53 protein-coding genes (1 of these 53 cut by a window edge) are annotated in these 56,494 nt (G+C 67.4%); 30 read left to right on the top strand and 23 right to left on the bottom strand.

Annotated elements, in window-relative coordinates; translation table 11 throughout:
• Nucleotides 1–34 precede the first annotated feature (34 nt).
• The 5 genes from VHP37_01230 to VHP37_01250 all read right to left on the bottom strand — a co-directional run bounded on the left by VHP37_01230 (nucleotide 35) and on the right by VHP37_01250 (nucleotide 4,485).
• A complete protein-coding gene (locus VHP37_01230) occupies nucleotides 35–928 on the bottom strand; it encodes a dienelactone hydrolase family protein (GenBank protein ID HEX2824941.1) in 894 nt (297 codons plus the stop codon).
• A gap of 268 nt (nucleotides 929–1,196) precedes the next feature.
• Entirely contained in the window at nucleotides 1,197–2,297 is a 1,101-nt protein-coding gene (locus VHP37_01235; GenBank protein ID HEX2824942.1) for a peptidyl-alpha-hydroxyglycine alpha-amidating lyase family protein, read from the bottom strand.
• A 22-nt stretch (nucleotides 2,298–2,319) separates the two neighbouring features.
• Nucleotides 2,320–3,027: a hypothetical protein gene (locus VHP37_01240; GenBank protein ID HEX2824943.1), complete on the bottom strand. Its 708-nt coding sequence runs from the start codon at nucleotides 3,025–3,027 to the stop codon at nucleotides 2,320–2,322.
• Complete coding sequence (locus VHP37_01245; protein HEX2824944.1) at nucleotides 3,024–4,067, bottom strand: nucleotidyltransferase family protein; 1,044 nt, start codon at nucleotides 4,065–4,067, stop codon at nucleotides 3,024–3,026. Before VHP37_01245 ends, VHP37_01240 begins: the two co-directional genes overlap by 4 nt.
• Nucleotide 4,068: 1 nt before the next feature.
• Entirely contained in the window at nucleotides 4,069–4,485 is a 417-nt protein-coding gene (locus VHP37_01250; GenBank protein ID HEX2824945.1) for a PqqD family protein, read from the bottom strand.
• Between the two features lie 217 nt (nucleotides 4,486–4,702).
• On the opposite strand from VHP37_01250, the gene VHP37_01255 reads away from it, so the two are divergent.
• The 7 genes from VHP37_01255 to VHP37_01285 all read left to right on the top strand — a co-directional run bounded on the left by VHP37_01255 (nucleotide 4,703) and on the right by VHP37_01285 (nucleotide 15,532).
• The gene (locus VHP37_01255) at nucleotides 4,703–5,980 is read left to right on the top strand and encodes an aconitase/3-isopropylmalate dehydratase large subunit family protein (protein HEX2824946.1); all 1,278 of its coding nucleotides are present in this window, start codon (nucleotides 4,703–4,705) and stop codon (nucleotides 5,978–5,980) included.
• The gene (locus tag VHP37_01260; protein HEX2824947.1) at nucleotides 5,977–6,489 is read left to right on the top strand and encodes a 3-isopropylmalate dehydratase; all 513 of its coding nucleotides are present in this window, start codon (nucleotides 5,977–5,979) and stop codon (nucleotides 6,487–6,489) included. Before VHP37_01255 ends, VHP37_01260 begins: the two co-directional genes overlap by 4 nt.
• 194 nt (nucleotides 6,490–6,683) lie before the next feature.
• Nucleotides 6,684–7,631, top strand: coding sequence for a tripartite tricarboxylate transporter substrate binding protein (locus VHP37_01265; protein HEX2824948.1), 948 nt, complete (start codon nucleotides 6,684–6,686; stop codon nucleotides 7,629–7,631).
• A gap of 134 nt (nucleotides 7,632–7,765) precedes the next feature.
• Nucleotides 7,766–11,794, top strand: a complete 4,029-nt coding sequence (locus VHP37_01270) for a response regulator (protein ID HEX2824949.1) — start codon at nucleotides 7,766–7,768, stop codon at nucleotides 11,792–11,794.
• Nucleotides 11,795–11,804: 10 nt separating this feature from the next.
• Complete coding sequence (locus VHP37_01275; protein HEX2824950.1) at nucleotides 11,805–13,010, top strand: adenylate/guanylate cyclase domain-containing protein; 1,206 nt, start codon at nucleotides 11,805–11,807, stop codon at nucleotides 13,008–13,010.
• Nucleotides 13,011–13,029: 19 nt separating this feature from the next.
• Entirely contained in the window at nucleotides 13,030–14,136 is a 1,107-nt protein-coding gene (locus VHP37_01280) for a response regulator (protein HEX2824951.1), read from the top strand.
• Between the two features lie 430 nt (nucleotides 14,137–14,566).
• Nucleotides 14,567–15,532 carry a tripartite tricarboxylate transporter substrate binding protein gene (locus tag VHP37_01285; GenBank protein HEX2824952.1) on the top strand — a complete coding sequence of 322 codons (966 nt, stop codon included), beginning with the start codon at nucleotides 14,567–14,569 and terminating at the stop codon, nucleotides 15,530–15,532.
• Here VHP37_01285 and VHP37_01290 read toward each other — a convergent pair.
• The 3 genes from VHP37_01290 to VHP37_01300 form a co-directional block, all read right to left on the bottom strand.
• Nucleotides 15,504–15,818 carry a hypothetical protein gene (locus tag VHP37_01290; protein ID HEX2824953.1) on the bottom strand — a complete coding sequence of 105 codons (315 nt, stop codon included), beginning with the start codon at nucleotides 15,816–15,818 and terminating at the stop codon, nucleotides 15,504–15,506. The genes VHP37_01285 and VHP37_01290 overlap by 29 nt on opposite strands.
• Nucleotides 15,815–16,015 carry a hypothetical protein gene (locus VHP37_01295; protein HEX2824954.1) on the bottom strand — a complete coding sequence of 67 codons (201 nt, stop codon included), beginning with the start codon at nucleotides 16,013–16,015 and terminating at the stop codon, nucleotides 15,815–15,817. The genes VHP37_01290 and VHP37_01295 overlap by 4 nt, the downstream gene beginning before the upstream one ends.
• Nucleotides 16,016–16,144: 129 nt before the next feature.
• Complete coding sequence (locus VHP37_01300; GenBank protein ID HEX2824955.1) at nucleotides 16,145–17,056, bottom strand: ABC transporter substrate-binding protein; 912 nt, start codon at nucleotides 17,054–17,056, stop codon at nucleotides 16,145–16,147.
• A gap of 102 nt (nucleotides 17,057–17,158) precedes the next feature.
• Here VHP37_01300 and VHP37_01305 point away from each other — a divergent pair, with 102 nt between their 5' ends.
• Both VHP37_01305 and VHP37_01310 read left to right on the top strand, forming a co-directional pair.
• The gene (locus tag VHP37_01305; GenBank protein ID HEX2824956.1) at nucleotides 17,159–18,130 is read left to right on the top strand and encodes a tripartite tricarboxylate transporter substrate binding protein; all 972 of its coding nucleotides are present in this window, start codon (nucleotides 17,159–17,161) and stop codon (nucleotides 18,128–18,130) included.
• An 86-nt stretch (nucleotides 18,131–18,216) separates the two neighbouring features.
• Nucleotides 18,217–18,528 (top strand): EF-hand domain-containing protein, encoded by a 312-nt coding sequence (locus tag VHP37_01310; GenBank protein HEX2824957.1) that lies wholly within the window; start codon nucleotides 18,217–18,219, stop codon nucleotides 18,526–18,528.
• Nucleotides 18,529–18,532: 4 nt separating this feature from the next.
• On the opposite strand, the gene VHP37_01315 is transcribed toward VHP37_01310, so the two are convergent.
• Nucleotides 18,533–18,928, bottom strand: a complete 396-nt coding sequence (locus VHP37_01315; protein ID HEX2824958.1) for a hypothetical protein — start codon at nucleotides 18,926–18,928, stop codon at nucleotides 18,533–18,535.
• A gap of 134 nt (nucleotides 18,929–19,062) precedes the next feature.
• Between VHP37_01315 and VHP37_01320 the strand changes: the two genes are divergently transcribed.
• Genes VHP37_01320 through VHP37_01335 form a run of 4 tightly spaced genes read left to right on the top strand, consistent with a single transcriptional unit; the run spans nucleotide 19,063 to nucleotide 23,237 of the window.
• Entirely contained in the window at nucleotides 19,063–20,232 is a 1,170-nt protein-coding gene (locus VHP37_01320; GenBank protein HEX2824959.1) for an alpha/beta fold hydrolase, read from the top strand.
• A gap of 9 nt (nucleotides 20,233–20,241) precedes the next feature.
• Entirely contained in the window at nucleotides 20,242–21,645 is a 1,404-nt protein-coding gene (gene leuC / locus VHP37_01325) for a 3-isopropylmalate dehydratase large subunit (GenBank protein ID HEX2824960.1), read from the top strand.
• An 8-nt stretch (nucleotides 21,646–21,653) separates the two neighbouring features.
• Nucleotides 21,654–22,271 (top strand): 3-isopropylmalate dehydratase small subunit, encoded by a 618-nt coding sequence (gene leuD / locus VHP37_01330; protein HEX2824961.1) that lies wholly within the window; start codon nucleotides 21,654–21,656, stop codon nucleotides 22,269–22,271.
• 6 nt (nucleotides 22,272–22,277) lie between these two features.
• Nucleotides 22,278–23,237, top strand: a complete 960-nt coding sequence (locus tag VHP37_01335) for a tripartite tricarboxylate transporter substrate binding protein (protein HEX2824962.1) — start codon at nucleotides 22,278–22,280, stop codon at nucleotides 23,235–23,237.
• Nucleotides 23,238–23,275: 38 nt separating this feature from the next.
• Here the strand turns inward: VHP37_01335 and VHP37_01340 are convergent, their stop codons facing one another.
• A complete protein-coding gene (locus VHP37_01340) occupies nucleotides 23,276–24,190 on the bottom strand; it encodes a hypothetical protein (GenBank protein HEX2824963.1) in 915 nt (304 codons plus the stop codon).
• Nucleotides 24,191–24,281: 91 nt separating this feature from the next.
• Between VHP37_01340 and VHP37_01345 the strand changes: the two genes are divergently transcribed.
• The 3 genes from VHP37_01345 to VHP37_01355 are packed head-to-tail and all read left to right on the top strand — an operon-like array spanning nucleotide 24,282 to nucleotide 28,144.
• Nucleotides 24,282–25,775, top strand: coding sequence for a lyase family protein (locus VHP37_01345; protein HEX2824964.1), 1,494 nt, complete (start codon nucleotides 24,282–24,284; stop codon nucleotides 25,773–25,775).
• Nucleotides 25,775–27,175 (top strand): 2-methylcitrate dehydratase, encoded by a 1,401-nt coding sequence (prpD, locus tag VHP37_01350; GenBank protein HEX2824965.1) that lies wholly within the window; start codon nucleotides 25,775–25,777, stop codon nucleotides 27,173–27,175. The genes VHP37_01345 and prpD overlap by 1 nt, the downstream gene beginning before the upstream one ends.
• Nucleotides 27,176–27,178: 3 nt before the next feature.
• Nucleotides 27,179–28,144 (top strand): tripartite tricarboxylate transporter substrate binding protein, encoded by a 966-nt coding sequence (locus VHP37_01355; protein ID HEX2824966.1) that lies wholly within the window; start codon nucleotides 27,179–27,181, stop codon nucleotides 28,142–28,144.
• Nucleotides 28,145–28,199: 55 nt separating this feature from the next.
• On the opposite strand, the gene VHP37_01360 is transcribed toward VHP37_01355, so the two are convergent.
• The 3 genes from VHP37_01360 to VHP37_01370 all read right to left on the bottom strand — a co-directional run bounded on the left by VHP37_01360 (nucleotide 28,200) and on the right by VHP37_01370 (nucleotide 32,188).
• Nucleotides 28,200–28,958, bottom strand: coding sequence for a hypothetical protein (locus tag VHP37_01360; GenBank protein HEX2824967.1), 759 nt, complete (start codon nucleotides 28,956–28,958; stop codon nucleotides 28,200–28,202).
• A gap of 25 nt (nucleotides 28,959–28,983) precedes the next feature.
• The gene (locus VHP37_01365) at nucleotides 28,984–29,673 is read right to left on the bottom strand and encodes a DUF6766 family protein (protein HEX2824968.1); all 690 of its coding nucleotides are present in this window, start codon (nucleotides 29,671–29,673) and stop codon (nucleotides 28,984–28,986) included.
• Nucleotides 29,674–29,764: 91 nt separating this feature from the next.
• Nucleotides 29,765–32,188, bottom strand: a complete 2,424-nt coding sequence (locus tag VHP37_01370) for a response regulator (protein ID HEX2824969.1) — start codon at nucleotides 32,186–32,188, stop codon at nucleotides 29,765–29,767.
• Between the two features lie 254 nt (nucleotides 32,189–32,442).
• Here VHP37_01370 and VHP37_01375 point away from each other — a divergent pair, with 254 nt between their 5' ends.
• On the top strand, nucleotides 32,443–33,651 hold the full coding sequence (locus tag VHP37_01375; protein ID HEX2824970.1) for an acyl-CoA dehydrogenase family protein: 1,209 nt from the start codon (nucleotides 32,443–32,445) through the stop codon (nucleotides 33,649–33,651).
• 179 nt (nucleotides 33,652–33,830) lie between these two features.
• Here VHP37_01375 and VHP37_01380 read toward each other — a convergent pair whose 3' ends face one another.
• Nucleotides 33,831–34,847 carry a zinc-dependent alcohol dehydrogenase family protein gene (locus VHP37_01380; GenBank protein ID HEX2824971.1) on the bottom strand — a complete coding sequence of 339 codons (1,017 nt, stop codon included), beginning with the start codon at nucleotides 34,845–34,847 and terminating at the stop codon, nucleotides 33,831–33,833.
• A 34-nt stretch (nucleotides 34,848–34,881) separates the two neighbouring features.
• On the opposite strand from VHP37_01380, the gene VHP37_01385 reads away from it, so the two are divergent.
• On the top strand, nucleotides 34,882–35,313 hold the full coding sequence (locus VHP37_01385) for a tripartite tricarboxylate transporter substrate-binding protein (protein ID HEX2824972.1): 432 nt from the start codon (nucleotides 34,882–34,884) through the stop codon (nucleotides 35,311–35,313).
• A gap of 127 nt (nucleotides 35,314–35,440) precedes the next feature.
• Nucleotides 35,441–36,853, top strand: a complete 1,413-nt coding sequence (locus tag VHP37_01390; protein HEX2824973.1) for a S41 family peptidase — start codon at nucleotides 35,441–35,443, stop codon at nucleotides 36,851–36,853.
• A gap of 11 nt (nucleotides 36,854–36,864) precedes the next feature.
• Here the strand turns inward: VHP37_01390 and VHP37_01395 are convergent, their stop codons facing one another.
• From VHP37_01395 to VHP37_01415, 5 genes are all read right to left on the bottom strand, one after another.
• The gene (locus VHP37_01395; GenBank protein ID HEX2824974.1) at nucleotides 36,865–37,083 is read right to left on the bottom strand and encodes a hypothetical protein; all 219 of its coding nucleotides are present in this window, start codon (nucleotides 37,081–37,083) and stop codon (nucleotides 36,865–36,867) included.
• A 2-nt stretch (nucleotides 37,084–37,085) separates the two neighbouring features.
• Entirely contained in the window at nucleotides 37,086–38,048 is a 963-nt protein-coding gene (locus VHP37_01400) for a CvpA family protein (protein ID HEX2824975.1), read from the bottom strand.
• A 201-nt stretch (nucleotides 38,049–38,249) separates the two neighbouring features.
• Complete coding sequence (locus tag VHP37_01405) at nucleotides 38,250–39,215, bottom strand: tripartite tricarboxylate transporter substrate binding protein (protein ID HEX2824976.1); 966 nt, start codon at nucleotides 39,213–39,215, stop codon at nucleotides 38,250–38,252.
• A gap of 1 nt (nucleotide 39,216) precedes the next feature.
• Nucleotides 39,217–39,834: a carboxymuconolactone decarboxylase family protein gene (locus VHP37_01410; protein HEX2824977.1), complete on the bottom strand. Its 618-nt coding sequence runs from the start codon at nucleotides 39,832–39,834 to the stop codon at nucleotides 39,217–39,219.
• A 101-nt stretch (nucleotides 39,835–39,935) separates the two neighbouring features.
• Entirely contained in the window at nucleotides 39,936–40,118 is a 183-nt protein-coding gene (locus VHP37_01415) for a hypothetical protein (GenBank protein HEX2824978.1), read from the bottom strand.
• 50 nt (nucleotides 40,119–40,168) lie between these two features.
• Here VHP37_01415 and VHP37_01420 point away from each other — a divergent pair, with 50 nt between their 5' ends.
• From VHP37_01420 to VHP37_01445, 6 genes are all read left to right on the top strand, one after another.
• The gene (locus VHP37_01420) at nucleotides 40,169–41,167 is read left to right on the top strand and encodes an amidohydrolase family protein (protein ID HEX2824979.1); all 999 of its coding nucleotides are present in this window, start codon (nucleotides 40,169–40,171) and stop codon (nucleotides 41,165–41,167) included.
• Nucleotides 41,168–41,256: 89 nt separating this feature from the next.
• Complete coding sequence (locus VHP37_01425) at nucleotides 41,257–42,129, top strand: tripartite tricarboxylate transporter substrate binding protein (protein HEX2824980.1); 873 nt, start codon at nucleotides 41,257–41,259, stop codon at nucleotides 42,127–42,129.
• Nucleotides 42,130–42,197: 68 nt separating this feature from the next.
• Nucleotides 42,198–42,671, top strand: a complete 474-nt coding sequence (locus VHP37_01430; GenBank protein HEX2824981.1) for a (2Fe-2S)-binding protein — start codon at nucleotides 42,198–42,200, stop codon at nucleotides 42,669–42,671.
• Between the two features lies 1 nt (nucleotide 42,672).
• Nucleotides 42,673–43,509 carry a xanthine dehydrogenase family protein subunit M gene (locus VHP37_01435; GenBank protein ID HEX2824982.1) on the top strand — a complete coding sequence of 279 codons (837 nt, stop codon included), beginning with the start codon at nucleotides 42,673–42,675 and terminating at the stop codon, nucleotides 43,507–43,509.
• A complete protein-coding gene (locus VHP37_01440; GenBank protein HEX2824983.1) occupies nucleotides 43,506–45,857 on the top strand; it encodes a xanthine dehydrogenase family protein molybdopterin-binding subunit in 2,352 nt (783 codons plus the stop codon). The genes VHP37_01435 and VHP37_01440 overlap by 4 nt, the downstream gene beginning before the upstream one ends.
• A 46-nt stretch (nucleotides 45,858–45,903) precedes the next feature.
• On the top strand, nucleotides 45,904–46,866 hold the full coding sequence (locus VHP37_01445; GenBank protein ID HEX2824984.1) for a tripartite tricarboxylate transporter substrate binding protein: 963 nt from the start codon (nucleotides 45,904–45,906) through the stop codon (nucleotides 46,864–46,866).
• 13 nt (nucleotides 46,867–46,879) lie between these two features.
• On the opposite strand, the gene VHP37_01450 is transcribed toward VHP37_01445, so the two are convergent.
• Complete coding sequence (locus VHP37_01450; protein ID HEX2824985.1) at nucleotides 46,880–48,157, bottom strand: amidase; 1,278 nt, start codon at nucleotides 48,155–48,157, stop codon at nucleotides 46,880–46,882.
• 50 nt (nucleotides 48,158–48,207) lie between these two features.
• On the opposite strand from VHP37_01450, the gene VHP37_01455 reads away from it, so the two are divergent.
• Nucleotides 48,208–49,167 carry a tripartite tricarboxylate transporter substrate binding protein gene (locus VHP37_01455; protein ID HEX2824986.1) on the top strand — a complete coding sequence of 320 codons (960 nt, stop codon included), beginning with the start codon at nucleotides 48,208–48,210 and terminating at the stop codon, nucleotides 49,165–49,167.
• Nucleotide 49,168: 1 nt separating this feature from the next.
• A complete protein-coding gene (locus VHP37_01460; GenBank protein HEX2824987.1) occupies nucleotides 49,169–50,152 on the top strand; it encodes a tripartite tricarboxylate transporter substrate binding protein in 984 nt (327 codons plus the stop codon).
• 146 nt (nucleotides 50,153–50,298) lie between these two features.
• Here VHP37_01460 and VHP37_01465 read toward each other — a convergent pair whose 3' ends face one another.
• Nucleotides 50,299–51,255, bottom strand: a complete 957-nt coding sequence (locus tag VHP37_01465) for a tripartite tricarboxylate transporter substrate binding protein (protein HEX2824988.1) — start codon at nucleotides 51,253–51,255, stop codon at nucleotides 50,299–50,301.
• 86 nt (nucleotides 51,256–51,341) lie between these two features.
• Here VHP37_01465 and VHP37_01470 point away from each other — a divergent pair, with 86 nt between their 5' ends.
• Both VHP37_01470 and VHP37_01475 read left to right on the top strand, forming a co-directional pair.
• Complete coding sequence (locus VHP37_01470) at nucleotides 51,342–52,100, top strand: aspartate/glutamate racemase family protein (protein HEX2824989.1); 759 nt, start codon at nucleotides 51,342–51,344, stop codon at nucleotides 52,098–52,100.
• Entirely contained in the window at nucleotides 52,100–52,873 is a 774-nt protein-coding gene (locus VHP37_01475; protein HEX2824990.1) for an SDR family oxidoreductase, read from the top strand. The genes VHP37_01470 and VHP37_01475 overlap by 1 nt, the downstream gene beginning before the upstream one ends.
• Nucleotides 52,874–53,258: 385 nt before the next feature.
• Here VHP37_01475 and VHP37_01480 read toward each other — a convergent pair whose 3' ends face one another.
• Nucleotides 53,259–53,963, bottom strand: a complete 705-nt coding sequence (locus VHP37_01480) for a hypothetical protein (protein HEX2824991.1) — start codon at nucleotides 53,961–53,963, stop codon at nucleotides 53,259–53,261.
• A gap of 8 nt (nucleotides 53,964–53,971) precedes the next feature.
• Entirely contained in the window at nucleotides 53,972–55,654 is a 1,683-nt protein-coding gene (locus VHP37_01485) for a protein kinase (protein ID HEX2824992.1), read from the bottom strand.
• Nucleotides 55,655–55,763: 109 nt separating this feature from the next.
• Here VHP37_01485 and VHP37_01490 point away from each other — a divergent pair, with 109 nt between their 5' ends.
• On the top strand, nucleotides 55,764–56,494 hold the 5' portion of the coding sequence (locus tag VHP37_01490) for an isocitrate lyase/PEP mutase family protein (protein HEX2824993.1). Its footprint extends 163 nt past the window's final position; only the first 731 of its 894 coding nucleotides appear in the window; the start codon lies at nucleotides 55,764–55,766; the stop codon falls past the right edge of the window.

Raw genomic sequence — 56,494 nt, forward strand, 5'->3', positions numbered from 1 at the left:
CGCGCGGACTCGTCCGGGACGACGTGACCCGCCGTCACGTCGCTTTGACGTTCTTGTTGAAGAAATCCACCGTCCGCTGCCACGACAGCTTCGCAGCCGCTTCGTCGTAGCGCGGCGTGGTGTCGTTGTGGAAGCCGTGCTGGGTGTTGGGATAGGTGTGCAGCTCGTGGCGCACCTTGTTCGCCTTCAACGCTTCGTCGAACGCCGGGATGCCCTTGTTGATGCCGGGATCCTCGCTCGCGTAATGCGCCATGATCGGCGCCTTGATCTTCGCGACGTCGTCGGGTTTCGGCTGCGCGCCGTAATAGGGCGCGCTTGCCGCGAGGTCGGGAAAGCGCACCGCCATCTGGTTCACCACGCCGCCGCCGAAGCAGAAGCCCACCGCGCCGATCTTGCCGGTCGTGTCGTTGCGCGCCTTCACGTACGGCACCGCGTTGAGCAGGTCCTCGATCATCTTCGCGCGGTCCTGCTTGGCGAACATCTCGCGCGCCTTGTCTTCGTCGCCGGGATAGCCGCCGAACGGTGACAGCGAATCGGGCGCGAAAGCGAGATACCCGAGCACGCCGAGGCGGCGCGCGACGTCCTCGATGTAGGGATTGAGACCGCGGTTCTCGTGGATGACGACGATGGCCGGCAGCTTTGCCGCGCCTTTGGCGGGTTTCACGAGGTAGCCGCTGATCTTGCCCGACCCCTGCGAGCTCGTGTAGCTCACCGTCTCGGTGCGTATGCGCGCGTCGTCCTTCGGCACCTGGTTCGCCCACGCGAAGTTGGGCTTGAGCGCTTCGAACATCGCCGCGGCGGTGAAGCCGCCGACCGCGAACTTCGATGCGCCGTCCAGGAACTGGCGGCGGGACACGCTGCCGTGCACGTAGCCCTGGAAGAGCTTCATCACTTCCGGGTGAAAATCGCTGGCCTTTTTGCGTTCCATCGAGCCCCCTTGGGTCGTTTGATTGGCGGACACGAACGATAACAGGAATGCCGGACGGATATTCCTGCGGAAACGTCAAAAGCGATTTTTAGCCGCAAAGGACGCCAAGGACGCAAAGGAAAATCGAATACGTCATCGCGAGGCGCCGCCGGGCGCCGTGGCGATCTCGTGGCGCACGGCGCTCCGTCCGTCACGGGATTGCTTCGTCGCTACCGCTCCTCGCAATGACTCTTTTGCTTTCCTTTGCGTCCTTTGCGTCCTTGGCGGTTCAATTGTTTTTTACGTGCTTCACCAGCTGCCGCGGCCCGACTTCGCCGCCGTAGACGTTGCCTTTGGCGTCGACCGCGACGCCTTCGGCCGCGCTGGTGCCTTTGAGCTCCAGCGGATCGGGGATGCGGTAGAGCACGTTTCCATTCTTGACGCTGCCGATGCGGATGCCGCGCTTCCAGTCGCCGTGCGGGACGGTGCCGTTCGATTCGGAGTCGGCGACGTAGATCGTATCGCCGCGGATGGCGATACCGCTCGGCCGGCCGAACTGCTTCCACTCGGCGATGAAGCGGCCGTCCCGGTCGAGGATCTGGATGCGGTTGTTGCCGCGGTCGGCGACGAAGAGCCGGCCTTGCGCGTCGATCGCAATGTCGTGCGGCGTCCTGAACTCGCCCGGCCCGGCGCCGAGCTTGCCGAACGAGCGCACGAACTGGCCGTCCTTCGTGAACTTCGAGATGCGCGACACCGCCGGCGGGTTGGCCGCGCCGCCATGGCCCTCCGTGACGTAGATGTCGCCGTTGGGCGCGACGACGACGCTGTTGGGCTCGGTGAGCGCGTCCGGCGGATCGCCCGCGACGCCCGGCATGCCGATGGTCATCAGCAGCTTCCCCTCGGGGCTGAACTTCATCACCGCGTGCCCTTTGCCGCCGTCCTGCGGGTGCTCCTTGCGCTCGCGCGCGTTGATGCCGCGCCCGTCGACGACCCACACGTTGCCTTCTCCATCGACATGGATCTTGTGCGGGAAGACGAACATCTCGCTGCCGAAGCTTGTCCGGAGATTGCCCGCCGCGTCGAACCTGAGCACCGGCGGCAGCTTCGAGCCCGCGCAACTGTCGTACTGGAACGGCGACTCGCCGGGCGGCGCGTTGGGATTCGCGCCGCAGCGGTCGGCGACCCACAGCGATTCGCCGTCGCGGTCGATCGCCACCGCGTTGAGCGCGCCCCACGTGCGGCCGTCGGGCAGCTTGCCCCACGGCGCGGTGGTCTTGTATGGATTCGGCAGATCGTTCGTCGCCGGCGCGGCCGACTGCGAGCCGGCATCCGCGCCGCACAGCAGTATGGCGGCAGTGAGCGCGCTGACGACTCTGAATCCGCTTGTCATGACGTGTCCCCTCAGATCATGGCTAGTATGCACCGGCGCGCGCCAGCATCGCCGCCGCCGTCTCGTCCGCGTCGCCGCGATCGCCTTCGAGCACGATCGCGGAGCTCACCACGGCGCCCAGCGCGCGCAGCGCGCGCTCGGACGCGCTGCGCGCGGCGACCGCGTTCTCGAGCAGCCTCAGCACGCCGGCGCCGCGCGAGATGGCGCGCGGCTGCCATGCCGCGCCCGCGACGTAACGCGTGACGATGACGAGCCCCGCGGTCATTGCACCGTGAGCCGGCATCGGCACGTCGACCGCATACTGCGCGTGCTCGCCTTCGCGGCGCAGCTCGAGCGGTTTCACGAAAGGCTCGATCGCGCCGCTGTCGAGGCACACCGCGTATTCGTCCGAGTAGTACGTCGCGCCCGCGCGCACCAGCGCCGCCACCAGCGTCGACTTGCCGGAGAAGCTCGGGCCGGGGACGACGATCGCGCGCTCGTTCCATGCGACCACGCCGGCGTGCACGAACACCCGCTCCGGCGCGTGCTCGGCGATCGTGAGCCGCACCGCGGCCTCGAGGCGGTCGATCTCTTCTTCGCCGCCCAACGCAAAAGTCGCCGTAACCGGACCTTCGGCGCGCGCAGTAACCGCGTACGGAAACCTGCGGCGCACGCGCTCGAGCGCATCGGCGCTGTCCGCGCGGATGGCGACGCGAACGCCGAAGGCTTCGAGCGTTATCCCGCCGCTCACGCGCGCAGGCGGGCGCGCGCGTAGCGGCCGCAGAACCGCACGGCGCGCGTGAGCATCAGCGCGCACTGGTAGGGCGCGTGGAAGGCGTCCGGCGGATTGCCGTAAACGCTCGCCGCGTCGTACGCGAGCGGCCAGCGGCGGCGCACGCCATGCACGAATTGCCGCGGCAGGAGGAGCACGTCCGAGAACGGCTTCAACGGCTCGGTGAGATCGACGCCCCATTCGGAGAGCGTCCGGCGCACCAGCCACGGCGGCGCGGGACGCCGCAGCGCTTCCGGCAGGCAGGGCGAGTGCGCGCCGAGCAGCGCGCGCGCGAGCGCGCAGGCGACCGCGATCCATTGCGCGTGCAGCGTGTCGGTCCCGGCGCACACGGTCCAGTCGAAACGCTCGTCGATCGCTTCCAGCGCGGCCGCGACGTCGCACAACCAGACGGGACGCAAGGTGGGATGCCGCAGGAAGTGCGTCGCGACCAGCGCGAGATGGTCTTCGGGGCCGAGCACGGCGACGTCGACGCCTTCGAGCGTGAGCACGCGCGAGCGGCGATGCAGGTCGTCGAACGAGCGCCCCGGCAGGTCCAGCGTGCGGTCGTGCAGGTCGACGTCGATGGTGCCCGCGGCGGCGGCACGCAGGCACATCCTGGCGCGGGCGTAGTCCTCGGGCCGCACCAGCAGGTCGATGTCGCCGTACGGCCGCAAACCTGAATGCGCATAGTAAGCCGCCGAGGCGCGGCCTTTGAGGAGGAGCGCGTCGATCGACGCCTCCCTCAACAGCGTGAAGAGCTGCGCGATGCGCTGCTCATACGCAGCACCGCGCAGCGTCTGGTAGACGAGCTCCGAATGTGCGACGCGCGCCGCCGGGCACCCCTCGAGCGCACTGCCGCGCAGGCTCGGCCACGCGAGCGCGGCCGAGCCCGAACGCCGCAGATGCGCGACGAGCGCGTCGAGACGCGTAGCGGTGAAGTGCGGTGCGGGAGGCGGCTTGTGGCGCCACGCGCCGGCGAGCAGGGACGCGATCCCCGCGCCGGCGACGCCTTCCGGCATGTTAGGGCGGAGGCGGCGAGGCGGCCTGGGCCGGCGTCGGTGCGACGATCGACGCGACCAGCGGCACCGCGACGACCGAGGCGAACGCCAGCGTGCGCACCGCTTCGCGGCGCGCGAGCTGCTGCACCAGCTCCGGCGGAACGACGGGCTCCTCGAGCAGCTCGGCTTTTTCGAGCTGCATCAGGGCCTGCCATACGGTGTGCTCGCGCACGTCGGTCTTCAGGTCCGTCGCGAGCGCGGCGGCGATCTCGGTCACGGTATTGCGGCCGTCGCACACGCGCCACACGCGCGCGGCGGTGTCGTTCAGGCAGTGCGCCTTGTCCGCGGTGGAATCGTAGACGATGAGCTCGCTGTCGACCTCGCGGCGAATGATGCGGTCGTCGTTGCGTGCACGCGGTTTGTTGTTTCGTGCATCCATTTTTATTTCTCGCAGTCGGAGTCTATGGGTGCGTTACGGAAACACGCCTGAGCGGAGCGGCGTTGTCAGGCATGCTGTAAGTAGCATGCCATGCGCAGCCGTGTCCAGCGCACGGCCTTCGATTTACGGCACTTGTCCCGCGGCGCATCCGGCGCGCCGGCGCCCGGTTAATATCGGGACAAATACAAGTACGAGCCGAGGAGGATTCGTGGGTCCCATGCACGCCCTGCACAAAATCCTGGCGAACCGATCGCGCCCGAAGCGCGATCATGTCGCGCCGGGCGACTTCGTCGAGGTCGAGCCCGACGCCTTCGGCGTCATCCTCGCGATCAACGGCACCGAAGCCAAACGCCTCCAGGCCGATCTCGACGAGCTGGGGATCACCGAGCTTCCTCTGAGGGAGCGCATCTATGCCGTCTCCGACCACGCGTCTCCCGCGCCGACCGTTGCCATCGCGCAGGGGCAGAAGCTCTGGCGCGAGTTCTTCCAGAAGCACGGCGTGCGCATCTTCGACGGCGGCGCGGGCGTGTCTCACCTTCTGCTGCCGGAAGAGGGACTGATCCGGCCCGGCATGCTCGCGGTCGTCATCGACTCGCACGCGCCGACGATGGGCGCGATCGGCATGTACGCGAGCTCGCTCGGCGGCGGGCGGCTCACGCTCTACGCGATCGGGCGCTACGTGATGCAGGCGCCGAAAGTGACTCTGGTGCGCGTGAGCGGCCATCTCGAGCCCGGCGTGTCGGGACGCGATGCGTCGCTCTACGTGAACGGCAAGCTCGGCCAGCGCGGCGCGTACGGCAACGCGGTGGAGTTCGCGGGATCGTTCATCGACGCGCTTTCCATGGACATGCGCTTCACCTTCGCCAACATGGGCACCGAGATGGGCGCGGTTACGTCGTACCTCCAGCCCGATGCGAAGACGCTGGATTGGGTGAATGCGCACGGCGCCGCGCCGTATACCGTGTACGAGACCGACCCGGGCTTCGAGTACGACCGCGTGCACGAAGTCGACGTCTCGGGCATAGAGCCGCAGATCGCCGTGCCTCATGCGCCCGACGACGTGCACCCGGTGAGCGAGATCGCCGGCCGGCGCATCGACCAGGCGTACATCGGTTCGTGCGCGAGCGGACGGCTCGAAGACATGGCCGCGGCGGCTGCGGTGCTGAAAGGCCGCAAGGTGCATCCGGACGTGCGGCTGGTGGTGACGCCGGGCTCGCGCGAAGTGCTCAAGGCCGCGACCGCGGCGGGTTACGTCCAGACGCTGCACGAAGCGAACGCGATCGTGACCAGCGCCAACTGCGGCGCGTGCCCCGGACTGCACGGCGGACTGCTCGCGCCGGGCGACGTCGCGATCACCTCGATCACGCGCAACTTCGAAGGGCGCATGGGGCCGGGCGGCGAGATCTATCTCGCGTCGCCGGCGACCGTGGCGGCGTCGGCGATCGAAGGCGTCATCGCAAGCCCGCTCTCGTATCTGAAGGAGGCTTTGCTTTGAAGCTGACCGGCAAAGTCTGGAAGTTCCCGCAGGCCGACATCAACACCGGTCTCATCCGCAAGCAGATGTACAACCACCTGCCGCCGGAGGAGCAGGGCAGGCACTGCCTCGAATCGCTCGACCCCGAGTTCGCGTCCAGAGCGCAGCGCGGTGACTTCATCGTCGCGGGCACCAACTTCGGCTGCGGCTCGTCGACGCCCGCGCATTTCTCGATCATCGCGCTCGGCATCTCCGCCGTGATCGCCGAATCGTTCGGGCCGCTCTTCTTCTCCAACTGCGTCGGCGGCGCGCTGTGGCCGGTGGTGTGTCCGGGCATCCTCGATCTGGTGGAGGCGGGCGACACCATGGAGATCGATACCGATACGCTCGTCGTGCGCAACGTGCGGACCGGCAAGACGCTGCAAGGCCGGCAGCTTCCCGAGATCTATCGCGGCATCATCGAAGCGGGCGGGGAAAAGCAGTACCTGAAGAAGCGACTCGAGCGCGAGCGCGCGTCGGGGGCGGCATGAACGCGCGCCGCGCCTACGATGGGAAACGCCAGTTTCCCATCGGTCGTATGTCGGCCGTGTGGCTGCCGAAGGCAGCCACGGCGTTCCTGTCGGAGCCGCCTCGCGATGACAACCAACACCGTCATTGCGAAGAGCAAAGCGACCCTTCGACTAGGCTCAGGGCAGGCTACGCAATCCCGAGGCGCTCGGCGGCAATGATCGGCGTACTGCTGCTGTCCGCCGGCACAGCGTTTGGACAGGACGCTTATCCGGTCAAGCCGATCCGGCTCATCGTGCCGTCGTCGCCGGGCGGCGGCACCGACACCTCGGCGCGCATCCTCGCTCCGAGGATGAGCGAGCTGCTCGGCCAGCAGATCGTCGTCGAGAACCGTCCCGGCGCGAGCACGCTGATCGGCATGGAAGCGGTCGCGCGCGCGGCGCCCGACGGCTACACGCTGCTCATCGGCAACAGCACGATGACCATCCTGCCGTCGATGCGCAGCAAATTGAGCGTCGATCCGATCAGGGATTTCACCGCGATCAACAAGGTCGTGGAGTCGGCGCAGGTGCTGGTGACGCATCCGTCACTGCCGGTGCGTAACCTGAAAGACCTGCTCGCGCTGGCCAAAGCGCAGCCCGGCAAGCTCAACTACGCCGCCGGCGCGCCGGGCGGCAACGGCCACCTCTCGATGGAGCTGCTGCTGAGCACCGCGGGCGTAAAGATCACCTACGTGCCTTACAAGAGCGGCAACGCGGGACTCGTCGATACCTTGTCGGGCGAGGTGACCGTCATGATGGGCAGCATCCTGTCGGTGCTGCCGCACGTAAAGAACGGAAGATTGCGCGCGCTGGGGATCACGTCGGCGAAGCGGGCGACCGGCGCCCCGGAGATTCCGACGTTGGCCGAGGCGGGACTGAAAGGTTACGAAGCGAGCCAGTGGTTCGGCTTGCTGTCCGCCGCGAATACGCCGAGGCCTGTGGCGGCAAAGCTGCACCAGGTCTCGCAGACCGCGCTCCAGGACGCGCAGGTCAGGAAGCGCATCATCGACGACGGCGCGGAACCGGTGTCGAGCAAGTCGCCCGAAGACTTTGCGGCATTCATGCGTGCCGAAGTCGCGAAGTGGGCGAAGGTGGTCAAGGCGGCAGGAATCAGCGCAAAGTAATCGTAATCGGGGTCAGGTCCACATTTCCGGGAGAAATGTGGACCTGACCCCGTTTTAGATGGGACCTTGGTCGCATAGGTCCGGCTAGGCTCGCGTGCTAGCGTCGGCGGCTGGCAACCCGGGAAGTGCCGCCCGTGCCGCTGCTGCGACGCTTGTCAGAGCACCTGCCGATCGCCGGCGTCCTCGCCGCCGGCGTCTGCTTGAGCGCGTTCGCCTGGACGCTGCTCGATCGCGAGCGCGACGCCCAGATCGCCACCGCCCTGTCCGCGACGGCGGACAAGCTCGAGAAATCGATCGAGAGCCGCATCAGCGTGATCTCGGAGATCGTGCGCGCATCGAGCTGGCTGTTCTATACGAACGTCGGCCGGCCCGACGTCGAGTTCATCAACATCGCCATCGAGGGGCTGCGCGAAGCGCCCGAGATGAAGCAGCTCGAATGGCACCCGCGCGTCACCGACGCCGACCGTGACCGCTTCGAAGCGGAGATGGCGGCGCAGCTTCCGGGGTTTCGCATCGTCGAGCCGGGCGCCGACGGCACGCTGCATCCCGCGGCGCGACGGCCGTACTATTCGCCGATCCAGTATGCCGTCCCCGCCGAGGGCACGCCGTTCGGTCTCGATACCGGCTTCATCCCGGTGCAGCGCGACGTCATCGACCGCTCGGTGACGACGATGCGGCCGCAGGCGTCCGCGCCTTTTGCCAGCATCCGCATGGATCCGGGCGGCGCGGCAGTCCGCAATCCCGATGCGATCGCGCTGGGCTACGCGATCTTCGTGCACCGCGAGCTGAACGAGAACGTGCGGCGCGAGGACCAGGTGAGAGGGCACGTCGTCGCCTTTCTGCCCCTCGACGCGCTGTTCGCGCAGGCGCGCAAGGCCGCGGCTGCCGCGCAGGTGGACATCGCGATCAGCGACGTCACCGACGGTGCGAACGAGCCGCTCATCCGACGCGCTTCGTCGGGGGCAACGCACGTGGCGCGCGGCCTCGATATCGGGGGCCGCGCGTGGACGCTGACCGTGGCGCCGCAGCCCGCGCTGCTCACGACGTTGCGCAGCAGCTATCCGGAATGGGCTTTCGCCGCGGGCCTCGCCACGACGCTCGTGCTGACGCTGCTGACGGCATATTCGCTGCGCTCGCGGCGCATCCTCCGCCAGAGCCGGGAGAAGCTTGCCGAGCGCGAAGCGTATTTCCGCGCGATCTTCGAGAACAGCGGCGTGGGCATCGTCAACCGCGACAAGGAGCGGCGGATCATCGACGTCAACGACGCGTACCTCGATTTCCTCGGCTACACGCGCGACGACATCGGCAGCCTCGGCGCCTACTCGAATTCCGATCCGGCGGGGCACGAGGAAACGCAGCGCCTGCTCGCGAAGCTCACGAGCGGCGAGATCCCGAAGTACACCCTGGAGCGCCGCTACACGACGAAAGACGGCAGCGAGCGCTGGGCCGACGTGACGGTGAGCGCGCTGCGCGACCTCGACGGCGCGTTCAAGGCGACCGTCACGATCGCCAACGACATCACCGAGCGCAAGCGTGCGGAAGCCGGGCTCGCCGACGCGCTCGCGCGCCAGAAGGCGATCTTCGACACCTCGCCCGTCGGCATCTGCGTCGTGGAGGCGCGCCGCTTCGCCACCGCCAGCCCCGCGGCCGAGCGCCTCTTCGGCTACGCGCCGGGCACGCTCACCGGCGAATACGGCGCGGTCGCGTTCGCGAGCGGCGATGCGTACGAAGAGTATCTCGCCGAAATCGAGCCGCGGCTCGCGCAAGGCGAAACGGTCGTGTCGGAGCGCACGATCCTGTGCAGGGACGGCGAGCGGCGGCACATCCGTGCGAGCGCGGTCGCCTTCGACCCCGCCGACCCCGGCAAGGGTTTGCTCGTGATCTACGAGGACGTCACCGCCGAGCACGCGGTGCAGGAGGCGCTGCGCTCCGCGCGCAAGCAGGCCGAAGAAGCGGCCGAGGCCAAGTCGATGTTCCTCGCCAACATGAGCCACGAGATCCGCACGCCGATGAACGCGATCATCGGCATGTCGCACCTCGCGCTCAAGACCGATCTCGACCCGCGCCAGCGCGATTACGTGGGCAAGATCCGGCAGGCGGGCGAGCACCTGCTCGGCATCATCAACGACATCCTCGATTTCTCGAAGGTCGAGGCGGGCAAGCTCGACGTCGAGCGCACCGCCTTCGAGCTCGAGAAGGTGCTGCAGAACGTCGCGAACCTGATCGCCGACAAGGCGCAGGCGAAAGGCCTGGAGCTTTTGTTCGACGTCGAGCCCGCGGTCCCGCACGTGCTCGTCGGCGATCCGCTGCGCATCGGCCAGGTCCTGATCAACTACGCGAACAACGCGGTGAAGTTCACCGAGCACGGCGAGATCGGTATCGTCGTGCGGTGCCGCGAAGAGGCCGCCGACGAGGTGACGCTGTACTTCGCGGTGCGCGACACCGGCGTCGGGCTCACGTCCGAGCAGCGCGCGAAGCTCTTTCGTTCGTTCGAGCAGGCTGACGCGTCCACGACCCGGCGCTACGGCGGCACGGGACTGGGGCTCGCGATCTCGAAGCGTCTCGCGGAGCTGATGGGCGGCGAGGTCGGCGTCGAGAGCGAGCCCGGCAAGGGCAGCACGTTCTGGTTCACCGCGCGGCTCGGCAAGGGCACGGCCGCGCCGAAGCCGCTGCTGCCGAGACCCGACCTGCGCGGCCGGCGCGTGCTCGTCGTCGACGACAACGCGACCGCGCGCCTGGTGCTTGCCGACCTGCTCGAATCGATGACCTTCAGAGTGCAGGCGGCGGCCTCGGGGCGCGAGGCGGTGGATGCGGTGCGCGACGCAGCCGCGGCGCACCGGCCCATCGAGATCGCGTTCGTCGACTGGCAGATGCCGGGAATGAACGGCATCGAGACCGCCCGCGCGCTGGACGCGCTCGGGCTCGAGCGCCCGCCGCAGGTCATGCTGGTCACCGCGCACGGACGCGAGGAGGTCTTCAAGGACGCGCGCGACGCGGGCCTGGAAGTGCTGCTCAAGCCGGTGAGCGCGTCACTGCTGTTCGAAGCCGCGATGCGGGCGCTCGGTGAGGAAGGGCAGTCGCAACGCGTGGAGACCGCCTCGCCGCAGACGACGACGGCGTCGCTCGCTTCGATCGCTGGCGCGCGCATCCTGCTCGTCGAGGACAACGAGCTCAACCAGCAGGTCGCGTGCGGGCTGCTGGAGGAGGGCGGCTTCGTCATCGACGTCGCAGGCGACGGCCAGGCGGCGCTCGACAAGCTGCGCGCGCAGGCGTACGACCTCGTGCTCATGGACGTGCAGATGCCGGTGATGGACGGCCTCGCCGCCACGCGCGAGATCCGCAAGCTGCCGGGCTGCGCCACGCTGCCGATCGTCGCGATGACCGCCAACGTCATGGCCGACGACCTCCAGCAGTGCCGCGACGCCGGCATGAACGATCACGTCGGCAAGCCGATCGACCCGCAGCAGCTTTTCGATGCGCTGTTGAAATGGATACCGGCTCGCGCGCGCGGAGCGGAGCCTGCAGTCGGCCCGCCGGCCGCGCCGGCCGTCGCTGAATTCGAGATCTCGATCGTGGGCCTGGACGCGCGTGCCGGCCTGCGGCGCACGCTCAACAAGCACTCGGCGTACGAACGGCTGCTGCGCGGCTTCGTGGCGAACCATGCGGCCACCGTGGCCGCGATCCGCGCCGCGCTCGAGCGCGGCGAGCGCGAAGTCGCGCAACGCGCGGCGCACACGCTGAAGGGCATCGCCGGAACGATCGGCGCCGGCCCTTTGCAGGCGCATGCGGGGGCCGTCGAGGACGCGCTGCGCGCCGGCGCGCCCGCCGCGGACCTCGCGCCGCCGCTCGCGTCGATGGAGGCCGAGCTCGCGCGGCTCACGGCGGCGCTGAGCGAGAAGCTCGGCGCGGCCCCGGCCGCCGCGCCGGCCGACGTCGACTGGGCCGAGGCGGGGCGCCTGCTGGAGCGCATCGAAACCCTGCTCGCAAGCGACGACGCGCAGGCGGTGGACGTTTTCACCGATCATGCGGCGCTGCTGCGCGCCGCGTGCGGCGACGACGCGGCGGAGATCGAGAAGAGCGTCGCCGCCTATCTCTTCGTGCCCGCGCTCGCCGCCGTCCGGCGCGTGAGATCGCGCATTCAGCAACCGCAGGAACAGCCGTGACGAGCGACCGATGGACACCGTGAACCAGCGCAGCGTGCTCGTCGTCGACGACACGCCCGAGAACATCACACTGCTGTCCGGCCTGCTCAGGCCGGAATACAACGTGAAGGTCGCGCCTTCGGGCGAGCGCGCGCTGCAGATCGCCCTGGGCGAGACGCCGCCGGACCTCATCCTGCTCGACATCATGATGCCGGAGATGGACGGCTACGAGGTGCTGCGGCGGCTGCGCGCGGAGGCGCGCACGAGCGAGATCCCGGTGATCTTCCTCACCGCGATGACGAGCTCCGGCGACGAAGAGCGCGGGCTCGAGATGGGCGCCGTCGACTACATCGCCAAGCCGATCAGCCCGCCGATCGTGCTCGCGCGCGTGCGCAATCACCTCGCGCTCGCCGAGCGCACCAAGACGCTGCGCGGGCTCGCCGACAAGCTCTCGCGCTATCTCGCGCCGCAGGTCTACCGGTCGATCTTCGAGGGCCGGCAGCAGGCCGCGGTGAGCACCCGCCGCAGGAAGCTGACGATCTTCTTCTCGGACATCATGAACTTCACCGACACCACGGAGGACATGGCGCCCGAAGACCTCACGTTCCTGCTCAACCAGTATTTCACCGAGATGTCGAAGATCGCGCTCGAGTACGGCGGCACGATCGACAAGTACATCGGCGACGCGATCATGATCTTCTTCGGCGACCCCGAGTCGCGCGGCGTGGAGGAGGACGCGCTGCAGTGCGTGCGCATGGCGATGGCGATGCAGCGCAGGCTCGCCGACCTCCAGGAGCAGTGGCGCCAGAAAGGCTACGACAAGCCGTTCCACCAGCGCATCGGCATCAACACCGGGTTCTGCAACGTCGGCAACTTCGGCAGCGATTTCCGCCTGAACTACACCATCATCGGTCCCGAGGTGAACCTCGCCGCGCGTCTCGAGCAGGCCGCGGACCCGAGCGGTATCCTCATGTCGTACGAGACCTACGCGCTGGTGCAGGAAGAGATCGAGGCCGAGGAGCGGCCGCCCGTGCGCGCGAAAGGGATCGCCCGCGAGATCCGGGCGTTCGCGGTGGTCGACGCGGCGGGCAAGCTGGTATCCCAGAGCCGTATCCTGCGCCGTCACGGCATGGGCATGAAGCTGTACCTCGACGTCGACCGTCTCAACGGGCAGGATCGGACGACGGCGATGTCGGACCTGCGCGAGGCGCTCGAGCGCCTGCAGCGCCTGCAGTGACGACCGAACGGAGAGCCGCATGAGCGAAGCGCTGGATTTTGCAGGCAAACGCGACATACTCGCGGTCGACGACGTGCCGGAGAATCTCAACGTGATCAGCGGCGTGCTGCGGCCGCACTACAAGGTGCGGGTCGCCCCTTCCGGCGCGCGTGCTCTTCAGATCTGTTTTTCGGACGATCCGCCGGACCTGGTGCTGCTCGACATCGAGATGCCGGAGATGGACGGTTACGAAGTGCTGCGGCGTCTGACCGCCGCGCCCGAGACGGCCGGCATCCCGGTGATCTTCGTCACCGCGCGGGACACCGACGAGGACGAGCAGGTCGGGCTCGACCTCGGCGCGGTCGACTACATCACCAAGCCGATCAGCCCCGGCATCGTGCTCGCGCGGGTGCGCACGCACCTGCTGCTCAAGGAGGCGCGCGACTATCTCCAGGACGAAAAGCGCTTTCTCACCTACCGGCTGAGCGGCGCGCAGAGCACGGCGATCGAGGCGTTCGCGGCGCTGGCCGCGATGCGCGACGACGAGTCGCCGAAGCACATCCTGCGCATGCAGGCCTACGTGCGCGCGCTGGCGGACGCGCTGCACGATCATCCGCGCTACGCTGCGTTCGTCGCCGACCACATCGATCTACTCGTCGAATCGGTGCCGGTGCACGACATCGGCAAGGTCGGCGTCTCCGACCGCTTCCTGTACGGCATCGACGACGCCGACGGCGCCGCGCTCGACGCGATGAAGGCGCATCCGACGATCGGCCGCGACGTCATCGACCGCGTCCAGCGTCGGATGGGCGCCGACGCGGGATTTTTAAGGGTGGCGCGCGACATCGCGTACTCGCACCACGAGAAGTGGGACGGCAGCGGCTATCCGCAGGGCCTGCGCGGCGACGACATCCCCATTCCGGCGCGGCTCGTCGCGCTGGCCGACGTCTACGACGCGCTCACCCGCGGCCGCGCGCACGGCGAGCCCACGTCCCACGAGGACGCGGCGGGCATCATCGCCGCGGCGGGCGGCACCCATTTCGATCCCGACGTCGTCGACGCGTTCAGGCGCGGCGCGAGCGAGTTCCGCGCGATCGCGGCGAGGTATGCCGAGACCGAAGCGGAGCTCGCGGCTCGCGAGGTGTGATGGGGCAGCCCGAAATCAAAGCAGGGAAGGACAAGGGCGCGAAGGGAAAACAAAGGACGCCAAGAAAAGCCGATCGATCAAAAAGCGCAAGGCGAACATCCAGACCAAGGTGAGAGGCACGGTCGCCAGGCGGCTCGAATAGCGGTCGTGGGCGGGACGTTGTTGGTGACCCGCTTCATTCGTAGTCACGGCTTGATCCGACGGTTTCCGTTTCGACGCGGCGGCGATCGTCAGATCAATTCTTCTCGTCCCGGATCCCACCCGGGACCTCAGTCGGGCAGGGCCCGAGTGATATCCTCCCACGGGAGGGGTTCGAGCCGCTTGGCGTCCATCCCCTTCACCGTCGCGCCCCTGGGTTTTTGGCTTTCGAGTCATTCGCTTTCCTTTGCGCCCTTTGGATTTTCCTTTGCGTCCTTGTCCTTCATCTGCTTTGAACCGGGGCCAGATCCTGGTGGCGCTGGCGATCGCGCTCGCCGCAACCGGCGCTGCGTTCGCTCAGAATTACCCGGCCCGGCCGATACGGATGGTGGTGCCTTTCGCGCCCGGCGGCGGCACCGACGTGATCGCGCGCTACGTCGCGGCCGGCATGACCGAATCGATGGGCCGGCAGGTGGTCGTCGACAATCGTGCCGGCGCGAACGGCATCGTCGGCACCGAGATCGTGGCGCGCTCGGCCCCGGACGGCTACACGCTGCTCTTCGTGTCGAGCCCGCACTCGGTGAATCCGAGCCTCTATCCCAGGCTGCCGTACGACACCCTGCGCGATTTCGCGCCGGTGTCGATGGTCGCGCTGTCGCCGTACGTGCTGGTCGTCCATCCTTCGCTGCCGGTGAAGACCGTGAAGGACCTGATCGCGCTCGCGAAAGCCAAGCCCGATCAGATCTCCTACGGCTCCGGCGGCAGCGGCAGCTCGGCGCAGCTCGCCGCCGAGCTCTTCAAGCAGATGGCGGACGTGAAGATCCGCGAGATTCCTTATAAAGGCGCGGGTCCCGCGCTGCTGGCGACGCTGGCGGGCGAGAGCCAGGCGGTGTTCGGCAACGCGCTCACGGTGAAGCCGCACATACAGAGCGGTCGGCTGCGCGCGCTGGGGATCGCGAGCGAGAAGCGGTCGCAGCTCGATCCGGACCTGCCGACGATCGCCGAAGCGGGCGTGCCGGGCTATCACGCCGACGCGGTGCTCGGTGCGTTGGTGCCCGCACGCACGCCGCGCGCGATCGTCGGCCGGCTCAACGCCGAGATCCACAGGACGATGAAGAAGGACGGCGCGCAGGAGGCGATGCGCAACGTCGGTGTCGAGATCGCGCTCGGCACGCCCGAGGAGTTCGGGCGCGTGATCGAGTCCGAGATGCGGCGCTGGGGAAAGCTCGTCAGGGCGCTGAAGCTGAAAGTGGAGTGACCCGGCCCACGACACGCCGCGCCTCGGCGCGCAACTCGGTCGCCGGATACATCGCATGCACCTCGACGCTGAGCGACCTGTCCTCGGTAATCACCCACGCGCCGATCACGTGCATGCGCTGGCCGTTCTGCGGCGGGGTTCCGGCGGCGGCTTGCATGCCGCACGGGATCGAAAGGTTCCCGAACTGGAGCGAGAACGTCGCGTTGCCGTCGGCAGGCGAACGGGGATCGGCGAAATCGCTCAGGATGCCGATGGCGGAGAACGGATGACTGAGCTTCGCCATCACATGTGCGCGACCTGTTCCACGCGCCAATAGCCCATCGGCTGCGACATATCGCGCCGCCAGTGCGCGCCGCACATCCGGCAGGTAAACGCTTTGATGTGCAATCGGGGTGCAGGCAGCATGTCCTCGACGAGATCGTCGTGAGGATCGATGTGGGTCGGCGCCTTGAGCAGGCCGACGCATTCGAAGCATCGAGACATCCCAAATCTCCTGTTCTCAGAGGTTTCCGGGTGTCCCTGAACCGATTTACCTGACATGCTCGCAGCATGCACCGTGCCCGGAGGGTTCCTCCGGCGCATGGACCTGCGACAACCTTTTGTTCTTACAGGCTATGCAGCCGCTTCGCGGACGATGCTGTCGTCGATCAGCGTCGCCAGCTCGTCGCGGCTGCGCGCCGTGCGATGCTGCACCCGCGCGAGCCACGGTTCCTGTCGCTGGAAGACGCCGAGCAGGTCGGGTGCGAGCTTGCCGGGGTAATCGAAGCAGTGCCAGGCGTTGCGGACCACTTCGATGTCGAGCCCAGCCGTCTGCGCGACGAGCTTCTGAGCGCGCTCGGGATCGCTCTTCAGCCGCTGCGTCGCCGTCTGCAGCGCACGCACGAACGCGACGATCTCGCTGCGGATCGCCGGATCTTCGAGGTGCCCGCGTTTGGTGCAGACGCTGAATTTCTCGGTGTAGAGGGCGGGATCGTAGAGCTCCACCGCGTCTGCCGCGATGAGGTGCTTCGCGCGCTGCACCTGCGGCTCCCACAGCGCGACCGCGTCGATCTCGCCGGCCTGCAAAGCCTCGGGCAGTCGCGAGATGGGGTTCGTGGTGTGCGCCATGAAATGCACGAGATGCACATCGCCGATGGCGAGGCCGACAGTGCCCAGCATGCGTTCGAGGAAGAACTCCGCGGACGATTCGCGCTGCGTGCCGATGCGCTTGCCGCGAAGGTCGGCCAGTGTAGCGATACCCGCCGAGCGCCGCGCGACGATGCGATAGGGACATTCGGCCAGCGTGAAGATGAAGCGCATGTCCGGGTGCCGCGCCGACGCGCGCAGCGCCTGCGTCTCCGAGTTCGTCGCGAGGTGCGAGTTGCCCGCAGAGCCCAGGCTCGCGAGATCGCTCGACTCGCCCCATAAGGACATCACGCTGCCGTGCTCCAGCACGGTCCTGCCCGGATAGATCTCCGCCGCCGCGAGCAGCACCGGCGCCATTTCGAGCAGTGACAGGTTTCCGTAGACGCGCAACGCTTCCATGACCATCCCTCCAGTGCCCGAAGCATGCCTGCAGGACTTGCGTTAAGCTAGCCCGAGCAGCGTTGCCGTCGAAGTCTGTACCATCCAATAAGGAGGAGACTCATGAGCACGCAGTCGCGCGGTGTCGTCCGTTCCCTCGTATTCGCCTGTCTTGCCGCGGCCCTTCCGGGCCTTGCACACGCCCAGCCCTATCCATCCAGGACCATCGAGTGGATCTCGCACTCGTCGGCCGGATCGGGAACCGATCTCTTCAACCGCACCGTCAGCGGCATGATGGAGAAGGAAAAGATCCTGAACGTGCCGTTCATCCACTCCAACCGCGTCGGCGGCAACGGCGTGATCGCGTACCAGTACGTCAAGAGCAAGAAAGGCGACCCCCACGTCGTCATCGCGATGTCGGTCACCGTGATCCTGACCCAGTCCGCGCTGCCCGATACCGGGCTCGCGCTCGATTCGCTGACGCCCATCGTCCGATTCGCGCAGGACCCGCAGGTCGTCGCGGTGCGGACCGAATCGAAGTTCAAGACCTACAAGGAGCTCGTCGCCGCCGCGAAGGACGGGACCGTCACGGCGGGCATCACCGGACCCACCGGCAGCGGCCGCGCGGCGCTGTATTACATCGAGCGCGACACCGGAGCGAAATTCAGATACGTGACCTTCAAGGGCGGCGGCGACGCGGTGCTGGCGACGCTCGGCGGCCACGTCGAGGTGACGACCGAGAACATGAGCGAGATGCTGCCGCTCGTCGAGGCGAAGAAGATGCGCATCCTCGCGGTGACGGGCGAGCGGCGCTTCAAGCAGGTGCCGGACGTCCCGACGCTGAAGGAGCTCGGCTACAAGACCGTGGTCGCGACCGGGCGCGGCTTCGGCATGCCGCCCGGCGTGCCCAAAGAGGCCGCGGCGACGATGGAAGCGGCGTTGAAGCGCGTGTACGACAGCAAGGAATACAAGGACTACGCCGACCGCAACATGTTCGAGGACGCGTATCTGAACAGCGCCGATTTCGCGAAGCAGCTCGTCGTGCAGCGCGCCGAGCAGATCGAGTTCCTGAAGGCGATCGGCATCGTGAAGTAGATGCGCGCCATGCGCCGGAGCGACGCCACTTTGCCGCCGACACGTGGTCCAATACGCACCGGCATCCTCATTGCCAGGAGAGGCACATGGCACCATCGATCAGACTGCTCTTCGCGACGTGCGTCATCGCGCTCGCGTCTCACGCGACCGGCGCGTCCGCGGACGACAAGGCGGACTATCAGAAGCGCGTCGCGACGCGCTTCGTGAATCTGTTCCAGGAGCTGGACCGCGACCGTGACGGCCGCGTGACGCGAGCGGAAGCGTCGGGGGATCTCAACTTCCTTCCCTCGTTCAACGACATGGACATCAATGGCGACAACGCGGTCACCACCGAGGAGCTGCGCCGATTCCTGGAGCTCACGATCGGCGTGACGACCGTGACTGCGGCGGCGCAGTAGCCGCTCAGTCGCCCGGCGGCGGCAGGCTCGCCAGGGTCGGCCCGGTATATGCGTTCGACGCCGCGCGCGGGGTCCAGCGCGGCGTCTCGGCGCGCCGTGGCGCGATTCCCACGTGCGTCACCGTTCGCGTGACCGGACGCTCGGCGGTGAAGTCGGCTGCTGGGAGCGACGCGTCGACGCTGAACCGGCCGGTGCCGAGCACCCTCTGCTGCGACAGCCTCCACGACTCGGCGTCGACGCGCGAGAGGTCGCTGAACCGCGGCGTCTCGGGTTTGAATGTCCGGGACGGGTCGCCACGCTCGTACAGCGAATAGGCGAACACCGCGGCGAGCGCCGCCAGTGCGGACAGGGCGATGACGTGGCCGGGGATTCCGGCGCGTGTGGTTGACGGCTTCTTCATGACGAGCTCGCTCCGAAGGGATGACCTGGGGCGGCAACCTCCGTGCCCGGGTGGGGTCAGGTCCACATTTTCAGGGAAAATGTGGACCTGACCCCATTAACTGACCCCATTTAACAACCGACGCGAGCGGAACGATGAGCGAACGGCAGGAGGAGCTTTCATTCACGTATTTCCCCGAGAACTACCGCTGGTCTCACGGCCTGCTGATCGGCCTCAACGCCGCGCCGTGGGGCGGGGCGGAGATCGGCGAGGTCAACCGCATCGGGCTGCGCCTGAAGCCGCACCTCGGCGACGACAAGGCGTGGTTCCGCGAATGGTCGCGTGAGGCGCAGAAGGTCGAAGGCGAAGGCCGGCGGCTGCTCGCCGAAGGCAAGCACGCGAGCGCCGCGAGCTATCTCCTGCGCGCCGCGAACTACTATCACGTGGGCGAGCGTTTCCTGATCCCGAAGACCGAGGGGCTCGCCGACTACAAGCGCGGCGTCGATTGTTTTCGCGATGCGGCCAAGCTGATGAAGCGGCCGCGCATCGAGCACGTCGAAGTGCCGTACGAAGGCAAGTCGCTGCCGGCGATCCTGGTGCACGCGGAGCACGGCGGTGAGAAGGCGCCGGCGATGGTGTTCTTCGACGGCTTCGATATCACCAAGGAGATCCAGTACTTCAAGGGCGTGCCCGACCTCGTCGCGCGCGGCATCGCGTGCCTGATCGTCGACGGTCCGGGCAACGGCGAGAGCCCGCGCTTTCGCGATCTCTATCTCCATCACGAGACCGAGCGCTACGCGACCGCCGCTTACGACTATCTCGCGGGGCGCCGGGAGATCGATCCGAAACGCATCGGCGTCATGGCGATCAGCCTCGGCGGCTATTACGCGCCGCGCGCCGCGGCGTTCGAGCCGCGCTTCGCATGCTGCGTCGCCTGGGGCGCGCAATGGGATTACTACGACACGTGGAAGCGCCGCTTCGACGCGCTCGACAGCGGCCGCACGCCGTCGCTCTCGGTCGCTTCGGAACACCTCCTGTGGATCTTCAACGTGAAGACGCGCGAGGAGGCGATGAAGAAGCTCGAAGGCTTCCGCCTCGACGGCGTGGTGCAGAAGATCGCGTGCCCGTTCCTGCTGCTGCACGGCGAAGGCGACGAGCAGATCCCTCTGCCGCTCGCGAACAAGGTCATCGACAACGTCGGCTCGAAAGACAAGACGCTGAAAGTCTTCACGCGCGAGGAAGGCGGCTATCACCACTGCCAGATCGACAACGTGAGCATCGGCGCCGCCTACATGTGGGACTGGATCGAGAGCCGCCTGAAATAGGAGCAATGCATGACCGCTTTGACGATGTTCGAGAAGATCTGGAACCGCCACGTCGTCGCCGACGAGGACGGTGAGGTGCTGCTGTACGTGGACCGCGCGCTGATCCACGAAGGCTCGTCGCACGCCTTCGACAAGCTCACCGAGCAGGGACGCAGGGTGGCGAGGCCACACCAGGTGTTCGCATTCACCGATCACTACGTGCCGACCACCGGCCGCGACAAGGGGGTCGAAGGCATCGCGGTCCCCGAGATCCGCAACATGGTGAAGAAGCTGCACGCCGAGACTGCGAAGCACTTTGTTACGCTCTTCGGCATCGACGACCCCCGGCAAGGCATCCTGCACATCGTGCCGCCCGAGCAGGGCATCACCCAGCCGGGACTGCTCATCTGCGGCGCCGACTCGCACACCTCGACCCACGGCGCGTTCGGCGCGCTCGCGTTCGGCATCGGCGCCTCCGAGATGATGCACGTGATGGCCACGCAGATGATCTGGCAGCGCAAGCCCAAGACCCTGCGCGTCACCGTCGACGGCGCGCTCGCGCGCGGCGTCGCCGCCAAAGACGTGATCCTCGCCATCATCGGCAGGATCGGGATCGGCGGCGGCGCGGGCCATGTGATCGAGTACGCCGGCTCGACCTTCGCTGCGATGACCATGGAAGCGCGCATGACCGTGTGCAACATGTCGATCGAGGCCGGCGCGCGCGCCGGGATGATGACGCCGGACCAGACGACGTTCGCGTATATGGAAGGCCGTCCCTACGCACCGCACGGTGAGGCGTGGCAGCGGGCGCTCGCGCTGTGGAAGACGCTGCCGAGCGACGCGGGCGCTGCCTTCGACAAGGAAGCAAAGCTCGACGCGGCGCAGATCGCGCCGATGGTGACGTGGGGCACCAACCCCGAACAGACGCTGCCGATCACCGGCGCGATCCCCGATCCGCGCAGCGCAGACAGCGAAGAGCGCCGCGCCGAGCATGCGATGGCGCTCGACTACATGGGGCTCGCGCCGGGCACCGGTATGGAAGAGATCGCGATCGACCGCGTGTTCATCGGCTCGTGCACCAACGGCCGCATCGAGGACCTGCGTGCGGCGGCGGAAGTGGCGCGCCTCGGACGGGCGAAAGTGCCCGCATGGGTGGTGCCGGGATCGCGCACGGTGCAAGCCCAGGCCGAGCGCGAAGGGCTCGACCGCGTGTTCCTGGCCGCGGGATTCGAATGGCGCGATCCGGGCTGCTCGCTGTGCACCGCGATCAACGGCGACCAGCTCGAGCCGGGCGAGCGCTGCGCATCGACGTCCAACCGCAACTTCCGCGGCCGGCAGGGCACCAACGGGCGCACCCATCTCGTGAGCCCTGCGATGGCGGCCGCCGCCGCGATCTCCGGACACCTCGTCGACGTCCGCAACCTGCTTTCGTAGGAGTCCCCATGCAGCCGTTCACCACCCTCACCGGCATCGCCGCGCCGATCGACGAGCCCAACGTCGACACCAACCAGCTCTGCCCGACGCGCTTCAACAAGACGCCGCGCGGTCCTGCGTACGCCCGCGTGCTGTTCCACGACCTGCGCTTCGACGCCGAAGGCAAGGAGAAGGATTTCGTGCTCAACCGCGAGCCGTATCGCCGCGCGCAGATCGTCGTCGCCGACCGCAACTGGGGCTGCGGCTCGTCGCGCGAGAGCGCGGTGTACGCGCTCTACGAGTTCGGCATCCGCTGCGTGATCGCGTCGAGCTTCGGCGACATCCACGCCAACAACTGTTTCAAGAACGGGCTGCTGCCGGTGGTGTTGAGCGACGAGGCGGTGGCTTCGATCCGTGCGCAGATCCATGCCGATCCCGGCGCGGCGATGACGGTCGATCTCCACGCGCAGACCGTCACCGATCCCGCAGGCGGCGTGCACCGCTTCACGGTTGACCCGGTGCGCAGGAAGTGCCTGCTCGAAGGCCTGGACGACATCGCGCGCACGCACCAGTATGCGGAGCGCCTGGCGATGTTCGAGGACGTGTATCGCGAAGAGCGGCCGTGGTTGTTCGATAACCCGAGGTAACGTTGAATGTTCGGTAAAGTCGTTGTCGTGTCAGTGGTGCTCGCTGTAGCCGGTCCCGCAATCGCCCAGCAGTATCCCTCCAAACCCGTCCGCATCATCGTCCCGACCGCCCCGGGCGGCGGCGCCGATTTCGTCGGGCGCCTGCTCGCGCACGGTCTGAATCAGTCGCTGGGGCAGCCGTTCATCGTCGACAACCGCGGCGGCGGCGGAACGACCATCGGCGTGACGCTCGCCGCGAAGTCGCCGCCCGACGGTTACACGCTGCTCCTCCAGCACAACAGTCTCGCGTTCAATGCGACGTTCTATCGCAAGCTTCCCTACGACACGGTGAAGGACCTCGCGCCGATCACGCTGATCGCGACGCAGCCGTATATCGTGGCGGTGCACCCGTCGCTGCCGGTGCGCTCGGTGAAGGAGCTCGTGGCGCTCGCGAAGGCGCGGCCCGGCCAGCTCGCGTACGCCTCGGGCGGCGCGGGCAGCGGCCCTTACATGGGCGCGGAGCTTCTCAAGCACGCGGCGAAGATCGACGTGCTCCACGTCCCTTATAAAGGCGCCGGCCCCGCATTCGCCGACCTCATGAGCGGCGAAGTGCAGATGATGGTCGTCACCATGTCGACGGCGCTGCCGCACGTGAAGAGCGGCAAGGTGCGCGGCCTCGCGGTCAGCAGCGCGAAACGCGTGCCGGCGGCCCCCGGACTGCCGACGGTGGCCGAAAGCGGCGTTCCCGGTTACGAGTTCGCGGTGTGGTACGGCCTCTTCGCGCCCGCCGGCACGCCCGCGGCGATCGTCGCGCGGCTTAACGAGGAAGCGCCGAAGGTCCTCGCGGCGCGCGACGTGCACGACAAGCTCGTCGCCGGCGGGCTCACGCCGCTGCGCACCTCGCCCGAAGAATTCTCCGCGCTCATCCGGCGTGACATCGCGAAGTGGGCGGCGGTGGTGAAGGCCGGCAACCAGTACGCGGACTAGAATTCCGGGTCGGAGTCACATTTCGTCCGAAAGGCACGTCAGGCGGGTTTGAAGGTGCGATACAGCAGCGCGGTGTAAGCCTCCAGCTCGTACAGGGCCTCGTCGCTGATCGAGCGCATGCGCGCGCGGCGCTTCGTGCGCAGCTCGGTCTCGGTCGCTCCCGTCGTTGCGGCGACGAGCTTTCTGATCTTCGACAGGTCGGCGTCGTTCGCGCTCTTCGCGCGAACCCAGTCGATCTGCTCGACGAGCTTCTTCGCTTCCGCACGGATCTCCGCAGGCGATGACTGCGCCGTTGCCTGTGTCCTCAGCTCTTTTTCGGCCTGCGGAGTAGCTGCGTAGAACAATGCGCGGAGCAGCGTACTGCGCGCGGTCGCATCCTGCTCGGCTTTCAGGCGTTCGACCAGCCGCGGGACGTACCTCGACTCCTCCTGCACCAGCAGCGGATAGGTATAGGCGTAGTTCTGGCCCAGCCGCAGGGCGTGCGGGACGACGAAGACCGAGTACTTAGGCTTGCCCAGCATCTTCGACTGGAGATCGAAGGTGTCCACGCCTCGCATCGCGAGCGCGTGCAGCGTGTAGAAATACGGCGTGTGCTGGATCTCGCTGAGCGAGCACTTCTCGATCGACTTCAACCCGAGGGCCTGATCGGCGGCCTGCTTAGACTTGGCGAGCAGCAGCATGCCGCCGTCGCAGTAGAGCATCTCGGTCGCGCCGTCGGCAGCGAGCGCCGCACGCAGCGCGGCCCCGTAGGCCTGGGGCGCTTTGTCGTAGCGATCCCACAGCGCCGACAGCGTCGGCGCGCGCTTGGCCTGCTCGTCGAACGACATCTTCGACGGGTCGAAGCCGTAGGTGCGCGTGATGTCTTCGCGTGCGCTGTCGGCGGTCGGCTGTTGCGCGTGTGCCGCGCAGACGCACAGCCAAAGACACGGCAAGACGACGATCGCTCGGAGCATGCTGTCCTTTCATCGATTCGACCCGGGTTCGCTGCTATTATCCCCGCCTCCCCCGCGGCGCGCGTGCCGCGTCTGTACAGGACTACCCCTCATGAGTTTCTTCTGGCAAGGCCGTCTCGGCGAGAAGCCGAGCGATCTCCTCAAACATTATTACGCCGAGACCATGCGCGAGCCGCTGTTCCTCGAGGCGCTCCATCAATGGGACAAGGCTCAGGTCGTCGTCCTCGGCGAGCAGGGCATCGCGCCGGACGAGGCGATCGCCGCGCTCCTGAAAGCCGTCGGCGAGATGGAGAAGGAAGGCGTGGTCGAAGCGCGCACCGCGCTGTGGAACGTGATCCACGGCGGCGAGGAATACATGCGCAAGTTCGCCGAGGAGGAGAAGTCGGGCTGGCTGCACCTCGGGCGCTCGAGCCCGTCGCTCCGCGTGGTCGCGTCGCGCATCGCGTTCCGCAACCTCCAGCTCCAGATCATGGCGTCCGCGCTCGACATGCGCGCGAAGATCATCGACGTGGCGGAGCAGCACGTCGAGACGCTGATGCCCGGCTACAGCTACATCCAGCACATCGAGCCGGGCACCTTCGGCTTCTACCTGATGTCGTTCGTCGAGCCCTTCGAGCGCGACTTCAGGCGCTTCGAGCTCGCCTACGGCAACACCAACATCAGCGCGGTCGGCACGGGCGCGGCGTACGGCATCGAGTTCCCGCTCGACCTCGAGCGCTTCGATGCGCTGCTCGGCTTCGACGCGGCGCCGTGGAACGCGCGCGACTCGATCCGCAACTACGATTACCTGATCGAGACCTACATGGCGCTCGCGCTGATGCACAACACGCTCGGCCGCATCGCCATGGATTTCCTGATCTGGCACAGCTCGGAGTTCGACTTCATCCGGCTTCCGGGGCGGCACAGCATCACTTCGAGCATCTCGCCGCAGATGCGCATCCCGTACGTGCTCGAGTTCATCCACGGCACCAGCGGCCTCATCACCGGGCGTCTGATGGAAGCGCTGGCGATCACCAAGACCGCCTCCGACCAGCTCGAGATGGCCACGATGCTGCCGGCCGAATTCTGGAAATGCGCCGACGAATCGCGCCGCGCGATGGACGCGTTCACCGATTCCCTGGCCGACATGCAGATCAACAAGGAGCGCATGGCGCAGTGCGCGAACGACCACTGGGGCCAGGCGAGCACGATCGTCGGCTTCCTCGTGAAAGAGCACGGCATGTCGTACCGCACCGGCCACCAGGTCCTGGCGCACATGATGCGCGAGGTCGCCGATAAAAATATCCCGCCGTCGCAGGTGAAGGCGGACATGCTGGAGCAAGCGGTCGAGCAGTACACCGGGAAGAAGATCGGCGTCACGCAGGAGACGCTCGACCGCCTGTTCGACGCGATGGAGTGCGTGCGCGAGCGGAAATACCGCTCGGGCGCGGCGCCCGAGCGCGTGCTCGAGCACATCGCCGCGGCGCGCAAGAACGTCGCCGAAGACCGCACGTTCGTCGTGTCGCGCGTGGAAAAGCTCGAAGCATCGCGCCATCGCCTCGACAGCGCGTTCGCGGAGCTCAAACGCCGGCACAAAGTGAGCTGATGGCCGAGCGTGACGAGCTTCTGCGGAAGCTCACCGACTACGTCTGCGACGGCCCCGCGCCGTCGGCGGCGGCGATGGATACCGCGCGGCTGTGCCTGCTGGATGCGCTGGGCTGCCTCGCGGGTGCGCTGGACGCGCCCGACATCGGGCCGATTCTCGGTCCGCTGGTCCCGGGCACGGTCGTGCCGCTCGGCTGCCGCGTCCCGGGCACTGCGTACGAGCTCGATCCGGTGCGCGCCGCGTTCAACACCAGCGCGCTCATCCGCTGGCTCGACTTCAGCGACACCACCCAGCGCGGCGGACATCCCTCCGACGGCATCGGCGCGCTGCTGGCGTGCGCGGATCACGTCGGACGCCGCGGCGCTGCGGTCACCATGCGCGAGGTCTTCGAAGCGATGGTGCGGACGTACGAGATCCAGGGCGTGATCGCCGAAACGGTGAAGCTCGACTCGCCGGCGGTCGGGCTCGATGCAGTCTTCGGGGTCAAGCTCGCGTGCGCGGGCGTAAGCGCGCGCCTGCTCGGCGGCGATCGCGAAGAGGTGGCGAACGCCTTCTCGAACGCGGTGATGGACGGCGGCACGCTGAATGCGTATCGCCAACTGCCGAACACCGGCACGCGCAAAGGCTGGGCGGGCGCCGATGCTGCGAGCCGCGGCGTGTGGTTCGCCATGCTGGCGGTGGCAGGCGAGATGGGTTATCCGCGGCCGTTCACCGCAACGCCGTGGGGTTTCGAGAGCGTGATGCTCGACGGCAAGCCGCTGGCATTGCCGCCGCTCGGCTCGTCGGTGATGGAGAACGTCATCTTCAAGCTGGTCCCGTGCCAGCGGAACGGCTCGACCGCGGCCGAGGCGGCGATCGCGCTGCATCCTCGCGTCGGGGCGCGCCTCGAGCAGATCCGCGAGATCGTCGTCCATACCCATTCCGAGGCGATCGAGCGCATCGACAAGACCGGGCCGCTGCCCAACGCGGCGGCGCGCGATCACTGCCTCCAGTTCATCGTCGCCGCAGGGCTGGTATTCGGCGAGATCACGTCGGAGCATTACCACGAGCCGCTCGCGCTCGATCCGCGGATCGAGCGGCTGCGTTCGATCATGCGCGTGGTCGAGGAGCCTGCCTATACGCGCGGCTATTTCGATCGCGCGATCATGAGCTGCGCGAGCGCGGTGGAAGTGGCTTTCACCGACGGCACCAAGACCGGGCGCATCGAAGTGACCCATCCGGCGGGCGATCCGCAGCGTCGCGCCGACGCGCTTCCCAACGTGCGCAACAAGTTCAACGCGCTCGCCCGCAAGCGCTGGAGCGAAGAGACACGACATTCACTGCTCGAGCTGTTCGAGACGCCCGCGCGACTGGGCGCGATGCGCGTCGGCGAATTCCTCGAGCGACTCACCGGAGACTGAACCATGAACCGATATCTTTTTCTCATTCCGCTCGCTGCCGCGACCGCGGCCGGCGCCGCCGAGCAGGGCGCTTTCCCGAGCAAGCCGATCCGCATCGTCGTGCCCATCGCGCCGGGCGGCAGCACCGATACCATCGCGCGGCTCCTCGCGACCAAGCTCGGCGAGCGCATCCCGCAGCCGGTGGTGATCGACAACCGGCCGGGCGCCGGCGGCAACATCGGCACCGACCTCGTCGTGAAGTCGCCGCCGGACGGCTACACCGTCGTCGCGGCGAACGTGTCGTCGGTGGCGATCAACCAGAGCCTCTACAAGAAGATGCCGTACGACCCGATCAAGGATCTCGCGCCGATCACGCTGCTCGCGGTGTTCCCGAACGTGATCGTCGTCCATCCGTCCTTTCCTGCGAAGAACCTGAAGGACCTGATCGCGCTCGCGAAGTCGAAGCCGGGCGGGCTGACGTTCGCGTCGGCGGGTAACGGCAGCTCGACGCACCTGTCGCCCGAGCTTCTGAACACCATGGCGGGCATCAAGATGACGCACGTGCCGTACAAAGGCGGCGGACCCGCGCTCGTCGCGGTGCTGTCGGGCGAGGTGTCGATGTACTTCAGCAGCGTCGTCGCCGCCGCGCCCCAGGTGAAATCGGGCAAGCTGGTGCCGATCGCGGTGACGAGCAGCAAGCGCTGGCCGCTGCTCCCCGATGTGCCCACCGTCGCCGAATCGGGCCTGCCGAAGTACGAAGCGCTCAACTGGATCGGCCTGCTCGCGCCGGCGCGCACGCCGCCCGCGGTGCTCGACTGGTGGAACAAGCACGCGACGACGATCTTCCAGGAGAAGGAGTCGCTGGCCCAGCTTGCGGGACAGGGCGCGCAGGCCGAGCCGATGAGCCGCGACCAGTTCGCCAAGTACCTCAAGGCCGAGGCGACGAAATGGGCGGCGGTGGTCAAAGCCTCCGGCGCGGTCGTCGACTAACCTAAAATCCGGGTCAGAGTCACATTAACGCTGAGAAATCTGACTCTGACCCGGATTAACGGCGTGCTCGCCACTGCCGCCACACGATCCACGCCGCCCAGCCGATCGCCGCGCCGAGCATCGCTGCGCCGAAGCGGTGGACGGCGTAGCCGACCGGTTGCGCTTTGGCGAGCAGACCGAGATCGGCGAGCACGTCGATGAAATCGTGCGAGCCGGTGTCGCCGGTGCGGCCGGTCAGCAGGATGTGCTGCGGCTGTCCGGCGTCGTAGACGTAGGGCGCGATGTCCATCACCGCCACCGCCGACCACCACAGCATCACCGCCGCGGCGAACGGATCGCGGTTCTTCACGAGGAAGATGCCGCCGAAGACGAGCGGCAGTCCCGCCTGGAACAGCGAGCCCCCGAGCATCGTCATGAACTCGCCGAAGGGCCGGAAGAAGATGTGCCCGAACTCGTGGATCGGCACCATGGGCAGGTGCATGAGCGACGACGCCATCTCCCATGACGGCACGTCCATCGCGGCGAGCTTGATGCCGTAGAGCACGAGCGCGGCGAGCAGCGCGGCGCGGACGTACACGTGCAGCGGCTCGACGTGATCCGGGACATGAAACAGAAGCGCTCTCACGCGCTCGCCGAGTGTGAGCACTTCGTCGTCCGCGTCTTCCCTGACGCGCGACGGCAGACGGCTCACGCGCGCCTGAAGATACTTCGCGAAGATGAGGCCGCACGCGGGGCAGGTCTCGGCGCTCGCGGTCGCTTCCTCGGGCGTGCGCTCGTGGCCGCACTTGGGGCAGATCTTGTAGGTGAGGGCCATCAAAACAAACCGGGGTCAGACCCCGTCAGTCCTTGCCGGTTTGGGTGTGGGGCGCGTCGACCGGCTTCGATTCGGGCGAGCCGCGCTGGCGCAGCCAGATCGAGAGCAGCACCATCGAGCCGACCGCGAGGAACTCGCTCTGCCAGTTCTGGAACGATTCGAACCAGAAGCGCGACGTGCCGAGGTACTGGAGCGTCGTCACCTGCTCGGTCTTGCCGTGGTCGCGCTGCTCCTGGTTGTATTGGCGCGCGCCGCCCGCGGCGTGCAGGAAAAAACACGCGAGGAAGAGGATGAGGAAGGCGAGGCTGAGCGAGTTCTCGTAGACGCGCAGCACCCAGCCGCCGCGCCGCACCGGCCACGGCGCATCCTTCCTGTTCCCCGGCTCTCGCGGGTCGTGGTCGACCGCTTCCTCCTGGTAGGGCTTCTTCGATTCGGCGGAGCCTTTCTGATAGAGGAACGTGGTGAGCACGACGAACATGAACATCTGGAGGAACTCGGACTCCCAGTTCTCCATCGTCGCTTCGACGAAGTGCGGCGTGGTGAGGTACTCGACGAACGTCGCTTCGGGGCGGCCGTGATCGCGCTGGTCGTCGTTGTATTCGATCTGGCCGAAGATCGTCTGGCCGACGAGGAAGGCCGCGAACAGCACGAGCCATACGATCGACAGGCCGTTCTCGTGGAAGAAGCCGCCTTTGCGGACGTGTCTCGATTTCATGACGCCCTCGAACAAACCAGGGTCAGACCCCGAAAAAGCCGGGGTCTGACCCTATGCCGGGGTCTGACCCTATGCCGGGGTCTGACCCCATTTATCGGATCGTTGCGCTCAGCGTCTCGGCGAGCTCGTGCAGCACCTTGTCGCGCTCGGCGCCGCTCTTGTGGATGACCGCTTCGACCTGGCCCGAGAGCGCGCGGCGCTCTTCGTCCGAAAGCTCGAGCGCGCTGACGACGATCACCGGGATCTGCTGCCACTCGGGTTTCCTGCGCAGCTCGATGAGGAAATCGAAGCCGTTCATCTCCGGCATCATGAGATCGAGGATGATCGCGTCGGGCTTCGAAGCCTGCACCCGCTCCAGCCCGATGCGCCCGTTCTCGGCTTCGCTCGTCGTCCAGCCCATGCGCTCCACCGCGTCCTTCATGACGTGGCGCGAGGACTCGTCGTCTTCCACGATCAACAGCGAGCCCGCGTTGCGCCCGCACACGGTGCGCAGCACGGTCGCGAGGCGCTCGCGGTTGACCGGCTTCACGAGGTAATCCGCCGCGCCCAGCGTGTAGCCGCGCTGCTTCTCGTCGACGATGGTGATCAGGATCACCGGGATGTCGTGCAGCGCCGGATCGCCCTTGATCGCCGCCAGCACGGTCCAGCCGTCGATGTCCGGCATCATCACGTCGAGCGTGATGGCGGCGGGGCGCTGTTCCTTCGCGCGCGCGAGCGCTTCGACGCCGTTCGCGGCGGTGATCACGCCGTAACCCTGGCGCTCGAGGAAGCGGCGCATGAACTCGCGCACGGTGTCGTCGTCGTCGACCACGAGCACCGTGTTGCCGTTGCCCTTCGCCGCCGGCACGCGCGGCGCGATCATCGGCTGCTGCGGCGAAGGCTGCTCCGCCTTGGCCGTGCTCGCTGCCGGGAGCTCGATCGTGAACGTCGAGCCGACGCCCGGCGTGCTCTCGACGGTGATGTCGCCGCCCATCATACGGCAGAAGCGGCGGCTGATCGCGAGACCGAGGCCGGTGCCGCCGTAGCGCCGCGTGGTCGACGCGTCCGCCTGCTCGAAATCCTGGAACAGCCGCCCGAGCTGCTCCGGAGTCATGCCGATGCCGGTGTCGCGCACCTTGAAGACGATGCGGTCGCCGCCGCTTGCGTGCTTGCGCTCGGCGGTGATGTGGATGTGGCCTTTCTCGGTGAACTTGACGGCGTTGCTCGCGAGGTTGAGCAGCGTCTGGCGCACGCGAGTGACGTCGGCGTGCATCTCGCCGATGTCGGCCGAGCATTCGACGTGCACCTCGTTGCCGTTCTTCTGCGCCATCGGCTGCACCGTCGCCGCGATCTCCTCGATCAGCGGCGCGATGGTGAAGTGCTCGGGGTGCAGGTCCATCTTGCCCGCTTCGATCTTGGACAGATCGAGGATGTCGTTGATCAGCGCGAGCAGGTGACGCGCCGCGCGCAGGATGCGCTCGAGCGGCTCGATCTCGTCGTCGCGGCCGAGGTCGGGCGCGTCTTCGAGCAGCATCTCGGTGACGCCGATGATCGCGTTCATCGGCGTGCGCAGTTCGTGGCTCATGTTGGCGAGAAACTGCGATTTGTGGCGGCTGATCGCCTCGAGCTCGAGGCTGCGCGTGTCGCTCGCGTGGCGGCGGATGAACTGGCCGACCTGGCTGCCGATCATGCGCACCGCCGCGAGCAATCGATCGTCGGGCTCGCGCACCTTCGTGCTGTGGAAGGAGAGCACGCCGATCGCCTTGCCTTCGGCGGTGACCGGAAACATGATCGTGCCGTGCATGCCGGCGTCGCGCGCCACGCCTTTGCTGAGGCGCGGGTCCTTGGTGATGTCGGTCACCCAGTCGGGCTCCGCGGATTGAAGCACGCCGCCGATCAGCCCCTGGCCCGGCGTGTAGGTGAGCTCGCGCGACGAGTCGATGAATTTATCGAGGCCGGGGCTGGGCACGTGCCAGTACTGGTCGAAGGTCGCAACGCCCGCCTGCTCGTTCCAGCCGAAGTAGCGGCCGCACTCCCAGCCCTGCGTCTCGCAGATCGAGCGCACGACGGTCTTCAGCGCTTCGGGCACCGTCTCGGTGCCGGCGATGCATTGCGCGACGCTGTGCTCGAGCCTCAACAGTTGCTCCGCGCGCTGCCTTGCGGTGACGTCGCGCGCGATGCCGCGATAGCCTTTGAACGCGCCGTCCTCGAAGATCGGCTTGCCGCTCGTGCTGATGTAGCGCAGCTCGCCATGCGCGTCGATTCGCCGGAAGTAGAAATCGAGGAAAGGCTCGTGCGCGTCGAGCACCGCCTTGTGCGCGTCCCAGCTCCCGCCGTTCTCGATCGGCTGGCCGTCGAGGTCCCAGCGCGTCCTGCCGAGGTAGGGCGTGACGTCGATGCCCGTCTGGTGCGCGATCGCGCCGCGGAACGTCGTGAAACGGTGGTGATCGTCCGATTCCCAGTACCACTCGCGCGACAGCTCGAGGACGAGGTCCAGGCGTTCTTCGGCAGTTTTCGGATCGGCGACGGTGTCCATCGGCAAGCGTCTCGCAGCGGTTTTCTCGGCGGAGGAACTTAACACAAGCGCGTGCTACCCTGCCATGAAACCGGCCGTCATCCCCGCGAAGGTGACGCGCGGCGTCATCCCCGCGAAGGCGGGGACCCATTTTGATGTTAACCGTCGAAATGGCTCCCCGATCGCGTCCGCTACCGCGGACAGGTCGGGGACGACGCGACCTATGTCGCGTCGGCTGCCGTGGGTCGGGAATGACGACATCACCTGGAGACGCCGTGTTCGATATCCGTTTATCGGAAGAGCAGCGCGAGTTCCGCGACCTCGCGCGCAAGTTCGCGCAGGAGGAGATCAAGCCCAAGGCGATGGCGTTGGACCGCGAGCCCGACTGGGAGAAGCGCGTGCCGTGGGAGCTGCTGAGAAAAGGCTCGCAGCTCGGCTTCCGCACTTTCGTGCTGTCCGAGGACAACGGCGGCGCGGGCATGGCCGATCACCTCACGTCGTGCCTCGTCGCCGAAGAGCTCGCGGCCGGCGAGCTCGGCACCGCCTACTACTTCATGCTCACCGCGCGGCGCGCGCGCGACTGGTTCGAGCTGCGCATGACGCCCGAGCAGAAGGCGTACTTTCTGCCGAAATTTCTCGACGACGATCTCTTCTTCACCACCGTCGCCATCCACGAGCCCGACACCGACGTGGGCTTCGATTACTTCGCCGAGACGCCCGACGTGAAGCTCAGGACGCGCGCGGTCGAGCAGCCCGACGGCTCGTGGCTCATCAACGGCGCGAAGAATTTCCAGACGGTCGGCTATCTCGCGAAACTCTTGGTGGTGCTGGCGCAGACGCCCGAAGGGCCGAAGCCGTTTCTGGTCGAAGGCAATTCGAAGGGCCTGGTGCGGCGGCCGTTATCCAAATTGGGTCGACGCGTCGGCGACAACGCCGAGATCTTCTTCGACGACGTGCGCGTGCCGAAAGGCTACATCCTGCCGCCTGCGCCCAAAGGCCGCGCCGACATGGGCACGCATCCGACGATCGCCGCGCTGACGCTGGGGCTCGGGCGCGCGGCGCTCGAAGAGACGATCAAGTACGCGCAGGAGCGCGTGTCGGGCGGCAAGCCGATCATCCGGCATCAGGCGATCGGGCTGCTCATCTCGGAGATGGCGATGCACCTCGAAGCCGCGCGGCGTTTGATCTGGACCGCCGCTTGGGTGAAAGACCATCCCGAAGCGATCGAGGACGGCAGCGTCGAGGCCATGCCTTACGAGCACATGGCGACCGCGTTCGTCGGCACCGCGGTCCAGCGCATCACCGAGCAGGGCATCGAAGTGTTCGGCGGCATGGGAGTGATCCAGGGTATGCCGATCGAGAAATACGTGCGCGACGCGCACGTGCAGAAACACATCTCGTTCCCGTTCCCTTCGCGCTTCAAGGTCGCCGAGGCGCTCGCGGGATTCAAGAGAAAGATTCCGCCGTTTGTGGGCGCGAACTGAGTCTTGGAGGTCAAAAGCTTCAACACGGAGGACACGGAGGAACACGGAGGGCACGGAGGAAAGCCAAACGGTCGGGACGCCTGGCGTGGACATGCTTGTCATGGCCGGGCATTCGCGGCCGAAGTGGTTTTCCTCCGTGTTCCTCCGTGCCCTCCGTGTTAACGCTTTGTTTTTGGCGTTTAAGGCACCAGGACTACTTTGCCGAGCGTCTCGCCCGCTTCCATCATCGCGTGAGCCTTCGCCGCTTGCGCGAGCGGCAGCACCGTCGCGGGCGGCGGGCGCACCTTTTCTTCGGCCATGAGATCGATCGCGCGCTGCATCAGCGAGCGCCGTAACTCACGCTCGTGGTCGAGCGTGTGTATCGAGTAGACGCGCACGCCGAGGCTCTTGCCCGGGCGCTTGCGCATCGCGCCGAAGAGGTCCGCATCGGGCATCAGCCCACCGAGGACGGCGAACGAGACCAGCGTGCCGAGCGGCGCGAGCAGGTCGAGGTTCGCGGTGAAGGCCGCCGCCGGCCCGCCCATCGCGTAGACCACGTCGACGCCGCGATTCTCCGTCAGCGCCATCACGCGCTCGCGCAAGTCTTCTTTGCCGCGGATGAGCACATGCTCGATGCCGGCCGATTGCGCGAAGGCGCGCTTCTCCTCCGACGAGACGATGCCGATCGCCTTCATCCGGTCGCAGAGCGCGAGCTGAAGCAGTGCGGTGCCCACGCCGCCGCTCGCGCCGTAGCACACGACGCTGCGCGGCTTGCGCACGCCCGACTCGTAGAGCAGCGCGCCCGCGAGCTGATAGTTCGCCAGGCTCACCGCGTCGCGCGCATCGATCGATTCGGGCAGCGCGAACAGCGCGCTCGCCGGCACGCAGATCGCCTCGGCGTAACAGCCGCCGCGGAAAGGAAGCTCGCGCGAGCTGACCAGGACCCGCTGGCCCTCGACAAACCGAGGGTCAGATCCCGAGGGGTCTGACCCTGGTTTTCCCAAGGCCTCGACCACCCCCGCCATCTCGTTCCCGGGCGTTGCCGGCAACGGCGGCATCCACGAATACACCCCTTTTCGCACGAGCAGGTCGGCGCTGCTGATGCCGATCGCCTCGGCGCGCACGCGGACTTCGCCGGGCCTGGGCTGCGGCAGGGGCTTCTCGACGACCTCGAGCACTTCCGGGCCGCCGCCTTTCTGCATCTCGATGGCTTTCATGGCGTTATGATGGTTTCGAGGAGGAGGGCCGATCATGCAGCGATTCCATGGTATCGCCGCGGCGCTCGTCGTGCTCGCCGCGCCCGCTCAGGTCGTCGCACAGGGATATCCGTCCAAGCCGTTCCGCATGATCATCCCGTTTCCGCCCGGCGGCGCGACCGACATCACCGGCCGTTACGTGGTGCACAAGCTCGGTGTGCCGACGATCGCCGAGTCCGGTTACCCCGGTTTCGAGGTGACCTCGTGGTGGGGCGTGCTGGTGCCGTCCGCGACGTCGAAAGACATCGTCGCGCGCCTCAACGCCGAGATCGCGAAGATCATGGCCACGCCCGACGCGCGCGATCGCATCGGCGCGCTGGACGCGGACATCCTCACCACCACGCCCGAGCGCTTCGCCGCCTACATCAAGGCCGAGCAGGCGAAGTGGGGGCAGGCGATCCGGGGGAGCGGGGCGCGGGTGGACTGACGGGAACTGTTCACGGAACCGGCGCATCGAATCGTGCGCGCCGATTTCCAGCGTGACATACTGAATGGGGTCAGGTCCACATTTCCGATCGGAAATGTGGACCTGACCCCAATAAATGAGAGCCTCAATGCGGCCGTTTCGCGTCCTGCTCGCAGCACTGCTGTTCGCCTACTCGGGATTCGCCCTCGCCGATGCCCGGCCGGTCACCGACGAGATGCTGGTCCCGCTCACGTCGGCCTTCGAGCACGCGGTCAAGCCCGGCGAGCAGGCCGACCTCCATCGCGACCTCTTCGGCACCGTGCTCCGGCGCATCCAGCGCAGCTACGCGCGCGAGGTCGATGTCCCCGAGCTGATCACCGTGGCGGTGAAGACGATGGAGGCGCTCGAGGCGCATACGGGCGAGCCGGCGGAAGTCTTCAGGAAGGCGATGAACGCCGCGCTCGCGACGCTCGATCCGCATTCGCGCTATCTCGACGTCCGCGCACAGAACAACGAGCGCAGCTCGATCAGCGGCAGCTTCGGCGGGCTCGGCATCCAGGTCGAGATGGCCGACGGGCTCGTGCGCATCGTCGAGCCCACGCCGGGGTCGCCGGCGGCGCGCGCGGGACTCCAGCGCGGCGATCTCATCGTGCGCTTCGACGACACCCCCGTCCTCGGGCTCGCGCTCGCCGACGCGGTCTCGCGCATGCGCGGCCAGCCGGGGACACCCATCGTGCTGACGATCCGCCGCACCGGCGCGAGCGAGGAGTTCGCCGTGTCCGTCGTGCGGGACATCATCCGCAGCGAGCCGCTGCGCTGGAGCCTGGAAGACGACGTGCTGGTGATCAGGCTGAGGAGCTTCACGTCGATCGTCGCGAGCTCGCTCCAGAAAGCGATCGCCGAAGCGACGTCGAAGAGCCCGGTGCGCGCGGTGGTGCTCGACCTGCGCGGCAACGGCGGCGGGCTGCTGCGCCAGGCGATCACGACGGCCGACACTTTCCTGACCGCGGGCAACATCGTGTCGCTGCGTGGCCGCACGCCCGGAAACCAGAGAACGTGGGCGGCGGATGCGGCGGAACAGCTCGCGGGCCTGCCGATGGTGGTGCTGATCGACGGGCGCTCGGCGTCCGCGTCGGAGCTCGTTGCGGCGGCGCTCCAGGAGAACGGCCGCGCGGTCGTGATGGGGCAGCGCAGCTTCGGCAAAGGCAGCGTGCAGACCACGATGACGCTCGGACCGGATCGAGGCGCGCTGAAGCTGACGACCGCGGTCTATCATGGCCCGTCGGGGCGCACGGTGCAGCGCACCGGCGTCGGTCCCGACATCGAGCTCGTCGCTGCGGCCGATCCCGCCGCGAAACCGGCGCGCCGCGAGTCCGACCGCGCGCATGCGCTTCCCGGCGCGGATGAGCCCCTGCCGCCCAAAGCGCGCGTCGAGCAGTCGCGCTGCGTCGCGCCGCGCAAGGAGGTCGACGCGGGTCTCGCGTGTGCGCTCGCTTATCTCAGGTCTGGAAAGATCGAGACGTTCACCGCGGCGCTCGAGCCCGTGCCGTCGGCCGAATAGAAATCAGCGCCTCACGCCATTTCCCACGCCTGTAACGGTCGCGACATGTCGCGCACCCAGCGTGTGCCGCACTGCCTGCAGGTGAAGTATTCGATGCCGGGGCTGACCCGCGGCAGCACTTCCTCGAGCGTTGCGTGAGGCGGCGTGCGCGTGAGCTTGCACAGCAGTTTGACGCATTCGATGCAGCACTCCCGCACGCGATTCTCCTCGTCTCTTCGGAGATCATACACGCTCAGTTCCTGAAGTTCTGAGTGACCATCAGCCCGTATCGCCCGCCGTCGACGATCCCGATGCCGACGCGTCCGAAGGCCGGCCGCAGGATGTTCGCGCGGTGGCCGGGCGAATCCATCAGTCCCTGGTGCGCCATCGGCAGCGTGCGCGCGAGCGCGAGGTTCTCGCCCGCCGCGCGGAACGTAAGGCCCCGCCGTCGCATGCGCTCGAACGGGTCCTCGCCCTGGGGCGTGATGTGAGAGAAGTAACCGCGCGCGAACATGTCGCGCGAGTGCGCGCGCGCCACTTGCGTGGCTTCGGCGTCGGCCTGCAATGGTTTCAATCCCTGTTTCTGCCGTTCCGCGTTCAGCAGCGCCAGCATGCCCGCTTCGAGATCGGGCCGCGGCTTCGGCGCTTGCACCGTATAGGGCAGTCGCACCAGTTCCTGCGTGCCGGGCGTGACCGTGAGCCTGGCGACGGTCTTGTCGAGCGCCGGATCGAAGATCGGATGCAGCTTCGCTTCGAGCCATTCCGCGGGACGTGCGAAGCGGTTCGTGAGCACGCTGTCGGCGACGACGCGCGTCACGCTGTCCGCCAGCGGCAGGGACAGCAGCAGCGCCGAGACCACGATGGCGCCGAGGAGCCCGTTCACGATGCCGGGGACGACGCCGAGCACACGGTTGACGCCGTGTGCGTGCGTCGCGTTGGGGAACGCCTTGACGAAGCGCGAGACCAGCAACTCGAGCAGGATGTGTGCGAGCGCGTACGCGGAAACGAACGCGACGGGCGCGGTCCACACGCTCGCCTGAAGGCGGAAGCGGCCGGCAAGCGATACGAGATAGGGATAGGCGACGAACGCGAAGACGACGCTCAGCGCGAGCGCGACCAGGTCGGCGCCGCTCACGAGCAGCCCGCGGCGCCAGCCGCCGTAGGCGCCGCCGAGGATCACCAGCGCGAGGCCGACGTCGGCGAGGTTGACGTTCATGACGGCAGTGAGGCAAAGCGAATGCCGTGTGACCGATGCGCTGCGTTACGTCGCTGTCGCGACTAATCCTGCTGTGTCATTGCGAGGAGCCGCGCGCGGCGACGAAGCAATCCCGAGGCGCTCGGGACGGCTCGTGCGCCACGAGATCGCCACGGCTCGCTGTGCGAGCCTCGCGATGACACAGAACGACTAACGCACCGCTCAATCCAGCTTGTAATCCATCGCCTTGATGACCGGCATCAGCCGCTTGCGCTCCTGGTCGAGCAGCTTCTGCGACTCGGCCGGGCTCGCTTCCATCACCGGTTCCGACCCCGAGTCGGTCAGCGCTTTCTGGAAAGCCGCATCGGCCATCGCCTTGCGCGAAGCCTGCGACACGCGCTCGACGGCGGCCGCCGGCGTGCCCGCGGGCGCGAAGATGCCGCTGAACAGCTGCGCGATGTAGTCGGGGATCGTCTCGCGGCCGAGCGGGATGTCCGGCGCCGCTTTCAGGCGGCGCGGCGCGTTGATCGCGAGGATGCGCACCTTGCCCGCACGATGCAGCGCGAGGAAATGCGCGTTGACGTGCGGCGTCATCACCGGGATGTAGCCGCCGAGCAGATCGGTCGTCGCCAGCCCCACGCCCTTGTAAGGCACGTGCAGGAGGTTGATGCCCGCGCGCTGCTTGAGCATCTCACCCGCGAGATGCGTCATCGTGCCGGCGCCGGCCGATCCGTACGAGAGCTTGCCGGGATTCGCTTTCGCGTACGCGACGAGCTCTTTCAGGTTCTTCACCGGCAGCGACGGATGCACGACGATCGAAGTCGCCGACAGCGCGATGATGTCGATCGGCACGAAGTCCTTCACCGGGTCGTACGGCGGATGGCGCATCGCGGCGGGGTTGAGCACCTGCGTGCTCGTGTTGCCCATGAGGATGGTGTAGCCGTCGGGTTTCGCTCGCGCGACTTCACCCGCCGCGATCGTGCCGCCCGCGCCGCCGCGGTTCTCGACGACGATCGTGCCGAGGTGGGGCCCCACCTTCTCCGCCCACTGCCGGCCGATCGTGTCCATGATGCCGCCCGGCGGAAACGGGATGACCATCCGGATCGGGCGCGAGGGGTACTTGTCCTGTGCGAAGGAGAAGCTGCTGACCGCGATCGTCGCGGCTGCGAGGAGTATTCGTGTATGCATATTATTTGAGCGAAAGTGGCAGGCCTTCGGGCATCGGCGTGCGGTCGACGTTGAGGCACATCGAGACGAGGGAGTAGAAACCGTTGACGGCGATGAGATCGAACACGCCGCGCTCGCCGAAGCGATCGACGGCGCACTGGTAAGTGTCGTCGCTGACGCCGTGCTGCGCATGAAGCTCGGTCGAGAAGTCGTAGACGATCGCCTCAGAGGCGTCCATCCTCGAAGGCCGCTTGCCATCGGCGAGGTCCTGCGCGAGGGCGGGGTCGAGCCCCGCGTCGAGCGCGAGCTTGCAGTGCGCGTGCCATTCGTACTGCGAGGTCCAGAAGCGCGCGGTGACGAGGATCGCCATCTCATTCAGCTTCGAAGGCAGCGAGCTCCTGAAGCGGATCTCCTCGCCGAGCGCCTGCACGCGGTTGCCGATGCCGGGGCTTCGCAGCCACACGTTGAACGGGCCGCCGAGCGGTCCGGGTTTCGACGCGCCGGAGTTCGGGAGCTTGCTGCGCGGGCCCGAGCGGATCTCGTCGTACATCGCGCGCTGGTCCGCCGTGAGGTTCTCGGGCGGGAGCAGGGCGAAGCGGCGCGGGCCTTTGGTGCGTGTGGTGTCTTTATCGTTCGTCATCGTGTCACCGTTGAAGTCAGCCGCGCAATCTTACGGTACTTGCAGCGGGTCTGACCGGGGCGCTACGTAACCGACGACGCTGCACCGTACTCCGGACTTCTTCAGGTGTCCCTTCCTGCGCTGTGCGGATCGCCGATATAGATCGCCGCAGCGCGGCCACTTCCTCGCGATCGACGGTCCTGAAGCCGTGACGCAGTGCGAGATCGTTGGCAGGTCGCGACGAAGAACGCAAAGGAACCGGCGGGCGTGCCGTCGAAATCGAAGATCGCGAACTTGTAGTCCATCGGCCGAATCGGTTAGCGTCAGGGGCGCAGGGTAGCCAACGGCATCGGAGATGAACGAAGACGCGATCGGCATCGACATACACGCTCATGGCGTGCCCCGGCAGTTCCTCGAAGACGTGAAGCGCACGCGCCTGGGCGGCGTAGACGTCGCGGACAGCGACGGCGGTTACGTCGTGACGTTCCCGGGTCGCAAGCCGCTGCGGCCGGCGGCGGGCATCATGCTCGACTTCAGCAAGCGGCTCGACTGGCTCGACACGCAGGGCATGCAGCAGCAGCTCATCGGGCCGTGGCTCGACGTCCACGGGCAGGAGCTGCCCGCGAAGGACGGCGAGCTCTGGGTTCGCCGGCTCAACGACGCGATGGCCGAGACCGTCGCCGACTCCGGCCGGCGGCTGCTCGCCCACGCGACGCTGCACCTCGCCGATCCGCAGATCGCCGCGCGCGAGCTCGAGCGCTGCGTGAAGTCGCTCGGCATGACCGGCTGCATGATTCCCACCGATCTTCCCGCGGGCGCGCTGCACGAGAACCGCTGCGACGCGCTGTGGGAAGCGGCGCAATCGCTCGACGTGCCGGTCGTGCTGCATCCGCTGATGGACGGCCCGGCGGCGTGCATGTTCGGGCAGCTGCCGCGATTCAAGAACCTCTACGGGCGCACCATCGACACCACGATCGTGGCGACGCAGCTCATACTGGCGGGCGTCTTCGATCGGTATCCGAAGCTGAAGCTCGTGCTCGTGCACGGCGGCGGCTTCCTGCCTTACCAGAGCGACCGCCTCGACCGCGAGTTCGGCAAGGACGGCATGCTGCCGTCGGATTACGTGAAGCGCTTCTATTACGACACCGTGTTCATGTCGGCGCCCGCGCTGCGGCTGCTGTTCGATCTCGTCGGGACGGGACAGGTGATGATCGGCTCGGATTACGCCGCCGGCCCGGTGGAGCGCTCCAAGGGCAAGCTTACCGACGCGCTCGATGCGACGGGCATCGCCGCCGCCGATCGCCGCAAGATCGTGCGTGACACCGCGGAGGGAATGTTCAGATGCTGCGCCTGACGCGAAGGGTCAGACCCCGGCTTTTGCGGGGTCTGACCCTGGTTTTGATCTGCTGGGCGTCACTCGCCCACGCCTGGCCCGAGCGCCCGGTGCGCGTCATCGTCCCGCTCGCGCCCGGCGGCGGCACCGACATCGTCGCGCGGCTCTTCACCTCGCGCTTCTCGGCCGAGCTCGGCCAGCAGTTCATCGTCGACAACCGCGCGGGGGCGGGCGGTACGGTCGGCGCCGAGATCGCGGCGCGCGCCACGCCCGACGGCTATACGTTCGCGATCGTGCCGGCGAGCTACGCCGCCAATGCGGCGCTCTACAAGCTCCCGTACGACCCGGTGAAAGGCATCGCGCCGATCGCGATGATCATGACCGGCCCGCTCATCATCACGCTGCATCCGTCGGTGCCGGCTTCGAGCCTCAAGGACCTGATCGCGCTCATGCGAGCCAAGCCGCGGCTGCTCAACTTCGGCTCGTCGGGCAACGGCACGTTCTCGCATCTTGCGGTCGAGCTGTTCCTCCAGATGGCGAAGGCGGAGGCGGTGCACGTGCCTTACAAGAGCGCGGGCCCCGCGATCGTCGACCTGCTCGGCGGGCAGATCCAGATGTTCTTCGGCTCGGGGCCGTCGAGCATGGCGCACATCCGCGCCGGCCGACTGCGCGGCATCGCGGTGACGACCGCGAAGCGCTCGCCCGCGCTGCCGGACCTGCCGGCGATCGCGGAGGTGCTGCCGGGTTATGCCGCCGATTTCTGGTTCGGCGCGTGGGCGCCGGCGGGGACGCCCAAAGAGATCATTGCGCGGTTGAACCGGGCGATCGTGAGTACACTGAAGGCGCCCGAAGTGCTCGAGCGCCTGCATGCCGACGGCAACGATCCGGTCGGCTCGACGCCCGACGAGCTCGCGCGCGTCATCGCCCGCGACATCGCGACGTGGACGAAAGTAGTCAAAGCACGAAACATCAAGGCAGACTAAGACCTGTCATTGCGAGGAGCGGCAGCGACGAAGCAATCCCGGCGCGGCCGCAACCGGAGGAGGATGATTTGCCCACCGTCTCACTGACCGTCAACGGCAACTCCGCGACCGTGGACGTCGAAGGCCGCACGCTGCTCGTGCAGCTCCTGCGCGAGCATCTGGGCCTCACCGGCACGCACGTCGGCTGCGACACCAGCCAGTGCGGCTGCTGCACCGTGCACCTGAACGGCAAAGGGGTGAAATCGTGCGCGGTGCTCGCGGCGTCGTGCGAAGGCGCGACCGTCACCACCATCGAAGGCCTCGCCAAGGGCGAGCAACTGCACCCCATGCAGGAAGCGTTTCGCACGCACCACGCGCTGCAATGCGGCTTCTGCACGCCGGGCATGATCATGTCGGCGGTCGACATGGTCCGGCGCAAAGGCAACGACCTCGACGAGAAGACCGTGCGCCGCGAGCTCGAAGGCAATCTCTGCCGCTGCACCGGCTATCACAACATCGTGAAAGCGATACAGGCCGGCGCCGAAGCGATGAAGGGCGCGTGACATGTACGACTTCGACTATCGCCGTCCGAAGGATTTGAGCGAGGCGGGCACGCTCTCCCGGCGCGACGATTTCAAGGTGCTCGCCGGCGGCATGAGCCTGATTCCGGTGCTGAAGATGCGGCTCGCGCGCTACGCGGGCATCGTCGATCTCGGCGCGCTCGACGCGCTGAAAGGCATCCGCCGCGACGGCGATGCGATCGCGATCGGCGCGATGACGCCGCACGCCGAAGTCGCTGCGTCGGAAGAGGTCGCGCGCGCGATTCCGGGTTTGCATCAGCTCGCCAGCGGCATCGGCGACCCGCTGGTGCGCAACCGCGGCACGCTCGGCGGCTCGATCGCGAATGCCGATCCGGCAGCGGATTATCCGGCCGGTCTCGTGGGCCTCGGCGCGACGGTGGTCACCGATCGGCGCGCGATCGCCGCGGACGATTTCTTTACCGGGCTCTTCCAGACTGCGCTCGAGCCGGGCGAGATCGTCCGCGAAGTGCGCTTTCCCGTTCCGCAGGCGAGCGCCTACAGCAAGCTCAAGCAGCCCGCTTCGCGGTTTGCGTTGGTGGGCGTGTTCGTCGCGCGCACGAGCACGGGCGTCCGTGTCGCGGTCACCGGCGCGGGACCGTCGGTGTTCAGGTTCGAGGCGGCCGAAGCCGCGCTGGGCAAATCATTCGATCCCGCCGCGCTCGAAGGCCTCGCCCTCGACGCCGCCGGTCTCAACACCGACATCCACGCGACCGCCGAGTATCGCGCCCACGCGGTGAAGGTGCTGACTGCGAGGACAGTCGTCAAGTGTCATTGCGAGGAACGATCGTGGCGAAGCAATCCCGAGACGCTCGATAAATGACCCACGCACCCGCAAAAGGCGCCGGCATCGGCGAAGCGGTCATCCGCAAGGAAGACCATCGGCTCGTGACCGGCGCCGGCACGTTCAGCGACGACGTCAATCTTCCGGGCCAGGCGTATGCCTTCATGCTGCGCTCGCCGCACGCGAGCGCACGCATACGCGGGATCGACACGTCGGCGGCACTGAAATCGCCCGGCGTCGTCGCGATCCTCACCGCCAAGGACCTGAAGGCCGACGGCGTGAAGGAGATCCCGCACCGCCCGTTCTCGCCGCATCCGGCGGACATCATGCTCTACAACAGCGACGGCACCGACATGTTCATGGCGCCGCACTATCCGCTGGTGGTGGAGAAGGTGAGGCACGTCGGCGAAGCGGTGGCGATGGTGATCGCGGAGAGCGTTGCGGCGGCCAAGGACGCTGCGGAGCTGATCGAAGTCGATTACGACGTGCTCGATGCGGTTGCCAATACTGCTCAGGCCGCGGAGATGGATGCGCCGAAGGTGTTCGACGAAGCGCGCTCCAACGTCTGCCTCGACGCGCTGACCGGCGACGGTGAAGCGACCGCAGCGGCGTTCAGGCGCGCGAAGCACGTCGTGAAGTTCGAGACCTGGGTGCCGCGCATCACCGGCGTGCCGCTCGAGCCGCGCGCGGCGGTCGGGGAATACGACTCCGAGAACGAGCTTTACACGCTGCACGCCGGCACCAGCGGCGCGTGGCGGACCAAGATGGACATCGCGATCATGCTCGGCGTGCCGGAGAACGAGGTGCGCGTGATCACCAACGACGTCGGAGGCCATTTCGGCACGCGCGGCATGCTCTACGGCGAGTTCACGCTCGTGGTGTGGGCGGCGAAGCGCATCGGGCGCCCGGTGAAGTGGACGTGCGAGCGCGCAGAAGCGTTCGCGACCGATTACCAGGCGCGCGACCTCGTGGTCGAGGCCGAGCTTGCGCTCGACGCCGAAGGCACGTTCCTCGCGATGCGCGGCTCGAACATCAGCAACGCCGGCGGGCATACGACGAACTTCTCGCCGCTGCGCAAAGGGGTCGAGATCTCGTCGAGCATCTATCGGGTGCCGGCGGCGCATTTCCGCGCGCGCGGCGTGGTCAGCAACACCTCGCCCACGCGGCCGTATCGCAGCTCGGGGCGTCCCGAGGTGCTGTACGTCATGGAGCGACTCATCGATCTCGCCGCGCGCGAGAAAGGTTTCGACCGCATCGAGCTGCGCCGGCGCAACCTCGTGTCCGAATCGGAGATGCCCTATACGAACCCGTTCGGCATGGTGTACGACAGCGGCTCGTATCACGCGGTGATGGAGAAAGCGCTGCAGCTCGGCGACTGGACCGGTTTCCCGGCGCGCAAGGCCGAAGCGAAGCAGCGCGGCAAGTGCCGCGGCATCGGCGTCGCGAACTACGTCGACACGTCGAGCGGCGTGCCGCGCGAGCGCGCGGAAGTGACGGTCAAGCCCGACGGCAGCGTCGACGTCATCATCGGCACGGTGTCGACGGGGCAGGGCCACGAGACCAGCTTCGCTCAGCTCGTCACCGAATGGCTCGGCGTGCCCTTCGAGAAGGTGAACATCCTCACCGGCGACACCGCGTTCGTGAAGTTCGGCGGCGGCACGCACTCGGGGCGCGGGCTACGCACCGCGAGCGTGGTGATCTACAACGCGTCGCAGGACATCATCGAGAAGGGCAAGCGCATCGCGGCGCTGTTACTGGAGTGCGAGGCCAGCGCGGTCGAATTCGCCGCGGGAGAGTTCACCCGGCCGGGCGGGCGCAAGGTGACGTTGCGCGATGTCGCGCGCGCGGCGGTGGAGTTGCCCGATGTTCCCGAAGAGCTCCGAGGCCCGCTCGAGGCCGTCTGCGACCAGGAAGTCGAAGCGCAGTTTCCCTATGGATGTCAGGTCGTGGAAGTGGAGATCGATCCCGATCTCGGCACGCTGGAGATCGTGAAATACACCGCGGTCGACGACGTCGGGCGCGCGGTCAACCCCGGCATCATCCACGGCCAGGTCCACGGCGGCATCGCGCAGGGCGTGGGGCAGGCGCTGATGGAGCACTGTCATTACGATCCCGAGACGGGACAGTTGCTCTCGGGCTCGTTCATGGATTACGCCATGCCGCGCGCGGACGACTTCCCGTTCTTCAATACCGAGTACGTCGAGATTCCTTCGACGCATCCATTGGGTTTGCGTCCCGCAGGCGAGGGCGGCACCGCGCCTGCACTGGGCGTCATGATCAACGCGATCTGCGATGCGCTCTCCGAGTTCGGCGTGCGGCACGTCGAGATGCCGGCGACGCCGGAGCGGATCTGGAGGGCGATCCGTGACGCGCAATCATTGCGTTAGCGGGCGAGAGATGTCCGGACGATCGACCTTCCCGAGGCTATGCGTCGTGTTGTCCGCAGCTTTCATCGCCGCCGTCGCGTCGGCTGCGCAGCCCGACATGCGCACGGCGGCCGCCTATCCGACGCGGCCGATCCGCCTCATCGTGCCGTTCGGCGCCGGCGGCGGACCCGATCTCACCACGCGTGTGCTCGCCACCGCCCTGAGCGCTCAGCTCGGCCAGGCCTTCGTGATCGACAACCGGGCCGGAGCCGCGGGGACGATAGGCACCGAGCTCATCGTGCGCGCCGCGCCCGACGGCTACACGCTCGGCCTCGGCAGCGTGTCGTCTCTCGCGATCAATCCCGCGATGCTCGACAAGCTGCCCTATGACCCGATCGCGGATACGCAGAAAGTGGTGGTGACGTATTACGCGCCGAACCTGCTCGCCGTGACGCCGGCTTTGCCGGCGAAATCGGTGAAGGACCTCGTCGACCTGGCGAAAGCGAGTCCGGGCAAACTGTCCTTCGGCTCGAACGGCAGTGGCACGAGCGGACATCTCTCCGGCGAGCTGTTCAAGTACATGACGGGGACGCAGATGATGCACGTGCCGTACAAGGCGTCGCAGCAGGTGATCACCGATCTCGCGGCCGACCGGATCCAGGTCACGTTCAACAACATCGGCGCGCTGCTGCCGCACGTGAAAAGCGGCCGCCTGCGGGGGCTCGGCGTGACGGGCCTCAAGCGCTCGCCGGCCGTGCCCGATCTGCCCGCGGTCGCCGAGACGATCCCGCGCTTCGAGGCGACGGTGTGGTCCGGCGTGATCACCCCGCGCGGCGTCAACCGCGCGATCGTCGACAGGCTTCAGCTGGAGATCAACAAGGCGCTCGCCACGCCCGCGGTGGCCGAGAAATACATGAGCATGGGTTACGAGCCCGGCGGCGGTACTCCCCCGGAATTCGAGGCTTTCGCAAAAAGCGAGGCCGCGAAGTGGGGCGGGGTGGTGAGGCGGTCGGGTGCGAAAGCGGACTGACCGTGGTGTGCCGCTAGGTCAACGCGCGATGGATCCACGCCGCGTACCCCAGCGTGCGCCGGTCCTCGCGTATGGGGCCGATCACCTGTAGTCCCATCGGCAGGCCGGTGTCGCCGCGGAAAATCGGAAGATTGAGCGTCGGGGTGTGGAACGTCGTCCAGATGCGGATGTAGCTCGAATCGCCCAGGTTGTGGACGCCGACCGGCGGCTCTCCGACGCTGCTGGGTGTGATGAGCACGTCGTAGCGCGTAAACATCTCGTCGAGCAGCGCGCGGCATTTCAGAACGATGTCCTGCGCGTGCCGGTACTGCTCGTACGTGCACGCGACCGCGCCCTCCAGCCGAGCCTGCATCGACGAGCTCAGCTTGTCGAAGTGATGTATGCGCTCGTAGGTCAGGCTGCGAAACGCTTCGTAATCGTTGATCCGGCGCTGCGCGACCAGCGAATCGGCGAACGCTTCCGGCAGCGTGATCGAATCGACTTTCGCGCCCGCGCCCAATAGGCCCGTGGCCGCTGTTTCCATTGCTTTGACCATCGCAGGCTCGAGCGTCGGCCATGCCGGCATGCCGCAGATCGCGATGCTCGGCGCCGCGATAACGGCCGGGAGGGCGGCGTCGCACCCGGTGAGCACCGATAACAGCAGGCCCATGTCGGCCACGGTGCGCCCGAGCAGTCCCACGGTGTCCTGCGATTCGGCGAGCGCCTTCATGCCGGCGCGATTGACCAGGTTGTACGTGGGCTTGAAGCCGACGACGCCGCAGAACGCCGCCGGACGGATGGTGGAGCCGCCGGTCTGCGTACCGAGCGCCACCGGCACCATGAAGTCCGCGACGGCCGCGCCGGAGCCGCTCGACGAGCCCGCCGGAGAGTGTGCGAGATTGTGCGGGTTGCGCGTGCGCGCGTAATGAAACGCCGCGAGCTCGACCGTCACGGTCTTGCCGACGATGACCGCGCCGGCTTCACGCAGCAGCGCGACGCATGCTGCGTCGGCGCGGGGCCGATGGCCGTCGTAGATCGGCGAGCCGTAGCCCGTGGGCATGTCGTGCGTGTCGATGATGTCTTTGACGCCGATCGGCACGCCGTGTAGCGGTCCGCGCGGCGGCTCGCGGTCGCGCTCGCGCGCCTGAGCGAGCACGCAGTCGGGGTCGACGTATTCCCAGGCCTGGACATCGGCGTCGCGTTCGGCGATGCGCGCGAGGCAGGCTTCGGCGAACTCGACTGCGGTGTGCGTGCCTTGCGCGATCGCTTCCGCCATGTGGATCACGCTGTAATGGTTCAATCGTGTACGCACCGCGTCTGCTCCTTTCCGATAGCATAAGCGAATCGAGGAAAGGAGATCCGATGCCTTGCTGCCGCGTGTTCCTGCTTCCGATGATCCTGGTACTTGCCATACCTGCGCTCGCTCAGGAGTATCCGGGCAAACCGGTGCGCATCGTCGATGCGTTCGCACCGGGCGGCGCGAGTGACGTGCTTGCGCGCATCGTCGGGCAGAAGCTCACCGAACGCCTCGGGCAGCCGTTCCTCGTGGACAACCGCGCCGGCGGCGGCGGTCACATCGGCGCCGACTATGTCGCGAAGGCGGCGCCGAACGGCTACACGCTGCTCGTCGCGGGCGTGCCGCACGCCATCGGCATGACGCTTTACAAGAAGCTGCCGTACGACATGGCGAAAGACCTCGCGCCGATCACGCAGATGGCGACGTTTCCGAGCCTGATCGTCGTCCATCCGTCGCTGCCGGTCAGGAACCTGAAGGAGCTGCTGGCGCTCGCCACGGCGCGGCCCGGCGAGCTCAACTTCGGCGCGAACCCCGGCTCGCCGAACCATCTCTCGATCGAGCTCCTCAACACGATGGCCAAAGTGAAGATGGTGTTCATCGGCTACAAAGGCGCCGCGCCCTCTGTCACCGACGCGGTTGCCGGCCAGATCCAGCTCGTCTCGGCCGGCATTCCCTCGGTGCTGGGGCACGTTCAGGGCGGACGGCTGCGGCCGATCGCGGTGACGAGCACGAGTCGCTCCCCGCTGCTTCCCGACGTGCCGACGGTGAGCGAGTCGGGGGTGCCGGGATACGACGTGACCTCGTGGTACGGCATCTTCGGTCCCGTCGGCTTGCCGCCGGCCGTCGTGTCGAAGCTGCACGCGGAGATCGGCACGGTCCTGAAAGCGCCGGACATCGGCGAGCGGCTGGCCGCACTCGGCGCGCAGGCGGCGCCGACGACGCCGGAGGAGCTCGGGCGCATCGTGCGCGATGAGATCAAACGCTGGGCGGAGGTCGTGCGCGTGTCCGGCGCGACGGTCAATTGACATGAAGACCACGTCCGCGCTCGCTGCAATCGTGTTGGCTGTGGCGGCTGTCGCGCCCGACTGTCCGGCGCAAACGGCCGCGACGTACCCCGCTAAATCCATCCGCGTGATCGACGCTTATCCGCCCGGCGGCTCGACGGATGTCGTCGCTCGCCTGATCGCGGTCAGGTTCCAGGAGAGCACGGGCCGTTCGTGGATCGTCGACAACCGGCCGGGCGCGCAGGGCATCATCGGCACTGAAGCCGCGTCGAAAGCCCCGCCGGACGGCTATACGCTGCTGATGTTCACCGGCAGTCATGCCGTGCACCCCAGCATCTACCGCAACCTGCCGTACGACTTTCTTCAGGCATTCGCCCCGATCACGCAGACGACAGCGACGACGAACGTGCTCGTCGTCCACCCTTCGGTGCCGGTGAAGACGGTGAAGGAAGTCATCGCGCTCGCACGATCCAGGCCGGGGCAGCTCAACTACAGCTCGGCGGGCATCGGCTCGACCACTCACATGGCGATGGAGCTCTTCAAGAGCATGGCGCACGTGGATCTGACGCACATCCCTTACAAGGGCGCCGCGCCGGCGGTCATGGACGGCGTTGCGGGCCATGTCGCGATGCTGTTCGGACCGATGCCCGTGGTGACGCCTCACGCCAAAGCGGGACGGCTGCGCATCATCGCAGTATCGACCAAAGCCCGTTCGCGCGCGATTCCGAACGTCCCTACCGTAGCCGAGTCCGGCGTGCCGGGTTATGACGCGACGAACTCGGTCGGCATCGTCGCGCCCGCCGCGACGCCCGCAGATATCGTGGCGAAGCTGCACGCCGAGATCGTGCGCATCCTGCGCCTGCCGGACATGCAGGAGAAGCTGATCGCCATGGGCGCCGAGCCCGTCGCGAGCACGCCCCAGGAATTCACGGCGTTCATTCGCGACGAAACACGAAAGTGGGCGAACGTCGTGCGGTCGGCGAACATCGCGCCGCAGCCGTGGTGATCTCGAGACTAGAAGTCAAAATGGATCCCGGCTCGCGTGCGCTATCGCGGACGCGTCCGGGATGACGGTAAAAGGAAAGGAGGTTCAAGGAGGGAAACCCTGGTTTCCCTCCTTGGCGTTTACCGGCCCGTCGGGCGAGGCCGACGTCAGTCGGCCCTCGCCCCGGACGCCTTCACCACCTTCGCCCAACGTGCCGCCTCGGCTTTCTGGAAGGCGTCCATCTCCGACGAGCTGTTGGCGACCGGCACCCCGCCGAGCTCGACGATGCGGTTGCGCACTTCGGGCGTGCCGACGATGCGGACGATCTCGCCGTTCAGGCGCGACACGATCGGTTCGGGCGTCTTCGCGGGAAGCCACACCGCATACCACGAGCCGGTGACGAGATCTTTCACACCGGACTCGACGAAGGTCGGCACGTCCTGCATCTGCGTGGAGCGTTTGTCGGACGTGATCGCGAGCACGCGCAGGCGTCTCGCGTCGATGAACGACTTCACCGCCGACGGGCTGTTGAACATGAACTGGATCTCGCCCGTCACGACGTCGGTGATCGCCTGGCCCTGTCCCTTGTACGGAATGTGCCGCATGCGCGTGCCGGTCACCGACTTCAGGAGCTCGGCGGTGAGATGCGTGGACGAGCCGCTGCCGGACGACCCGAAGGAGAGCTCGTCGGGGCGCGACTTCGCGAGCGCCACGAACTCCTTCACGTTCTTCACCGGCAGCGACGGCGTGACGACCAGCACCAGCGGCGAGGTCGACACCACGCTGACCGGCGAGAAATCGCGGATCGCGTCGTAATTCATCTTCGAGTAGAGACTCGGCACGATCACGTGTATCGACGCGCTCACGAGGAGCGTGTGACCGTCGGGCGCGCTCTTCGCCACCTGCTCGGCGCCGATCATGCCGCTCGCGCCGGTGCGGTTGTCGACGACGAACTGCTGGCCGAAGGTCTCGCCGAGCTTCTGCCCGAGGATGCGCGCGGTGAGGTCGACGGGGCCGCCGGGCGCGAAGGGCGCCACGATGCGTACGGGTTTGGAGGGATAGTTCTGTGCCGCCGCGGTGCTCGCGGCCAAAGCCAGTGCGATCGACATCAACGTGCGTTTCATTGCCGCTCCGAATCGTTGTCGTTCCCCCGAAGCATTATAGGGTGCCTCGCCGCTATACTCGGGAGACGACATTCAGGGGGATGACGATGGGAACGAAAGGTTATGGCGGCAAGACCGTGTATGGCGCTCGCGTGGGGATCCTCATGCTCGACACCAAGTGGCCGCGTCCTCCGGGCGATACGGGGAACGCATACACGTGGCCGTTCCCGGTGCTCTACAAGGTCATTCCCGGCGCGACCGCACGCGTGGTCGTGCACGAGAAAGGCAAAGGCCTCGGTCCGGCGTTTCTCAAGGCGGCCGAAGAGCTGGTGAAGGAAGGCGCCGACGGCATCACCACGACCGGCGGCTTTCTCGCGATCTTCCAGAAGGACCTCGCCGCGCACGTCAACGTGCCGGTCGCAAGCTCCTCGCTCATGCAGATCCCGCTCGCGCAGGCGCTGCTGCCGCCGGGCAAGCGCGTCGGCGTGCTCTCGGTGCACGGCGCCCGCGTCACCGACGAGCACTGGGACGCGGTCGGCGCCCCGCGCGATACGCCGATCATGGGCACCGAGCACGGCACCGAGTTCACGCGCGTGATGCTCGGCGACGAGATGGAGCTCGACTACGATCTCGCGCGCGAGGAGATCGTCGAGGCGGGCGAAGAGCTCCTGCGGCGCCATCCCGACGTCGGCGCGATCGTGTGCGAGAACCACAACATGGCGCCCTATGCGAAAGCGCTCAACGCGCGGCTTCGCATCCCGATCTTCACCGTCTATACGTTCGTCACGTGGTTCCATTCGGGGCTCGCGCCGCGCGACTTCGGCTATCCGGCCGCCGAGACCGGAGACGTCTGGCGCGAGCGTTGATGAACCTGGGGTTGGCGAACAAGGTCGCCGCCGTCACCGGCGGCACCGAAGGCATCGGCCGCGCGACGGTGCTGAAGCTCGTCGAGGAAGGCGCGAAGGTGGCGTTCTGCGCGCGGCGCGCCGAGCCGCTCGACCGCTTTGCCGCCGAGCTGCGCGATCGCGGCGGCGACGTGTTCGGGGTTCCCGCCGACGCTTCGCTGCCCGGCGAGATGGAGCGTTTCATCGCGTCGACCGTGGAACGCTACGGACGCATCGACATCCTGATCAACAACGCCGGCAGCACCGCGCAGGGGCCGTTCGATCAGGCCGATGACGAGATCTGGCGCTACGACCTCTCGGTGAAGCTGCTCGCGCAGGTGCGCGCCGCGCGCGCGGCGGTGCCTCACATGCGCGCGCAGGGGTCCGGTCGCATCATCAACGTCGCGATGTCGGGCGCGAAGCAGCCGCCCGCGGCATCGTTTCCGACGAGCGTGAGCCGCGCCGCGGGGCTCGCGTTCACCAAGGCGTTGTCGAAGGAGGTCGCGGGCGACGGCATCCTGGTCAACGCGGTCGCGCTCGGCTGGATCAAGTCGCGGCTGCAATCGATACGCGCGGAGCGCGCGGGGTTAACGCTCGACGAGCACTACAGCAACCTCGCGTCGAAAGTGCCGCTCGGCCGCCTCGGCGAGCCCGACGAAGCGGCGAGCGTCATCGTCTTTCTCGCGTCCGACCTTGCGAGCTACGTCACCGGAAGCTGCATCAACGTCGACGGCGGGCACTCGGGGGTGTTGTAGCGCCGTTCGTCGTTCCCGAACCGCGGTAGCGGGGCTATCGGGAATCCATTTTGTCGCAGCCGCCGGGCGGCATCGGCTGGTTTCGATAGTGCCGGTACTGCGTGCCATTCCAGCGCCACACACCAAAACAGAAACCGGGACCACCGAACATCAGATCGGGAAAGCCTTTCGTCCGGCTCTTCAGTACGGTGTAGTCGGCAGCCGGGAAACCGAGATTGCGGCGATATCGGCCTCCTTGGCGGCGGCGCGGTGACAGCAATCGCAATGGTGAATAGAGCGGTGAGGACTACACGCATTGCCGGCGGTCGCTCCAGACCGTTTTCGCTAAAGTCAAAATGGGTCCCGGATCGCGCGCGCTGGCGCGGACGCGTCCGGGACGACGGGCTTATCGCAAGACGGCGACTATCGTGCTTTGCGGCCCGATGACGACCTGGAATCGAGTCTCCGTATTCGCCGCAGGCTCGTTGTTCACGTAGACCTGGCTCTTCACCGGATACACGCCCTGCGGCACGCCTTGCGGCATGGTGAACTTGAAGTTGGTCTCGAACGCCCCGCCGCCCGGAGTCTGAGCCGCGGGCTTGCGTGCTTTCGCGGTCTCCTTGCCGTCGGGCGCGTAGAGCGCGATCTCCTGCTCGACGTTGGGCTGCGGGTCGTTGGTGCCGGGCACGACTTCGATCTGCGACTTCACGTCGACGGCGGTGCCGGACTGCACGTTGGAGTTGGGGTTGACCTGTGCGTCGAAGCGCGTGACGGTGGTCGCCGGCGGCAAGGCGCCGTTGTTGGCCGCTTTATATTCGGTCTCGACCTGCTGCGACGACTTGGTCTGGCTCGTGGTGTAGTTGTAGGCCATGCACGCGAGCGCGCCGACGCCGGCGCCGATCGCTGCACCGCCGCCGCGATGGCTGCGGCCGCCGATCAGCGCGCCCAGCACGCCGCCGATGACGCCGGTGACGATCGGGTTGCAATCGCCCGAGAACATGTCGCCGGCGGTCGCGCCGATGCTGTTGCGCGGCATCGCGGTGCTGGCCAGCGCGAAAGCGACCAGCGTCACCGCGGCCGCCGTACGCGTGCGGTTCGGTTGCGTGATCATGATCCCTCCTATTCGATCTTGATCGATGAGAGCGCGCGGCGCTGCGCTTCCTCGGCGTCGCCTTTGAGGCGCTTCGCGCGCGAGCTCGTCGGGTCTGCCCGCAGCGCGGAGTTCGCGTTGGCGATCGCGCAGTCGAACTGCTTCGCGCGCAGACATTTCTCGGCGTCTTCGATCGCCGCGGCGGCGATCGCCGCGAGCTGATTGGTCTGTGGGGCCGGTGCGGGCGTCGGCTCGACCGGCGTGAGCGCGAGCGGCCGGGTCGCCGGCTGCGGGGGCGGCTCGACGCGCGCGGTCAGGGCGGCTTCTTTCTTCTTCGCGGCGCGCTCCGCTTTTTCCTTCGCGATGCGTTCCGCCTTCTCCCTGGCGGCCTGCTCGGCTTTCTCGGCGCGCGTCGGCGCAGGGGGCTTGGTCTCGACCGGTGCGGTCGCGACAGCCTTGTCCTCGGGCGGCGGGGCAGGCGTCGCCTCCACCGGCGGCGGAGGCGGCTCGGGTTCCTTCGCCGCCTGCACGGGTGGCGGCGTGGGCTCGACCGGCGCCGGCTTCACCGCAGGCGTTTCCTGCGCGACCGGCGGCGGCGTCGCAGGCGCAGGCGCGGTTTCGGACGCATGCTGGTTGTAGAAGAGCACGCCGGCGACGACCGCCGCGACGACCGCCAGCGGCGCGCCGATCCAGATATGCCACGGCACGCGACGCCTGGGCGCAGCGGCAGCCGCGGGCGGAGACCGCGGGGTCGCGCGCCTTTCGGTGAAGGTCGTCGTAGGTGCAGGCGTGTCTCCGAGCAGCTCGCGGAACTCGGCGGCGGTCTGCGGCCGATGCTCGGGCCGCACCGCGAGCGCGCGGTCGATCGCGCGCAGCAATTCGGCGCTGTAGCGTCCGGCCGCCGCCTGCTCGAGCGGGACGTATTCGTCGACCACCGTGCGCGCGATCGACGGCGGCGGCGGCGAGCCCATGATCGCGAAGTGCGCGACGCCCGCGAGCGCGTAGACGTCGGTCCACGGTCCCTGCTTGAGTCCCGGGATCTCGGCGTACTGCTCGATCGGCGCGTAACCGGGCTTCAGGATGACCGTGAACGCCTGTGTGCGATCGCTGATCACCTGCCGCGCGGCGCCGAAGTCGAGCAGCACCGGCTTGTTGCTCGCGAGCATGAGAATGTTGTCCGGCGCGACGTCGCGGTGGAAGCAGTTCGTGCCGTGCAGGACCTCGAGCGCTTCGAGCAACTGGCCGAGCAGCGTGCGCAGCCGCGTCTCGTCGGGCGAGCCGTCGCGCTGGACCATCTGCTTGAAGGTGAGGCCGTCGTAGAACGGCATCACCATGTAGGCGGTGCCGTTCGCTTCCCAGAAGCGGTAGACCTTGACCAGGGCCGGATGGTCGAATTGGGCGAGGAGGCGCGCTTCGTTGATGAAGCTCTTGAGTCCGAGGCGGAACGTTTCCTCGTGGCGGCTCGACGTCACGTTGACCGTCAGCCCCGCGCCGCGGTTCGCGAACGCCGACGGCAGGTATTCCTTCAGCGCGACGCGGCGGCCGAGCACCTCGTCCTGCGCGAGATAGACGATGCCGAAGCCGCCTTCGCCGATCAGACGCTGGACCTCGAACTCGAAAAGATGCGTGCCGACGGGCAGCGCATTCTCGTGCTCGTCTTTTCTCATGACGACGGTGCGGTCGTCGTCGTCCGGATTGTTCGGAGCGGACATCGGTGCGATAGGCAGACGTAGACCTGCAATTCTGCGGCTACACGCGGTGTGAGTCCACTCCGGCTCGCTAGAATCGGAAGCTTTCAACTCACCGCACAAGGCCGATACGATGCAAACCCGAGGCGCCCGATTCAAGGCACTGCTTCACGCCCCCGAGATCCTGATCATGCCGGGCGTGTATGACGGATACACCGCGCGGCTCGCCCAGGCTTCCGGTTTCGAGGCCGCATCGATCTCCGGCGCCGGCGTATCGGAGAGCCGGCTCGGCTGGGTCGACCGCGGCATCATGGGTTTCGAGGAAAATCTCGCGAACGCGCGGCGGCTCGCCGACTGTACCGACCTGCTGCTGCGCGTCGACGCCGACACCGGCTACGGCAACGCGCTCACGTTGCACTTCGTGGTGCGCGCTTTCGAGAAGGCGGGCATGGCGGCGATGATGTTCGAGGACCAGGTGTGGCCCAAGCGCTGCGGCCACATGCAAGGCAAGGCGTGCATCTCGGCCGAGGAGATGGTGCAGAGAGTCAAATCGGCGGCGGATGCGAAGCGCGATCCCGATTTCGTCATCGTCGCGCGCACCGACTCGGCGGGCACGCACGACGTCGACGAGGCGATCCGGCGCCTGAACCTCTATGCCGAGGCCGGCGCCGACGCGCTGTATGCCGACGCGCTGCTGTCGAAAGAGGACATCGCCAAGGTCGCGAAGAACGTCCGCAAGCCGCTCATCGTCAACATGGGCCTCGGCATGCGCTCGCGCGGCACCACCCCGCTCATGACGCCGAAGGAATTGCAGGACGTCGGCGTCGCGGCGGTCGCGTATCCGCGCATGCTGTCGACGGCCGC

The sequence above is a fragment of the Burkholderiales bacterium genome (assembly GCA_036262035.1).
Classification (GTDB): Bacteria; Pseudomonadota; Gammaproteobacteria; order Burkholderiales; family SG8-41; genus JAQGMV01.

Bases quoted from the DNA above. Each gene is read 5' to 3' on its own strand.
- VHP37_01230 (HEX2824941.1), bottom strand. From the start codon at position 928: ATGGAACGCAAAAAGGCCAGCGATTTTCACCCGGAAGTGATGAAGCTC.
- VHP37_01235 (HEX2824942.1), bottom strand. From the start codon at position 2,297: ATGACAAGCGGATTCAGAGTCGTCAGCGCGCTCACTGCCGCCATACTG.
- VHP37_01245 (HEX2824944.1), bottom strand. From the start codon at position 4,067: ATGCCGGAAGGCGTCGCCGGCGCGGGGATCGCGTCCCTGCTCGCCGGC.
- VHP37_01250 (HEX2824945.1), bottom strand. From the start codon at position 4,485: ATGGATGCACGAAACAACAAACCGCGTGCACGCAACGACGACCGCATC.
- VHP37_01255 (HEX2824946.1), top strand. From the start codon at position 4,703: ATGCACGCCCTGCACAAAATCCTGGCGAACCGATCGCGCCCGAAGCGC.
- VHP37_01265 (HEX2824948.1), top strand. From the start codon at position 6,684: ATGATCGGCGTACTGCTGCTGTCCGCCGGCACAGCGTTTGGACAGGAC.
- VHP37_01275 (HEX2824950.1), top strand. From the start codon at position 11,805: ATGGACACCGTGAACCAGCGCAGCGTGCTCGTCGTCGACGACACGCCC.
- VHP37_01280 (HEX2824951.1), top strand. From the start codon at position 13,030: ATGAGCGAAGCGCTGGATTTTGCAGGCAAACGCGACATACTCGCGGTC.
- VHP37_01295 (HEX2824954.1), bottom strand. From the start codon at position 16,015: ATGTCTCGATGCTTCGAATGCGTCGGCCTGCTCAAGGCGCCGACCCAC.
- VHP37_01300 (HEX2824955.1), bottom strand. From the start codon at position 17,056: ATGGAAGCGTTGCGCGTCTACGGAAACCTGTCACTGCTCGAAATGGCG.
- VHP37_01305 (HEX2824956.1), top strand. From the start codon at position 17,159: ATGAGCACGCAGTCGCGCGGTGTCGTCCGTTCCCTCGTATTCGCCTGT.
- VHP37_01310 (HEX2824957.1), top strand. From the start codon at position 18,217: ATGGCACCATCGATCAGACTGCTCTTCGCGACGTGCGTCATCGCGCTC.
- VHP37_01315 (HEX2824958.1), bottom strand. From the start codon at position 18,928: ATGAAGAAGCCGTCAACCACACGCGCCGGAATCCCCGGCCACGTCATC.
- VHP37_01320 (HEX2824959.1), top strand. From the start codon at position 19,063: ATGAGCGAACGGCAGGAGGAGCTTTCATTCACGTATTTCCCCGAGAAC.
- leuC (HEX2824960.1), top strand. From the start codon at position 20,242: ATGACCGCTTTGACGATGTTCGAGAAGATCTGGAACCGCCACGTCGTC.
- leuD (HEX2824961.1), top strand. From the start codon at position 21,654: ATGCAGCCGTTCACCACCCTCACCGGCATCGCCGCGCCGATCGACGAG.
- VHP37_01335 (HEX2824962.1), top strand. From the start codon at position 22,278: ATGTTCGGTAAAGTCGTTGTCGTGTCAGTGGTGCTCGCTGTAGCCGGT.
- VHP37_01340 (HEX2824963.1), bottom strand. From the start codon at position 24,190: ATGCTCCGAGCGATCGTCGTCTTGCCGTGTCTTTGGCTGTGCGTCTGC.
- VHP37_01345 (HEX2824964.1), top strand. From the start codon at position 24,282: ATGAGTTTCTTCTGGCAAGGCCGTCTCGGCGAGAAGCCGAGCGATCTC.
- prpD (HEX2824965.1), top strand. From the start codon at position 25,775: ATGGCCGAGCGTGACGAGCTTCTGCGGAAGCTCACCGACTACGTCTGC.
- VHP37_01355 (HEX2824966.1), top strand. From the start codon at position 27,179: ATGAACCGATATCTTTTTCTCATTCCGCTCGCTGCCGCGACCGCGGCC.
- VHP37_01360 (HEX2824967.1), bottom strand. From the start codon at position 28,958: ATGGCCCTCACCTACAAGATCTGCCCCAAGTGCGGCCACGAGCGCACG.
- VHP37_01365 (HEX2824968.1), bottom strand. From the start codon at position 29,673: ATGAAATCGAGACACGTCCGCAAAGGCGGCTTCTTCCACGAGAACGGC.
- VHP37_01370 (HEX2824969.1), bottom strand. From the start codon at position 32,188: ATGGACACCGTCGCCGATCCGAAAACTGCCGAAGAACGCCTGGACCTC.
- VHP37_01380 (HEX2824971.1), bottom strand. From the start codon at position 34,847: ATGAAAGCCATCGAGATGCAGAAAGGCGGCGGCCCGGAAGTGCTCGAG.
- VHP37_01385 (HEX2824972.1), top strand. From the start codon at position 34,882: ATGCAGCGATTCCATGGTATCGCCGCGGCGCTCGTCGTGCTCGCCGCG.
- VHP37_01390 (HEX2824973.1), top strand. From the start codon at position 35,441: ATGCGGCCGTTTCGCGTCCTGCTCGCAGCACTGCTGTTCGCCTACTCG.
- VHP37_01400 (HEX2824975.1), bottom strand. From the start codon at position 38,048: ATGAACGTCAACCTCGCCGACGTCGGCCTCGCGCTGGTGATCCTCGGC.
- VHP37_01405 (HEX2824976.1), bottom strand. From the start codon at position 39,215: ATGCATACACGAATACTCCTCGCAGCCGCGACGATCGCGGTCAGCAGC.
- VHP37_01410 (HEX2824977.1), bottom strand. From the start codon at position 39,834: ATGACGAACGATAAAGACACCACACGCACCAAAGGCCCGCGCCGCTTC.
- VHP37_01415 (HEX2824978.1), bottom strand. From the start codon at position 40,118: ATGGACTACAAGTTCGCGATCTTCGATTTCGACGGCACGCCCGCCGGT.
- VHP37_01420 (HEX2824979.1), top strand. From the start codon at position 40,169: ATGAACGAAGACGCGATCGGCATCGACATACACGCTCATGGCGTGCCC.
- VHP37_01435 (HEX2824982.1), top strand. From the start codon at position 42,673: ATGTACGACTTCGACTATCGCCGTCCGAAGGATTTGAGCGAGGCGGGC.
- VHP37_01440 (HEX2824983.1), top strand. From the start codon at position 43,506: ATGACCCACGCACCCGCAAAAGGCGCCGGCATCGGCGAAGCGGTCATC.
- VHP37_01455 (HEX2824986.1), top strand. From the start codon at position 48,208: ATGCCTTGCTGCCGCGTGTTCCTGCTTCCGATGATCCTGGTACTTGCC.
- VHP37_01460 (HEX2824987.1), top strand. From the start codon at position 49,169: ATGAAGACCACGTCCGCGCTCGCTGCAATCGTGTTGGCTGTGGCGGCT.
- VHP37_01465 (HEX2824988.1), bottom strand. From the start codon at position 51,255: ATGAAACGCACGTTGATGTCGATCGCACTGGCTTTGGCCGCGAGCACC.
- VHP37_01470 (HEX2824989.1), top strand. From the start codon at position 51,342: ATGGGAACGAAAGGTTATGGCGGCAAGACCGTGTATGGCGCTCGCGTG.
- VHP37_01475 (HEX2824990.1), top strand. From the start codon at position 52,100: ATGAACCTGGGGTTGGCGAACAAGGTCGCCGCCGTCACCGGCGGCACC.
- VHP37_01480 (HEX2824991.1), bottom strand. From the start codon at position 53,963: ATGATCACGCAACCGAACCGCACGCGTACGGCGGCCGCGGTGACGCTG.
- VHP37_01485 (HEX2824992.1), bottom strand. From the start codon at position 55,654: ATGTCCGCTCCGAACAATCCGGACGACGACGACCGCACCGTCGTCATG.